Below are 45,383 nucleotides of genomic sequence, written 5' to 3' on the forward strand. Positions count from 1 at the left end.
TTTTTGCCCGAAATCACGTGTTTTCTGCACCTCGGCTTGAGCGAAATGCCGCTTATCGCCAATGATGGCGCTAAAGGGGCATCCGCCAAATATCGAGATTGGCGGGCATCAAGTTGGAACCAAGTCGGCAAAGAATCGACTGGTCCGGTTTGGAAAGGGTTCGGATAGTGATTGCTCGCACAACAGGGGCTGCGATACGGGGATTGTTGGTGGCACTTCTGGTGCTGACACCCGCATTGTATCTGCCCGCATCAACGTCCAACGGGACCGAGATCGTTGTCTTTCTGGCAATCCTGGCATTCATCCTGACCTTCGCCGAATACAACTCGGCCTTTCCCAGCTTTATCGAATTCCGCGATGCGCCGCCCGTGAACAGACTGCGCTTTGTCGGCCTGATGTCGATGATCTCGTTCCTGACCTTGATCTGCAAGAACGCCTATGCGCCGACGGAACTGACCAGTACCGTGTATTCGGTCGGCCTGGCCGTCGCGAATGTCGTCGACTTCCCCTATTCGCCTGTCCGCCTGGTGGTGTTGATGCTGCCTGCTGACGCGAGCCAACCCTTGGTCGAGTTGGTACGCATAACGGCAAGTGTCGCCTATGTGGCCGCTTTGGTCACGATCGCCAGCTTCGCCTATGCGGTCAAACTGCGTGGATGGCCCACCGGCAACGGGGCGTTCAATGTCTGGACCAACCTGCCCCTGTTCGACCCCACCAAGGGCGGAGACGTGGTGACTCGCCTGCAGCGCGACGGTCGGTTGAACATCTCGGTCGGCGTTCTGCTGCCTTTCCTGATTCCGGCCCTGATCAAGCTGCTCACGGATTTCATTGATCCGCTGTCGTTGTCCAATCCGCAGACGTTGATCTGGACCATGAGCGCGTGGGCCTTCTTGCCGGCCAGCATGATCATGCGCGGGATGGCAACCCTGCGCATTGCCGGGCTGATCGTGGAAAAACGCCGCGCCTACTCGACCGCCGAGACGACCCAAACCGCATGATCCGTATTCTTGTTCTGCTGTTGCTGCCGTTTGCGGCGCAGGCAGAGCCAGTGCGCGTTGCCAGCTTCAATGCTGAGCTAGGGCGGAAAGGTCCAGGCCTGCTGCTGCGTGATATTCGGCGTGATGATCCCCAGGTGCAGGCGGTGATCGACGTTCTGACCGCCGCTGCCCCCGATGTCCTGGCCCTGCAAGGCATCGACTGGGACCATGACAACCTGGCCCTGTCCGCTCTGGCTGATCGGTTGCGCGCGGCAGGGCTGGATTACCCGCATCTCTTCGCTGGCCAGCCCAACTCGGGGCTGATGACGTCGCTTGATCTGGACGGGGACGGGGAACGGGGCGGATCCGGGGACGCCCAGGGATGGGGCCGTTTCACCGGAAATGGCGGGCTGGCCGTGCTGTCCCGTTATCCGATCGCAAAGGATGAGGTTCGTGACCTTTCAGCGCTGCTTTGGAAGGACCTGCCCGGCGCGACGCTACCCACCCTTGGCGGGTTGCCTTTCCCGTCCGAACAGGCCCACGCTGTTCAGCGCCTGTCGTCGACCGCCCATTGGATCGTGCCGGTGGAGACACCTCAAGGCCGCCTGAACCTGATGACCTTTCACGCCACGCCTCCTGTATTCGACGGGCCTGAGGATCGCAACGGATTGCGCAATCGCGATGAGATCCGGCTATGGTCGGTGTTGCTGGACGGCGGGCTGGGTCCAGCCCCGAAAAGTCGTTTGATCATTGCCGGTGACGCCAATCTTGACCCGAACCTGGGCGAGGGGCGCAATGAAGCAATCCGCGATCTGTTACAGCACCCCAGCCTGCAGGATCCGCGACCCGTGGATGGCGCAGGCTCGGCTGTAACGGTGGTTTGGAAGGCGGTGGGTGAACGGCGTGTTGACTATCTGCTGCCATCGGTCGACTGGGTGGTTGAAAACGCCGGCATCCACTGGACCGATGCCAAAGGCGTGCCCCTTGCCGCGGCCCGCAAGGCCAGCCGACATCGCCTGATTTGGGTTGACCTGTCACACCCGGACATGCCGCCGGGCCTATGACAGGCCCTGAACTCGATCCACGTCTGTGGTTCGCGGGCTATCATGCGACAGGTCAGACACAGCGGTTTTCAATGCCTCTTGCAGCGGCGTGGATGCGAAATCGCTGATCAACGAGTCGCAGAACGAGCCATCCAAGCGGTGCGGCGTGTCCCACAGATAGCGCATCTCAAGCAAATGCGGGGCCAGTTTCCAGAACGGCTGGGCCAGAACAATTGGCCACCAGTTCATCTGCTTCAGGCGCACCGGAGCCCCGGTCACTTCCGACAAGGCCTTTGCCAATTGGCGGCCGGTCAACGTGTATCCGGCAAAAGGAATGTCGCAATAGCGCGGCAAGGCATCCCGCATCTCGGCCAACTGAACCGCAGCGCGGGCCAGATCCGGCAGGTAGGCCCAGGCATGGGCAATGTCAGGGTCGCCGGGATAGACGAAACGCCCTTTGGCCAGCGGCTTGATCATGATCTGGTCGAACCAATTGCCAGAGGCTTGCGTGTCAAGGAAATCCCCGGCGCGCAGGATTACGGTGCGCACGCCCGACGACCGATAGGCCTCCTCCATACGGATCCGAATCTGGCCCAGAGGGTTGGTTGCAAGATGCGGCGTATCTGCCGCCCAAGGCCCGGGCGTGTCGGCCCCAAAAACATAAACGTTCCCGGGCACGATCACGGTCGCCCCGGTTGCCTTCGCCGCACCGATGACCTGAGCGTGCAAATCCGGCACCTGCCGTGCCCACTCGGTGTATGGCGGGTTCCAACCATTCACGATGACATCCGTGCCCCTGGCGGCGGTGGACAGATCATCCCTCGCGCGGTCAAATCCCCGCACCGTCCATCCGGCCGCTTGAAACGCGTCTGCGGCATTGCGGCCAAAACGCCCCGAAGATCCCAGGATCAGCACCTTTCCCGTCATCACAACTCCTGTCAGCCCTGGCGGTTGAACAAAAGATATCCATTCACTCACCTTTGGGAATTGCCGAAAAACGCAGAGCATGTATTCATCTGCGCATGGATAAAACCTTGGCACTTTCTGATTGGTCTTTGGTGCAGAGCTTTCTGGCAGTTGCGGAAACGGGATCGTTGTCGGCGGCTGCGCGGGAACTGGGGCGCAGTCAGCCGACGCTTGGTCGCCAGGTGCAGGCGCTCGAGACGGATTTGGGCGTGTCGCTGTTCGATCGCCATGCGCGAGGCCTCAAGCTCAGCGCAGCCGGCCAGCAATTGCTGCCGATGGCGCAACAGATGCACGCGGCCATGCGTCAGCTGAGCCTGGCCGCCGCCGGGCAGTCGCAACAGCTGAGCGGTACGGTCCGCATCACCGCGTCGGTCTTCGCATCGCACCATATCCTGCCGTCCATTCTGGCGGACATCCGCAGGCAAGAACCTTCAATCCAGCTGGAACTGGTCGCCACCGACACCAGCGAAAACCTGCTGTTCCGCGAAGCTGATATCGCAGTTCGCATGTATCGCCCCGAGCAGGTCGATATCGTGACCCGGCATCTGGGCGACGTACCGTTGTGTTTCTGCGCAGCCCGGTCGTATCTGGACCGCGCCGGTCGGCCAACCACCCCCGAAGAGTTGTTTCAGCATGACCTGGTGGGTTTCGACTCCAACGACCTGATCATCTCGAAAATGCAGGCCAAGGGTTGGCCTGCCAGCAAGGAAGACTTTGCCACCCGTTGCGATCTTCAAAGCGCCTATTGGGAGTTGATCCGCGCGGGTTGCGGCATCGGTTTCAGCCAGGTTCAAGTGGCCGAGGCTGATCCTGCGGTCGAAATTCTGCCGTTGGATGTGGACATACCAGTCCTGCCGGTCTGGCTGGCTGCGCCGCAGGCCATGCGGCAGACACCGCGCATTCGCCGGGTCTGGGACCTGCTTGCAGAAGGGCTGAAAGCCAGCTTGTAACCCAAATCGGGTGCCCGGCGCATGTTCAGCGGCGTTTTTCGCGCCGTACGGCCCTGAATCCGCGCATTTTGACCAGAACGCCTCATTGACCAGATGCACCGCAAACGCTAGGCCCGATGCTGAAAAACGCAAGGAGACCGTTCATGTCCAACCCCTCGCTCCTCATCCTGCCCGGAGACGGAATTGGCCCCGAAGTCATGGCCGAAGTGCGCAAGATCATCGGCTGGTTCGGCGCCAAGCGCGGCCTTGAATTCGACGTGAGCGAGGATCTGGTCGGCGGTGCCGCCTATGACGTGCACGGCAAGCCCCTGTCGGACGAGACGATGGCCAAGGCGCAAGAGGTCGACGCGGTTCTGCTGGGCGCCGTGGGCGGCCCGAAATACGACGATCTGGATTTCAGCGTGAAGCCCGAGCGCGGCCTGCTGCGCCTGCGCAAGGAGATGGACCTGTACTCGAACCTGCGCCCGGCCCAGTGCTTTGACGCGCTGGCCGATTTCTCGTCGCTGAAAAAGGACGTGGTTGCCGGTCTCGACATCATGATCGTGCGCGAACTGACCTCGGGCGTCTATTTCGGCGAGCCGCGCGGCATTTTCGAGGAAGGCAACGAGCGCGTGGGCATCAACACCCAGCGCTACACCGAGTCCGAGATCGAACGCGCCGCGCGTTCGGCCTTTGAACTGGCGATGCGCCGAAACAAGAAGCTGTGCTCGATGGAAAAGGCCAACGTGATGGAATCGGGGATCCTGTGGCGCGAAGTCGTGACCCGCGTTGGCAAGGACTATCCCGAGGTCGAGCTGAGCCACATGTATGCTGACAACGGCGCCATGCAGCTGGTGCGCGCGCCCAAACAGTTCGACGTGATCCTGACCGACAACCTGTTCGGCGATATCCTGTCGGACTGCGCGGCGATGCTGACCGGCTCGCTGGGCATGCTGCCGTCGGCCTCGCTGGGCGCGCCGATGGCCAACGGCCGGCCCAAGGCACTGTACGAGCCCGTCCACGGCTCGGCCCCCGACATCGCCGGCCAGGGCAAGGCCAACCCGATCGCCTGTATCCTCAGCTTTGCGATGGCGCTGCGCTACAGCTTTGACCAAGGCGCCGAGGCCGATCGCCTGGAAGCTGCGGTCGAAAAGGTTTTGGCCGATGGTGTTCGCACGGCTGATCTGCTGGCCGAAGAAGGCGTTCAGCCGGTCTCCACCAGCGAAATGGGCGACGCGATCGTCGCCGCGCTGGACGAAAGCCTGTAACGACCGATCCGGGCGGCGCCCAGCGCCGCCCGTCTGATCATCTGCGGTCTAGTTGCCGCCAAAGAGATCCTTCAACAGACTGTCGACGGCCTTGGCAAAGCCACCCTGCTGCCTGCGGCGTGGCTGGGATTGCTGAGTCGTCTGGACCGGAGCGGCCGGAGCCAGCATCGGCAGAGGGGTCGGAGTCATGCCTTCGGTGACCCGCACCATGGTTTCCTTCCAAATCTCGGCTGGCAGCCCACCGCCGGTCACGCCCGACAACGGCGTGTTGTCGTCATAGCCCATCCAGACACCGGCTACATAGTCCGCGGTAAAGCCGATGAACCAAGCATCCCGGGCGGCCTGAGTCGTGCCTGTTTTGCCTGCAACCTGCCATCCCGACAACTTGGCGCGTTGTCCGGTTCCCTCGGATACCACGCGCTCCATCATCCAGGTCAGTTGCTTGGCAGCTTCGTCTCGGATCACCCGCTCGCCGATTCCGGTTGTCGTCACCATCATCGGGGCATCATCGCCCAGCAGTTTCAACTCGGTCAGGCCGTAAGGTTCCACGGACGAGCCACCATTCAGGATACCGGCATAGGCGCCGGTCATTTCGATCAGTGTGCTTTCCGAGGCGCCCAGCGCCAGCGCAGGGCCCGCCGCCAGATCGCTTTCGATGCCGAACCCGCTGGCCACCGTGCGCACATTGTCCAGCCCAGCAACCTCGGCCACCTTGACGGCCGGGATGTTCAACGAGTTCTTCAGCGCATCCGCGAGGGTCACGCGACCGTAGAACTTGTTGGTGTAATTCTTTGGGCACCACTGGCCGGACCCCGGGATGTCGATGCAATATGGCTCGTCCACTACCGTGGCCAGCGGCGAATAGCCCAGTTCCAGCGCGGTGGCATAAACAAAGGGTTTGAACGAGGACCCGGTCTGGCGCAGCGCCTGCGTCGCGCGGTTGAACGCACCCGACACCTTGGTCTTGCGTCCACCCACCATGGCCCGGACCGCACCATCGGCCGACATCACCACGATCGCGGCCTGCGCTTTTGAGCCTTCGCTGACCTTTTCGTCGAACACCTGTTTCAGCGCCGCCTCGGCCGCCTGCTGGATCCGCTGGTCCAGCGTGGTCTTGATCACCACGTCCTCGGTGGTGTTGCGGGTGAAGAACTCGGGGCCGCTGGCCATGACCCAATCGGCAAAATACCCGCCAGCGCGCGCGGCGGCGGCCTCGGACAGCTCGGCCGGGTTATTGCGCGCCGCGTTTGCCTGTGACGTGGTCAGGTAACCCTGATCCTCCATCAGGCTGATGACCACCTTGGCCCGGTCCTGCGAGCGTTGCAGGTTGTTGGTGGGCGCATAGCGCGTGGGCGCCACCAGCAGCCCCGCCAGCATCGCCGCCTCGGCTGGGTCCACCTCGGCTGCGGACTTGCCAAAATAGCGCTGGCTGGCCGCCTCGAACCCGCGGGCCCCGGCCCCCAGAAACGCCCGGTTCAGATAGATGGTCAGGATCTCATCCTTGGAGTATTTGACCTCCATCGCCATCGCGTAGATCGCTTCCTTGGCCTTGCGCCACAGCGACCCCTGGCGGCAGTCGGCCTCGTACGCCGCTTCCGATTCCCACTCGGTCGGGTCGTACGGGACGCCCAGACACAGCAGCTTGGCCGTCTGCTGGGTGATGGTCGAACCGCCGTGCCCCGACAGTGGGCCACGCCCCTCGGACAGGTTGATCTTCACCGCACTGGCAATGCCGCGCGGGCTTACGCCGAAGTGACGGTAAAACCGCTTGTCCTCGGTCGCGACAACCGCATTCTTCAGATGCGGCGACACGGTGTCGGTGGTGATAACGCCGCCGAACTGATCGCCCCGCCAGGCAAAGACCTTGCCGTCCCGGTCCAGCAGCGTGACCGACCCGCGCGCGCGCCCGTCCAGCAGGGCATCGACCTCGGGCAGGGTTGAGTACACAACCCCAACGGCAAGCGCCAGCAGCAGTGCGGCTATCGCACCCACCCGCCAGGTCAGCCCCCAGATCAGGCGCCCTATCCAGCGGAACAGCCTGCGAAAGAAGCCGCCCTGCCCGCCTCCCGAACGTTTGCGCCGGGGCTTGCGACTGGTCTTTCGGGTCGTGGTCTTGCGCGCCGTCGCCTTCTTGCCCGCCGGTTTCGCCGTCCGCTTGGCGGACGAGGTCTTGCGGCCTCCGGACGGATACCGTTTGTCCGCCACCAGCGGTTTTCGACGCTTGGACTCAGTCATGCTCAAACTCTGCCCGTTTTTGCTTTTGTGGCACCATACCGCGCTGTCGCGCCCATGTAGAGGTGTGAAATAGCGCGAATTCCCCTCTCACACTTGCGTATTTTTTAATCACTTTGCCGTTTTTGTGCAAAAAATGTGCAACTTTTCCCCTCTTCCCCAGCGTCTTTTCGCCGAAATCGTTCCTTGAGCGGCCATGTCGGGCTCTTTTTCTGCAGGTGCAAAGCCGGACCCACCGGAACAGAAGAGGGGAAAGACGTGAAACTGATCATTGCGACAATCAAGCCGTTCAAGCTCGAGGAGGTGCGCGAGGCACTGACCGAGGCGGGCGTGCGCGGCATGATGGTGACCGAGATCAAGGGCTTCGGCTCGCAATCCGGTCACACCGAAATCTATCGGGGCGCCGAATACGCGGTGAACTTCGTGCCCAAGATCAAGTTGGAAATCGTGGTGCCCGCCGCGATGACCGACCAGATCGTCGAGACCATCACTAAAACCGCCAAGACCGGCAAGATCGGCGACGGCAAGATTTTCGTCCTCGATGTCGAGCAGGCCCTGCGCGTGCGGACCGGGGAACTCAACGAAGAGGCGCTGTAAGGCGCCGCGACCGACAATCATTCGAGGACTGAACATGAACCTGATGAAATCACTCATCCCTGCCGCCGCGATCGTCGCGCTGCCGCAGATGGGCCTGGCGCAGGAGGCCGCCGCAACCGGCGAAACCGCGCAGCATACGCAATATATCCTGACCTCGCTGCTGTTCCTGATGGGCGGCTTCCTGGTGTTCTGGATGGCCGCAGGCTTTGCCATGCTCGAGGCCGGTCTGGTGCGCTCCAAGAACGTGGCCATGCAGCTGGTCAAGAACATCGGCCTGTTTTCCTTTGCCGCGATCATGTACTGGCTGGTCGGCTTCAACCTGATGTATCCGGGCGACGGTTGGACCATCACCGGCATTCTGGGTGCCTTCTCGCCCACCTCGCTGGAACCGGTCGGCCTTGATGGCGTCGAAACCGATCTGTCCTATGCGTCGGTCGGTTCGGACTTCTTCTTCCAGCTGATGTTCTGCGCCACCACCGCCTCGATCGTGTCGGGCACCATGGCCGAGCGGGTCAAGCTGTGGCCCTTCTTCATCTTCGTGATCGTCCTGACCGGTGTCATCTACCCCATCGAAGCCTCGTGGCAGTGGGGTGGCGGCTGGCTGTCCGAAATGGGCTTCAGCGACTTCGCGGGCTCGACCCTGGTACATGCCGCAGGTGGCTTTGCCGCACTGGCCGGTGCCATCGTGCTGGGCCCCCGGATCGGCAAATACAGCAAGGACGGCAAGGTCGTTCCGATCCCCGGCTCGAACCTGGCGCTTGCCACCCTGGGTACGTTCATCCTGTGGCTGGGTTGGTTCGGCTTCAATGGCGGCTCGCAGCTGGCCATGGGCACGATCGGCGACATGGCTGACATCAGCCGCATCTTCGCCAACACCAACATGGCCGCAGCCGCCGGCGCCGTCGCTGCCCTGATCCTGACCCAGGTGATGTACGGCAAGGTCGACCTGACCATGGTGCTGAACGGTGCGCTGGCCGGGCTGGTCTCGATCACCGCCGAACCGCTGGCACCGTCGCTGTTCCAGGCGCTGATCATCGGCGGCATCGGTGGCGTGATCGTGGTCTACACCGTGCCGCTGCTGGACAAGATGAAGATCGACGACGTAGTCGGCGCCATCCCGGTTCACCTGATCGCGGGCTTCTGGGGCACCTTCATCGTGGCCTGGACCAACGGCGACGCGTCCTTCGTGACCCAGATCATCGGCTTCGCGGCCATCGGGATCTTCGTCTTCGTGGTCAGCTACATCCTGTTCTCGATCCTCAAGGCCACCGTCGGCCTGCGGGTTGGCGAGGAAGAAGAGATCAACGGCCTCGACATGGGCGAACTGGGCATGGAAGCCTATCCCGAGTTCTCGAAGGGCTGATCTCTCTTCAATCCAAACGAAAAAACCCGGGCATTCGTGCCCGGGTTTCTTTTTTTTTGAAATGCCTGAGCTCAGACGCCGACGTCGATGATGGCCTTGGCCAGGATCGGCACGGTGGCCTCGTTCAACCCGGCAATGTTCATGCGGCTGTCGCCGACCATGTAGATGCCGTGCTCGACCCGCAGCTTCTCGACCAGCTCGGGCGCGGCGCCCAGGCGCGAGAACATGCCGCGATGCTGGGCCAGGAAGCCGAACCGGTCCGATCCGCTCAGCCGCTGCAGTTCGTCCGCCAGTTGGCGGCGCAAGCCGAGCATCGACAGGCGCACCTCTTCCAATTCGGCCATCCAGTCGGCGCGCAGACCCTCATCCATCAGGATCGCGGTCACCACGCGCGCGCCGTGATCCGGCGGGAACGAGTAGTTCTGGCGGTTCAGAAACGCCAGCGTGCCCTGGTTCAACGCGGTCTGGCCCGCATCGGCACTGACGGCCATCAGCAGGCCGGCCCGCTCGCGGTAGACACCGAAATTCTTCGAACAGGACGCCGCGATCAGGCATTCCTTGACCGACGCAGCGACAAGCCGGGTCGCCTGGGCATCCTCGCTCAGACCGTCGCCGAAGCCCTGATAGGCGATGTCAATCATCGCCACTAGACCACGGTCGTTGATCAGGTTCACCACCTCTTGCCACTGGACCATGTTCAGGTTGGCGCCGGTCGGGTTGTGGCAGCAGCCGTGCAGCAACACGACGTCGCCCGCCTTGGCAGTCTTGAGGTCCTCGATCATGCCGTCGAAATCGACGCCACGGGTTTCCTCGTCGAAATAGCGGTAGGCGACGGTTTCGATGCCCAGATAGTTCAGGATCGAGATGTGGTTCGGCCAGGTCGGGTTCGACACGAACACCCGGGCCGAGGGGTTGGCCATGCGGATCAGCTCGAACGCTTGCCGGCAGGCACCGGTGCCGCCCGGGGTGGCCACGGCGGCGATGTTGGCGCGCGGCACGCTGGTGCCGAGGATCAGGCTGATCATCGCATCGGCATAGACCGGATCACCGGCCAGCCCGGTATAGGCCTTTGAGTCCTGCTCTTCCCAGATTCGCTGCTCGGCGGCCTTGACCGCCCGCATCACCGGGGTCACCCCATTGGCGTTTTTGTAGACGCCGACACCCAGATCAATCTTCTGTTCGCGCGGGTCCTCGCGATACATCTGCATCAGGGCCAGGATCTTGTCGGCTGGCTGCGGCTTGAGGTTTTCAAACATCAGGAGTCTCCGGTTGCGACGGGCAGGGTCGGGAAGGCGCCCCATTCGGCCCAGCTGCCGTCATAAAGCGAATGGTCTTTCTTGCCCATGCGCTCGAGCGCAAGGCTGAGGATCGCGGCGGTCACGCCTGACCCGCAGGTGGTGATGGCGGGTTTCGACAGATCGACGCCTGCGGCTTCGAACACCGCGCGGCAGTCCTCGGGCGATTTCATGGTGCCATCGGCACTCAGCAACTGTCCGAAGGGCACGTTGCGCGAACCGGGGATGTGCCCCGCCCGCAGCCCCTCGCGCGGTTCGGGCTGGGATCCGGCAAAACGGTCGGCGGCGCGGGCATCGATGATTTCGTGATCGGCCAGCTTGGCGGCGGCTGAGACCTGGGTCACGTCGCGGACCAGGTGGTTCTGCACGCGCACGGTCATGTGGCGATCGCGGATGACGGGGGGCAGATCCTCGATCTCGCGCCCCTCGGCAACCCATTTGGGCAGCCCGCCGTCCAGAACGGCGATGTTCTCCTGCCCCATCAGGCGGAACAGCCACCAGACCCGTGCGGCCGAAAACAGGCCCGCGCCGTCATAGACCACGACCTGATGGCCGTCGCCCACGCCCATAGCCCGCAGGCGCGACATGAATTTCTCGACCGGAGGCGCCATGTGCGGCAGGTCCGAACGGTGGTCCGAGATCTCGTCGATATCGAAGAACCGCGCGCCGGGAATATGTCCGGCCTCGTATTCGGCGCGGGCGTCGCGCCCCTGCTGGGGCAGGTACCACGAGGCGTCGAGGATCCGCAGATCCGGGTCCTTGAGGTGGGCGGCAAGCCACTCGGTGGAAACCAGGGTTTTTGGATCGTCCAGCATCAATGCCTCCCCTTTACGCGCAGGGATTTCCCTATACGCGCAAGGGTGCGGGTTCAAGGCTGGATCGGGTCCCTGCGGCCCTATCGCGCCCGTCGCAGGCGGAAATGCTGGATGATGCCGATTACGCTGATCGCGATCCAGAAACTTTCGATCAGCATCGAGGCCAGGTTGAAGTTCTGCAGCAGCGAATAGGCGATCAGCACCGAGCCGACGAGGTTGACCACCGGAAAGGCCAGATCGTCGGAATTCATCATCCGCATCTGTGTTGCGAAATAGGCCGCAACCACGATCAGCGCCCCGAAGGACCCGATGCCATCGGCCAGCGTCAGGCCGTTCAGGAATTCCGCCATCAGGTTGTCCCTTTCCGCCGTATCACCCGACCGCAGCGGTCGCAGGCCGGTGTCCGTAGTGATGCATGTTCAAGAAGGCCGCGCCCTCGGGACCGGCGCGATAGCCATGCGGCAAGTCGGCCGGAAAGCGCAACCCCTGGCCCGCGCTCAGCGGCACCCATTCGCCGTTCCGCAGCACCTCGAGCGCGCCGCTCAGGACGAAGACTTCCTCGGTCACGCCGGCGGCATGGGCGGGGGATTCGTGGCACTGATTGGGGTCCAGTTCGACGTGAAAGGTCTCGGCCCCCAGAACCGGGTCGAAGGGAAAGACGATCTTGACCTTCAGACTGCCGGGAAAGGTCACGGTGCGGAACCGGGCCGCATCTGCCGGATCACGCAGGGCGCCGGTTCCGATCAATGCGCTCAGCGGCATCTGGAACCCCTTGGCGATCTTCCACAGCGTCGCGATGGTGGGGCTTGATTCGCCGCGCTCGATCTGGCCCAGCATGGCCTTGCTGACTCCGGTCAAATCGGCCGCTTTGGCCAGGCTCAGCCCCGATGCCGCCCGGACGTCTCTGAGTTTCAGGGTGATGTCGTCCGATTCCATGGCCAAGTCCCGCGATTTACCTTGTGCGTTATAACGCACATGTGCTACGTGCGCTATAACGCACGCAACACTGGTTTTGCAACCGGGCAAAAGGGAAACAGCATCATGCCAATGTACCGATCCAGAACTTCGACCCATGGCCGCAACATGGCCGGTGCCCGCGGCCTGTGGCGCGCCACCGGGATGGGCGACGACGATTTCGGCAAGCCGATCATCGCCATCGTCAACTCGTTCACGCAATTCGTGCCGGGCCATGTCCACCTCAAGGATCTGGGTCAGATGGTCGCCCGCGAGGTTGAGGCCGCCGGCGGTGTAGCCAAAGAGTTCAACACCATCGCCGTCGATGACGGAATCGCCATGGGCCATGACGGGATGCTGTATTCGCTGCCCTCGCGCGAGATCATCGCCGACAGCGTCGAATACATGGTCAACGCACACTGCGCCGATGCGATGGTCTGCATCTCGAACTGCGACAAGATCACCCCGGGCATGCTGATGGCAGCGATGCGCCTGAACATCCCGGCCATCTTCGTCTCGGGCGGGCCGATGGAAGCCGGCAAGATCGACATCGCCGATCTGGATGTGAAGAAGATCGACCTGGTCGACGCCATGGTCGCCGCCGCCGATGACAAGTACACCGACGAGCAGGTCAAGCATATCGAAGAAAACGCCTGCCCCACCTGCGGATCGTGCTCGGGCATGTTCACCGCGAACTCGATGAACTGCCTGGCCGAGGCGCTGGGTCTGGCGCTGCCGGGCAATGGCTCGACCCTGGCCACCCATGCCGACCGCAAGGAGCTGTTCCTGGAGGCCGGCCGCCGCATCGTCGAAATCACCAAGCGTCACTATGAGCTGAACGAAAAAGGCTTCCTCCCGCGCGAAATCGCGACCTTCGAGGCCTTCGAGAACGCCATGAGCCTGGACATCGCCATGGGCGGCTCGACCAACACGGTGCTGCACCTGCTGGCCATCGCGCATGAGGGCGGGGTGGATTTCACCATGTCCGACATGGACCGGCTCAGCCGCAAGGTGCCCTGCCTGTGCAAGGTCGCGCCCAACACCGAAAACGTCCACATGGAGGACGTGCATCGCGCGGGTGGCATCTTCTCGATCCTGGGTGAGTTGAGCCGCGCCGGCCTGCTGCATGACGACTGCTGCACGGTGCATTCGGCCAGCATGGCCGAGGCCATCGCCAACTGGGACATCACGGTGACCAACAACCCCAAGGCGCAAGAGCTGTTCAAGGCCGCCCCCGGCGGCGTGCGGACGACCCAGGCGTTCAGCCAGTCGAACCGCTACAAGGAACTGGACACCGACCGGGCAAACGGCGTGATCCGGTCTCAGGACCATGCGTTCAGCCAGGATGGCGGTCTGGCCGTGCTGTTCGGCAACATCGCGCGCGACGGCTGCATCGTGAAGACCGCGGGTGTGGACGAGAACATCCTGAAATTCACCGGCACCGCCTATGTCTGCGAAAGCCAGGACCAGGCGGTGAACGACATCCTGACCGGCAAGGTCAAGGAAGGCGACGTGGTCGTGATCCGCTATGAAGGGCCCCGCGGCGGGCCTGGTATGCAGGAGATGCTGTACCCGACCTCGTACTTGAAGTCCAAAGGTCTGGGCAAAGCCTGTGCGCTGCTGACCGACGGTCGCTTCTCAGGCGGCACTTCGGGTCTGTCGATCGGGCACGTCTCGCCCGAGGCGGCCGAAGGCGGTGAGATCGGTCTGGTGCAGAACGGGGACACGATCGAAATCGACATCCCCAACCGCTCGATCCACCTGGCCGTGTCCGACGAAGAGCTGGCAGCCCGCAGAGAAGTCCAGGACGAAAAGGGCTGGGTTCCCGCTGCACCGCGCAAGCGCAAGGTGTCCACGGCACTGAAGGCCTATGCCAAGCTGGCCACCAGCGCTGCAAAAGGCGCGGTGCGTCAGGTCTGAACGCTGACGGCCCGCGTCATGCGGGCCGGTCCGTTGCCTGAAACCGAAGTGCTCCCGCGCCTGACAGGACCCATCGGCTGCGCCGCTGCCTCCTTCAGTCTTGGGCCGGGCGCCGCGCTGTGCGCGGCGCCCGGCCCAACCAGAGGAGATGTCTCGCCAGAGACATCGACGATGGACGGGAGCGCCCCTGCCTGTAGGATCAATCACCCAACTTGGCGTGAATCTCATCCAGGTCGATTTCACCTGTCGGCATCTTGTTGGCCGGGTTCTCGAAATCGTATTTGAACAATTCGAAATCCTGTTTGTAGATCTCGTAGACCAGATGCATCGACAGGTCGTCGAAATAGTCCTCGACCGGGTGCGCACGTTTGGGGCCGTGGCCCTCGGATTCGTTGAAGCGCGGAATTTCGGACAGGGTCACGGGATGCGGGGTTTCCAGCGCGTCCAGCACGCCTTGCATCCCGTCGTTGAATTTCTCGGTCCAGAAAACCCGGTCATAGCGTCCGCCATTCACGATGAAGGTCGACACATGCCCCGACATGGCCGACCAGTGAATGTCCGGGTCCATTGGCCGCCGCCAACGGATCGTGTCGCGGGCAAACAGAAGAAACCGGCGGAAACTGGCAATCTGGTCGAATTCGCCCTTGCCGTCCTCGCCCCCGACCTCGATCCCGTAATTGTAGATCAGCGTCGGCACCAGATTGCCCCGGTACCGTTTCCCGTTGCGCTGAATGCCGCAGATCTTGTCGAAGAACGAACTGAGGATCCGCGTGTAGGGGTTGCGCACGCAGGTGAAGGCGAACGACTTGTGCCCGCGCACATTGGCCGAGATTACATCCTGGCTGTAGTCAAACGCCCATTTATGCATCCCGTCCTTGGCGTCGTGGATATCGCCATCAAAGAACCGACCGTGATCCGAGTAGTACATGATCTGCCCGATGGTCGAGCAGGCGCATTTGGGCACGACGCGATAGACCATGCTTTCGCTTTCGGTCATCCATGTACCGGGAAATCCCATCTGCCATGCCTCCTTAGCCGGCCGAGTCTCAAGGTGATGCGCCAGCTTTTGACGCCAGAGAAGCAAAAATATTCTGTTTATTCAATCGCTCATCCTCAGTATCACGGTTGGAACCGGGCAGTAACGGACTTCATGCAACGCCAATGGCCAAGATCGCCTACATTCTGCTGTGTCACAAAGACCCTGACGCGATTATCGCACAGGCCGAACGGCTGACGGCCGCAGGGGACTGCATGGCCATCCATTTCGACGCCAGCGCATCCGCAGGAGACTTTGACCGAATCCAGACGGCCCTGAAAAGCAATCCCAATGTGACCTTCGCGGCCAGGCGGATCAAATGTGGCTGGGGGGAATGGTCGCTGGTGCAGGCAACACTGAACGCGGTGCAAGCTGCGGTCGAGGCCTTCCCGCGAGCGACCCATTTCTACATGCTGTCGGGCGACTGCATGGCGATAAAGACCGCGGAATATGCGCATCGGTTTCTGGATGAAACCGACAAGGATTTCATCGAAAGCCACGACTTTTTCGAAAGCGACTGGATCAAGACCGGCATGAAGGAAGACCGGCTGATCTATCGCCACTATTTCAACGAACGCACGCAGAGCAAACTGTTCTATGCCGCCTACGAGGCCCAGAAACGTCTCGGCCTGACCCGCGAGATCCCGGAGGATCTCCAGATCATGATCGGCAGCCAGTGGTGGTGCCTTCGCCGCCGGACAATCGAGATGATCCTGGATTTCCTGCGCCAGCGCCGGGACGTGGTCCGTTTTTTCTCGACCACCTGGATTCCGGACGAGACGTTCTTTCAGACCCTCGTGCGCCACCTGATCCCGAAAATCGAAATCGAAAACCGTACGCTGACTTTCCTGATGTTCTCGGACTACGGGATGCCGGTGACGTTTTACAACGATCACTACGACCTGCTGCTGACCCAAGATTACCTGTTCGCCCGCAAGATCAGCCCCGAGGCGCAGTTGCTGAAGCAGAAATTGGGTGCGCTCTATGCCAGCGAAGGGGTCGCGTTCCAGATCTCGAACGAGGGTCGGAATCTGCACGGATTTCTGACCGGCCGTGGCCGCGTGGGACGCCGGTATACACCCCGCTTCTGGGAAACCGCCAACACGCTGGGCGCCGATCGCGATCTGTACATGGTCGTCTGCAAGAAGTGGCATGTGGCCAAGCGGCTGATCGACCAGATCGCCTCTGAGACCAACCTGCCCTGCATCGAGTACCTGTTCAACGAGGAAACCGCCCCGCTGCCCGATCTTGGGGGCTTGGAGACCACGCTGGTCAAACGATCCCGGCATCGCAGGGCGGTCACCCGGATGCTGTACGATCACTTCGGCGCCGACCGGCTGCTGATCTGCCTCGATCCCGCCAGTCTGGATATCGTACAGGATTTTTGTTCGGACAAGGCGCGCACGCATGTTCTTGAAATCGAGTGCACCTATTCGGACGCGTATCTTGTCGGCCACGCCCACAGAGTCGGGCTGGCCGGAGAAAACAGCCCAGCCGCAACCGTCGAACGCCTGTTACCGACGATCCGCAGCGATCTGGCCTATGAATCCGAACAGCTGCGCGGTGCCGGGATCGAGAGGTTCTTCCGATTGCGCGAAACCGCTGACCCGGCTGAGAACGTGGCCGCGATCGCCGAATTCCTTGGGGTTTCGGAGGAGACCGCCCAGTCGATCATGCGGCTTGATTACCTGTTCACGGACTGAACGCATGTGTTGGCCCGGCCGCACTATGCCGCCGGGCCGGGTTTTCAGATGTCGAACTTCACGCCCTGCGCCAATGGCAATTCGGCCGAGTAGTTCACGGTGTTCGTCTGGCGCCGCATATAGCCCTTCCAGGCATCCGAGCCGCTTTCGCGTCCGCCACCGGTTTCCTTTTCACCGCCGAACGCGCCGCCAATCTCGGCGCCCGAGGGGCCGATATTCACGTTGGCGATGCCGCAATCGGACCCGGCGGGCGACAGGAACTGCTCTGCCTCGCGCATGTTCAGCGTGAATACGCAAGACGACAGGCCCTGCGGCACGTCGTTCTGCATCTCGAGCGCCTCGTCGAAACCGTCATAGCCCATGACATAGAGGATCGGCGCAAAGGTTTCGGTCTTTACGATCTCGGTCTGGCCCGGCATTTCGACGATCGCTGGCTGCATGTAGACACCGCCCTCAGGCACGCCGTCGGTCACGCGCTTGCCGCCGAAGACGGTGCCGCCTTCGGCCTCGGCCGCCTTCAGCGCGGCCTCCATCGCCAGCCCCGAGGCCTCATCCACCAGCGGCCCGACCAGGGTGCCTTCGGCCAGCGGGTCACCGATGGGCAGACCGGCATAAGCCTTTTTCAGCCGCGCAACCAGATCGGCACGGATCGAGTTGTGCACGATCAGCCGCCGCAGCGTGGTGCAGCGCTGACCCGCGGTGCCCACGGCCGAGAACACGATGGCCCGCACCGCCATTTCCAGATCGGCCGAGGGGCCCACGATCATGGCGTTGTTGCCGCCCAGCTCCAGGATGCATTTGCCGAACCGCTGCGCCACGATCGGCGCGACCGCGCGGCCCATCCGGGTCGAACCGGTGGCCGAAATGATCGGCACCGCCTCGCTGGCCACAAGCGTCTTGCCCAGATCGGCACCGCCGATCAGCAGTTGCAGCAGCCCGTCGGGCGCGTCGCCGAACCGGGCCACGGCCTTTTCAAAGATCTTCTGACAGGCCATCGCGGTCAGGGGCGTTTTCTCGGACGGTTTCCAGATCACCGGATCGCCGCAGACCAGCGCCAGCGCCGCGTTCCACGACCAGACCGCGACCGGGAAGTTGAAGGCCGAGATCACTCCGACCGGACCGGCCGGATGCCAGGTCTCCATCATCCGGTGGCCCGGGCGTTCCGAGGCGATGGTCAGGCCATACAGCTGGCGCGACAGGCCCACGGCAAAATCGCAGATGTCGATCATCTCCTGCACTTCGCCCAGACCTTCCGAGGTGATCTTGCCGGCCTCCCAGCTGACCAGCGCGCCCAGGTCCTCCTTGGCCGCGCGCAGCTCCTCGCCCAGCAAGCGGATTAGCTCGCCCCGATGCGGGGCGGGCACGGTGCGCCAGGCCTTGAAGGCCGCCGTGGCGCGGGCCAAGACCGCATCCATGTCGGCAACGGGTGTTTCATGCACCCGCGCCAGCACGCGCCCGTCGATGGGCGAGCGGACCTCCAGCGTCCCGCCGGTCAGCTCGGCCGCCGTCAGGCCCAGTTTTTCGAGTGTGTGTTCTGCAGTCATGACTACGTCTTTCATGTTCAGGCCGCCTTGTTCTGGGGGGTCACTTCGCCAGCGCGGTACAGCTGGCCGAATTCGGTGTTCAGGAAATCATCCAGCCCGACCTGCTCTTGCCGGACAAAGCCTTGGGTGGGCAGCGCGCCGGTGCGCATCAGGTCGACCACGCCCAGAACGCCGGCGGCGGTGGTGATCTGGATCGCGCTCCAGACCTGGCCGTCGATGGTGCGGGCAAAGGATTTGTTGATCAGGGACTTCTCGCGCAGGGCCCCGTCGATCATGCCCTTGGCCGTGCAATAGACCAGAACCACATCCTGATCGGTGCGCGGCAGCGCGGTTTCAAAGATGTCCTTCAACAGGTCGCGGCGCTGGCCCAGGCCCAGATCGGTCAACAGCAGCTTCAGGATGTCGCGATGGCCGGGATAGCGGATCGAGCGATAGGACGCCGCCCGCGCCTTGCCGGCCAGCGTCTCGGGCAAGGTGCCCAGGCCGCCCGAGGTGTTGAAGCATTCGTACTCCACACCGTCATGGCCAATGATCTCGTAATCCTCGAGCGGCGCGGTCTTGACCCGTTCGCCATTCACGATGGCGTCGCAGGGGTTGCAGTATTCGTTGATCAGCCCTTCGGTGGACCAGGTCAGATTGTATTTCAGCGCATTGGTCGGATAGAGCGGCAGCGCGCCCACCCGCATGTGCAGGCTGTCCAGCGTGTCGAATTCGGCTGCTAGAGCGGCCCCTGCGATACCGACGAAACCCGGGGCCAACCCGCATTGCGGCATGAAGGCGGTGCCGCTGTCGCGGGCCAGTTCGCGCACGGCGTTGGTCGCGGCGACATCCTCGGTCAGGTCGAAATAATGCGCACCCGCCGCCTTGGCTGCCTTGGCGATGGCAGGCGTCAGGAAAAACGGTGCGGCCGAGATCACCGCATCGAACCCCGCAAGCCCCCGTGCCAGCCCGGCTTCGTCGCCCGCGTCGATCTGTCGGGTGGTGATGCCCTGCCTGTTCAACGCCGACAGCGCCGTCAGGTCATGGTCGGCCACGGTTACGGTATAGTTGTGCGATTTCTTCAACAGGGCGGCGATCATCTGTCCGATCTTTCCGGCCCCGACGACGCAGATGTTCCAACTCATTGCGCGCCTCCTCCTCTGCTCTGGTTCCAGTATGACCGCGCCACCGTCCGGGCACAGCAATCGAGTTGACGAAACGGGCAGCTTTTCCGTCATATTGACGAAAATTGAATCACAATGTCGGATCATGGCCGCAGCGTTCTGGGACCTGACGTCAGGGGTGGAAATGCCTTGCAACCGATTGCACCATTTTTGCAATGATGCGACATTCAACAGACCCGATCGACCGCACGAAGGAGACCAGGCAGGTGGGCGTTACGCTGAAGGAAGTTGCGGCCTTGGCCGGGGTGTCGCGGTCGGCGGTGTCGCGCACCTTCACGCCGGGCGCCTCGGTCTCGGCCAAGACCCGCGCCAAGGTCGAAAAGGCCGCCAAGGAACTGGGCTACAGCCCCAACGCGCTGGCCTCGTCGTTGACGACGGGGCGGACCAAGCTGATCGGACTGATCTCGAACAACTTCCACAACCCCATTTTTCTTGAGGTTTTCGACCAGTTCACCCGCGCCCTGCAGGAACGCGGGCTGCGTCCCCTGATCGTGAACCTGACCGACGAGACCGAGCCCGCCAATTCCGTTCGCATGCTGCGGCAATATTCGGTGGATGCGGTGATCGTCGCCTCGTCGACCTTGCCGCCCAGCTTTGCCAAGGCGTTTCACGATGCCGGCGTGCCGGTGGTGCACACCTTCGGGCGCTCGGCGACTTCGCCCGAAGTGCATGTGGTGGGCATCGACAATGTGGAATGCGGACGCATGGCCGCGCGCGAGCTGGTCGCGCGGGGCTATGCCAGCGTCGGCTATCTGGGCGGGCCGATCGATGCGACCTCGGCGCGGGATCGGCAACGGGGCTTTACCGAGGAAATGTCAAACCATCCGCAGGTTCCGGTCAGCCACTCTTTCGCCGGGGCTTATTCCTTCGAGGCCGGCCGGGCCGAGATGCTGCGCCTGCTGGCGGGTGAGCCGGCGCAGGCCTATTTCTGCGGCGACGACATCCTGTCGATCGGGGCGCTGTCGGCGCTGGCCGACCACGGGCTGAAACCGGGTTCCGACATCGGGATCATCGGACTGAACGACATGGAGATGTCGCGCTGGGAATACATCAACCTGACGACCATCCATCAGCCGATCAAGCAGATCATCACCTCGTCGGTCGATCTGGTCGAAGAGATGCTGAAGACGCCCGATCGCTACCCCGAGGCGCGGATCTTCCCCTGCCGGGTGATCGAGCGGGGCACGTTGCGGCCCCGCCCCTGATCAGCGGAACATCGGCGGGCGCGCGTCCTGCCAGGCGCCCTCGGCCCGGGCCGAGGCCACCGCTGCATGCACCGCGGCAATCGAGCGGACGCCATCGGCGGCATCGGGCAGCCCATCGCGCGGTTCGCCCCGGATCGCGTCGGCCAGATCGCAATAGATATTGGCCACGGCCAGCGGAAAGCCCTCGGGATGGGCAATCGCCACGCGCGACAGGCGCATGGCGTCGTCATGCAGGCCGCCTTCGCCCTTTTCGATGATCTGGGTGCGTCCACCGACCGGGGTGTAGATCAGCTGGTTGGGTTGTTCCGATGCCCAGCGCAACCCGCCGGTTTCGCCGAAGACCTGGATGTCGAACCCGTGCTGCCGCCCGATCGCCACGGACGAGGTCCACAAACGGCCCACGGTGCCGCCTTCCATGCGGAAATTGACCATCGCGTCGTCCTCCAGCTGACGGCTGGGAATGGTCGAGGCCATGTCGGCCGACAGCGTCGCGACCTCGTCATCGCAGATGAAGCTGGCCATGTGCAGCGCATGGATGCCGCAATCGGCGAATTGCCCCGACACGCCCGCCATGGCCGGATCATAGCGCCAGCGCACGCGCGGATTGTCCGCGTCGGTGGCGTCCCCATGGTGGCCGTGGCTGAAATTGGTGACGACCAGGCGCACCTTGCCGATCTCGCCGGCGCGGACCATGGCGCGGGCCTGCCGCACCATCGGATAGGCCGAATAGCAGTAGTTGACCGCGCAGATCTTACCCGAGGCCCGGGCCATGCGCACGATCTCTTCGCCCTCTTCCACGGTCATGGTCATCGGCTTTTCGCACAGCACGTTGAATCCGGCCTCGAGATACGCCTTGGCGATCTCGAAATGGGTCGCGTTCGGGGTGGCGATGGTTACAAGGTCGATCCGGTCGGGCCGGTCCTTTTCGCCGGCCAGCATTTCCTGCCAGTCGCCGTAGGCGCGGTCGGCGGGCACACCCAGCCGCTGCGCATAGGCGCGCCCGGCCTCGGGCCGGTGGTCCAGCGCGCCGGCCGCGAACTCGAACAGGCCGTCGGCCTGTGCACCCAGTCGGTGGGCGGGCCCGATCTGGCTGCCTTCTCCGCCCCCGATCATGCCCCATTTCAGCTTTGCCATGGTCTTGGTCTCTCTGCGAACGATGTTGGAAAACGTGCCGGGCCTAGAATGCGCCGACGTCCTGCCAGCCGCGACTGTCGGCCGAAGCCAGCGCCGCCGCCAGCACCCGGTTGACCTCGTGCCCGTCCCGGAAGGTGGGCCAGATGTTCCGGCCGGAATGAATGGAGGTCAGAAAATCCTTGGCCTCGATGATGATCTGATCCTGATATCCGGTGCCGTGGCCGGGACCCTGGCAAAAGGGTTCATAATCGGGATGCGCCGGACCGGTCAGGATCTTGGTGAAACCGCGCTGGGCCTCGGAGCCTTCGCGGCGATAGAGCCACAGGGCGTTCTGATCCTCCTGGTCAAAACGGATCGCGCCCTTGGTGCCCGATATCTCGTAGGCATAACCCATCTTGCGGCCGGTCGCGATGCGGCTGAAATAGAGGTTCCCCATGACACCGTTTTCAAACCGGCACATCATCTGGGCGTGGTCGTCATTGGTCACTGCACCGCCCGGGCGGGAGCGATGCACGGTTTCCACATCGGCCATGACCTGCGCGATCGGTCCCACCAAAGCCAGCGCGCCATTGACCATGTGTGGCGCCAGATCGCCGATGGTGCCGTTGGCCATGCCTGTCGTGCGCCAGGTCGCCGGGGCCTCGGGGTCGGCATAGAAATCTTCGGTATGTTCACCGCGGAACCACGTGATGTCGCCAATCGCGCCGTCCGCGATCAGCTGGCGGGCAAACTGGCTGGCCGGGGTGCGGATATAGTTGAACCCGACCATGTTGACGGTACCCGAGGCCTCGGCCGCCGCCACCATGGCGCGGCTGTCCTCGAGCGACGCGCCCAGCGGTTTTTCGCACAGCACCGGCTTGCCCAGCGCCAGCGCCGCCTCGGCGATCTGCCGGTGCGTGGACTGGGGCGAGGCGATCACGACGGCCTCGACCGCCGCGTCATCGACCAGCGCCTGCCAGTCGGCCGTGGCACGGCGGAACCCATAGGCGGCACGATAGCGTTCGGCGCTTTCGGGGCTTGAGGCGCAGATCATCTCGAGCCGCGGTCTGAGCGCGGTGTCGAACACGGCGCCCACGGCGGACATGGCCACCGAATGGGCCTTGCCCATATAGCCGCCTCCGACGATTCCAATTCCGATTTCTGGCATTTTGGGCGGCTCCGAACATACTGATTGCAACCGGTTGCAAAATCAGTATCGTGAGAATCGATCCAATGCAAGGTCCATCGGATCGGCGGGATCAAAATGCCTGGGAGGAACAGTTTGAGTCACTTGATCGACGGTATCAAAGGAAACCGGTTTGCCGTTTTCGGCCGCGCCGGCATGGACCTGTTCGCCGATCCGGTCGGTGTCAAAAGCGAACATGCCGAAATGTTCCGCGCGGACTTGGGCGGTTCGTCCGCGAATATCTGCGCGGGTCTGGTCAAGCTGGGCAGCCAGGCATCGCTGATCACGTCGGTCTCGGATGACGCGGTTGGGCGGTTCTGCCTCAACAAGTTGCATCACTATGGTGTCGACACCTCTTTCATTCGCGTCGTCGGCGGTGAATACCGCATGTCCTTGGCGGTCTATGAAAGCTGCATCGAGGACTTTCAGAACGTCATCTACCGAAACGGCGCCGTCGATTTTCAGGTCACCGAAGATGACATGGACCGGGTCGACTATGGCCGTTTCAGCGCGGCGATCTCGGCCGGAACCGTGTTTGCCGCCGAACCGTCGCGCAGCGCCACCTTCCGCGCCTTCGAACACGCGCGCAAGGCCGGTCTGCCGGTGATCTTCGACATCGACTACCGGCCCTACAGCTGGCCCTCGGCGCAGGTCGCCGCCGACGTGCTGTCGCGCGCGGGCGAGGCCAGCGACATGATCGTCGGCAATGACGAAGAATTTGGCTTCATGGCCGGCGGGATCGAGAAAGGCTTCCGGAAAGCCTGCGATCTGGCCGAGAAACCCGGCCGCATCGTCATCTACAAGATGGGCGAAAAGGGCGCCGTCACCTTAACCGACGGGCAAGAGATCCACACGGGCATCTACCCGGTCACCGCCGTCAAACCCAACGGCGCGGGCGACAGCTTCATGGCCGGGCTGCTGGCCTCGATCGCGGCGGGCCATCCGCTGGAACAGGCGGTGTTGCGCGGATCGGCCTGCGCCTCGATCGTCGTGTCCAAACCGGGCTGCGCGCCCGCCATGCCAACCACCGAAGACCTGGACGCCTTCCTTGCGTCCCACCCCGGCCCCACCCCGGCCGGATAGGAGAGCCCGATGCACATCCCCCCGTTCGACAACCAGAACAAACCCATCGTCGATGTCGATAACCCGACCGTGCCGCTGAACTATTTCAACATCGTGAAGTTGAACCGAGGCGAAGCGTTCGAATACCAGGTCCCGGGGTACGAGACCTGCATCGTGCCCGCCACCGGCAGCGTCGATGTGGATGTCGAGGGCATGCTCTTTGCCCATCTGGGCAACCGGGGCGAGGATGTCTGGGATGGCGAGCCCGAGGGGGCTTATGTCCCGTCAGGGGCAAGGGCGCAGATGGTCTGCGTGTCGGAAACGGCCGAGGTGTTCGTGGCCGGCGCAAAGTATGACAAGGTGCTGGACCCGTTCGACGTGCGCGAGCATGACTTGGTGCAATATGGCAGCGACGACACCAAGACCCATCGCAAGATCAAGCATATCCTGGGCCAGAAACAGCATGACAAGGTCGGCCGCCTGCTGGTGAGCGAGCTGTTCACCGTGGGTCAGGGCGGCTGGTCGGGCTTTCCCAGCCACAAGCACGACACCAACCGCCTGCCGGACGAGACCCGGCATGACGAGACCTACAATTTCCGTTTCAAACCGAACTGGGGCTCGGGCCTGCAGATGCTGCAGCGTGAGGACAACGAACCGGGTGACGCCTATCACATCGTCGATGGCTCCACGATCTGCATCGACAAGGGCTATCACCCCTGCTGCGTTCTGCCGGGATACGAGATGTATTACTTCACCATCCTCGGCGGACTGACCCAGCGGTCGCTGGTGCAGTATTTCCAACCCACCCACGCCTATCAGATCGAGACGATCCCGGGCATCAAAGACATGATCGCCAAATTCAAATGACCCTCGCTACGCTCAAAGACGTCCTGCAACCCGCTTATGAACAGGGCTATGCCGTCGGCGGCCTCGTGACGTTGGGCTGGGAGGACATGCGCGCCTATGTCGCCGCGGCCGAGGCCGAGAACGCCCCGGTGATCCTGCAGGCCGGCCCCAGCTGCCGCGAGCACACGCCGCTGCCGATCCTGGGCAAGATGTTCCGGTATCTGGCCGAAAACGCCTCGGTTCCGGTCGTGGCGCATCTGGACCACGGCTATACGTTCGAGGAGTGCAGGATCGCGCTGGACAGCGGGTTCACCTCACTGATGTTCGACGGATCGCGCAAGCCCCTGCAGCAAAATATCGACGAGACCGCCGGGATTGCCGAAATGGCCCACGCCGCCGGGGTCTCGTGCGAGGGCGAAATCGGCTTCGTCGGCTATTCCGGGGGCGAAGGCTCGGCCGGGACCGACCCGGACGAGGCCGCCACCTTCGCCGCACAGACCGGCGTGGATGCGATGGCGATCTCGGTCGGAAACGTCCACCTGCAGCAGAACAAGGAAGGCGGGCTGGACGAGGAGCGCATCCGCCGGATTCAGGCCGTGACCAGCGTGCCGTTGGTGATCCATGGCGGATCGGGCGTGCCCGTCGAACAGCGCGCACGGCTGGCGCGTGAAACCGCGATCTGCAAGTTCAACATCGGGACCGAGTTGCGCATGGCCTTCGGCGCCGCCCTGCGCGAGGCCGTCAACCGTGACCCCGACCGGTTCGACCGGGTGACGATCCTGAAGGAAACCCATGATCCGGTCGAGGCTGCCGCCCGCGCCGTGATCCGCGCCTTTGGTGCGCCGCCGCAGCGCTAACCGTCCCGACCTGTGCCGTTCTTCAAAATGCGCTGGCGGGTCCTAATCGTCGCGCCCCGGTTCGTTTGGATTGCTGGAAAACAGGGCGATCTTGTTGCCCTGTGGGTCCCGCAGATAGCCGACATAAAAACGCGGCCCGTACATGGCGCGAAAGCCCGGCTGACCTTCGTCCGATCCGCCGGCCCGCAGCGCGGCGGCGTGCAGGTCTCGTACCTGCCGCTGACTGCGCGCCTCGAAGGCGACCATCGCACCATTCCCGGCCGAGGCCGCAGCCCCATCAAAAGGCGGTTTGACATAAAATTCCGGCAGAACCGCTTGCTGGCCCGGCGGCACCGGCAGGGCGAAACTCAGCCCCTCGGGACCCTCTTCCAGCGCATAGCCGAGATCCGGCAGAAAGGCGCAGTAAAACCGTTTTGCACGCGCGATGTCGTCCGCGCCGACCGTGACATAGGAAATCATCCCGCAACATTCCTTGCCGGGTGTCGATCCGTCAACCGGCAGCAGCGTATCGACGCACGTCCATTCCGGACGGGAACGACCCCATGGCCGTCAGATCGAGCCGCCCTCGACCATGAAATTGCCCGCGCTGCACATGGCCGCGTCGTCCGAGGCCAGAAACAGCACCATCCGCGCCACATAGACCGGGTCGATCGGGTCGGGCAGGCATTGGCGATCGATCTGTTTGGCCAGCGCCTCGGGGGTGACCCACAAGTCTTTCTGGCGCTGGGTCATGATCCAGCCGGGCACGACCGTGTTGACCCGGATCCGGTGATCGCCCAGTTCCCGCGCCATGGTGCGGGTCAGGCCGTGCACTGCGGATTTCGCGGTGGCATAGGCGGGAAAGCCCGCGCCGGCCTCCCACCAGGAATTCGAGCCGATATTGATGATCGACCCCGCGCCCTTGTCGATCATGCCGGGCGCCACGGACTGGATGGCGAAGAACATGTGGCGGAGGTTGGTCGCCATGCGCTCGTCCCAATAGTCCGGCGTCACCTCGCGCCAGTCGTGCCGGTCGTCATGTGCGGCGTTGTTGACCAGAACGTCCGCTGTGCCCAGCGCGCCTGCCAGTTCGTCAAAAGCGGACCGCAGCGCCGCGATGTCGCGCAGGTCGCAGGCGGCAAAGGCGTGGGTTCCGTCCAGTTCGGCCAGCAGCGCGTTGCCGCCCTCGGTGTTGATGTCGACAAAGCCGACCTTGGCCCCCTGCTCGGCAAAGCCGCGCACGATCTCGCGCCCGATGCCCGAGGCCCCGCCGGTCACGAACACCGTGCGCCCCTTCAGGCTGGGATAGATGGCAAAACCCTTGGTCATTTGTCGCGCTCCATGATCCATTCGACTTCGGGCGCCGGAACGAAACGCCATTTGCGCAGCGGCCCGGCCATGACGTTAAGGTAATACATCTCGAACCCATGGGGCGCCCCGCAAGGGTGGTGCCCGCGCGGCACCAGTACCACATCGCCATCGGACACGGCCATGGTTTCGTCCAACTGACCGTCATCGGTATAGACGCGCTGGATGCCGAACCCGCTGGCCGGGTTCAGGCGGTGGTAATAGGTCTCTTCCAGATAGGTGATGCGGGGATAGTCATCCTCGTCATGCCGGTGGCTGGGATAGGATGACCAATGGCCGCTGGGGGTGAAGACTTCGGTCACCAGCAGGCTGTCGGCATAGTCCTCGGCCTCCATCGCGATGTTGTTGATGTGGCGCGTGTTCGTTCCCTTGCCGCGCTCGGTCAGGGTGATGCCTTCGGGCCCGATCCGGCGCGGGGCATGGCCACCCTTGCCCGGGGCCGAGCACACGGCGATCACGCAATCGGTTTCGGCCGTGGCCTCCCACTCGGTGCCGTTGGGCAGGTACAGGCAATGGGGCGGGGACTTTTCGAACACGTTCATCCGGTCGCCCAGCACGCCCCAATCCTGCCCGGCGCCGGTGATCCGGGCCTTGCCCTCGACCATCACCAGAATGACTTCGCGGTCGCCGGTGACCTCGGCGGCGCGCTCGCCGGCCCGCAGATGATAAAGGCCAAAGCCCACATAGCGCCAGCCGGCGCTGGCCGGCGTGATGTCATGCACCTTGCCATGGGTTCCGAACGGTTTTCTCAGAAGTTCTGCCATCGGTTTAACCTGTGTTGGGGCAGCACCGGCCGCCCGGGTTCCGTCATGCCGCCTGCCGCGACTGCCGCGCGTCCAGCGCCTGTTCCAACTGTGCCTGCGTCCAGCTTTCCGACACCGCACGGCGCAGGATGTCGGCCTGGCTGGGCGGAGCGTTTCCGCCCACCGGCGGATCGGTATCCAGATTGGTCGGAAAAGGATAGCCTTCGGCCGTGGCCGCGATCGCGGCGCCGATGCGGGCATCATCCAGATCGCCGCGCTGTTTCAATGCCACCAGCGCGGGGAATACGGCCAGACACATCGCCTTGCGGTCCACAGCCTCCATCGCCCGCCCGAAGGCTGACGAGACCTGCAGCAGGTTGGCCATCCGGTGGGTGTCGGCGCTGCTGTTCTCGCCGGCGGCATGGAACAGCGCCGGGTTGAAGAACACCGCATCGCCCTTGGCCAGCGGCAGCTGGATGCAGGCCCGTTCAAAATGCGCCCGATGCGCGTCGTCGTGAAAGGCGACATAGCCGGGCCCATACAGCTGCGAGAAGGGCAACAGCTTGGTCGGGCCGCTTTCAATGGGCATGTCGCAATGGGCAACCGCGCCCTGCAGGGTCAGCGCGGCGGTGACCATATGGGCATGCACCGGGAACTGGGCCGCCTTGTCGGCGGTCTGGAACCCCAGGTGATAGTCGCGATGCGCCTGCTGCGCCTTGCCGCCCGGCCGCACCTGGTTGATCTGCGCGGTCATCTGGTAATCGGGGCCCAGCCAGGCCTCGCAGGCGGCGGCAATCGCCGTGTTGCCGAAATAGAGCGCAAAGCCCTCGGGGTCGCGCAGGCATTGCTTCTGCAGCGCGTTCCACACCCTGTCATTCGCGCCCGAGGCCGCAAAGTGATCGCCCTCGCCGCCCCCGGCCTGACGCTCATCTTCGATGATCCGGCGAAACACCTCGGTCGCCCGGTCGATGACCGCGGTATCCGCATAGGCGCCTTTCAACGCGATCACCCCGGCAGATCGGCCCAGAACCCAGCCCCATTCAGCCAGCAGGGCGCGCCGGGTGTTGGGGGTTTCCAAGGCGGGCCGCAGCGCGTGCATGTCATAGACCGGCACGTTCTTCTCCACAGCGGCCGCGTGGGGCACCTGCTCGGGCCGCAGGCTCTGCGAGGTCAGCACCTTCAATTCGTCCAGATCACAGGACTCGGGGCCGAAATAGCCGACGAAACCAGGTTGCTGACGGACCATGAAACGCTCCTTTCCCAAGGCGGCGCGCCCGGAGGCGCGAAAGATCAGGCCGTGATCTTCAATCCGGCCTGACCGCAGACCTCGACGATGTGGTCATAACCCATCTTCGAGTATTCATAGGGCGGGGCCTTGGCCGGGTCCTGTTCGGCCTCGACCACGATCCAGCCTTCGTAATCCATGGCTTTCAACGCATGGGCGACCTCCTGAAAGTCGATGCAGCCATCTCCAGGCACCGTGAAGGCCCCCGCGATCACCGCATCCAGGAAACTGCGCCGGTTGCCGCGCGTGTCGCGCACGATGCCGGGGCGAATGTCCTTGAAATGCACATTTTGCAACCGATCGCCCCAGCGGTTCAGGGTTGCCAGTACATCACCGCCGCCAAACAGTAGATGGCCGGTGTCAAAGCACAGCTTCACCTCGGGCCCGGATCCGTCCATCAGCCAGTTCACGTCATCTTCGCTTTCGATGATCGTGCCCATGTGGTGGTGATAGGCCATCGGCATCCCCTGATCGGCCATCCACTTGGCCAGTTCGGTGATCCTGGCGCCATAGGCCCTGATCTCGTCCTTTGACAGTTGCGGGCGGTCATTGACCGGGGTGCCGATCTGGCCCTGAACCGTGTTCGAGCATTCAGCATAGACAATGCAGGGGCTGTTCAGCGCCACGAACTGCTCGACCTGCGCGCGCACGGCGTCGCGTTCGGCGGCGAAATCGTTGACCAGCGAATTGCCCGAACACCAGCCGCCGCACAGGGCAAGGTCATTTTCTTCCAGATAGGCGCGCAGCCCCTCTGTGTCGGCGGGCATACGCTGCCCGCGCTCGACCCCGGTATAGCCGATCTGACGCGCCTCTTTCAGGGCCTGTTCCATCGTGAACGCCGCCGTCAGGTCCGGCAGGTCGTCATTTTGCCACGCAATCGGAGAGATGCCGATCTTCACGCTCATTTGGTGTTTCTTTCCTTGATGGCAGCCTCGTAGGCCGCGCGTTTTTCATTCACTTCGGGGCGGGTGCTGACCTCGGGCACCGCCACTTCCCACCACGTGCCGCCATATTCGGTCGAGGGGTACGGATCGGTGTCGATGACGATCACATAGGGGCCTTTGACTTCGCCGCGTTTGGCCAGCTCCTCTTCCAGCTCGGCGATCGAGCCGACCTTGACCGAGGTCGCCCCCATCGCCGCCGCATGGGCCGCAAAGTCGATGGCCGAGGGCGTCTCGTGCACCGCATGGTCCAGCAGGTTGTTGAACTCGGCCCCGCCGGTGCCCATCTGCAGCCGGTTGATGCAGCCAAAGCCCCGGTTGTCGGTGATCACCAAGGTGAAGGACACCCCCATCATCGCCGCCGTCGCCATTTCCGAGTTGGCCATCATGTAGGTGCCGTCCCCGGTGAAACAGATCACGTCGCGGTCGGGCTGGGCCATCTTGATACCCATGGCGCCCGCGATCTCGTAGCCCATGCAGCTGAAGCCGTATTCCATGTGATAGGCCCCCGGACGCGGCGCCTTCCACAGCTTGTGCAGCTCGCCCGGCATGGTGCCGGCGGCGCACATCACCACCGTGTCGCCATGCGCCGCGCGCTGCACCGCGCCCACCACCTGCATGTCGGTGGGCAGCGCGTTGGCGTCGCCCGGTGCATCGGTCAGCGCATCGACCTTGGCAAACCACTCGGCCTTGAGCGTGTCGGCCACCGGGTCGGCGCGATAGCCCTGCAGGGCTGTGCCCAGTTCCTCGATCCCGACCCGCGCGTCGGCCAGCAGCGGCGTCGCGCCGTGTTTCGCGGCGTCATAGGCGGCGGTGTTCAGGCAGACCATCTTGCGCTCGGGGTTGGAAAACAGCCCCCAGGACCCGGTTGTGAAATCCTGAAACCGCGTGCCGATGCCCAGGATCAAGTCCGCCTCGGCGCATACGGCGTTGGCGGGTTCGCCCCCGGTCACGCCGACCGGACCCAGGTTCAGCGGGTGATCCCAGGCCAGGGCCGATTTGCCGGCCTGCGTCTCGGCCACGGGGATGTTGTGGCTTTCGGCAAAGGCCTGCAGCGCGCCGGTCGCGCCGGAATAGTGGACACCACCGCCGGCCACGATGATCGGGCGTTTGGCCGACCGGATGGCCTCGGCCGCGCGGGCCAGCTCGGCTGCGTCGGGGCGGATGCGGCGCTGGTGCCAGATGCGCGGCTCGAAGAAGCTGAGCGGATAGTCATAGGCCTCGGCCTGCACGTCCTGGCAAAAGCCCAGGGTCACCGGCCCGCAATCGGCCGGGTCGGTCATGGTGCGGAAGGCGCGCGGCAGGGCGGTCAGCAGGTGTTCGGGCCGGGTGATCCGGTCGAAATAGCGGCTGACGGGGCGGAAACAGTCATTGGCGCTGACGGTGCCGTCGGTGAAATCCTCGGTCTGTTGCAGAACGGGGTCAGGGCCGCGGCTGGCGAACACATCGCCGGGCAACAGCAGAACCGGCAGGCGGTTCACATGGGCCAGCGCGGCGGCCGTTACCATGTTGGTCGCCCCCGGCCCGATCGACGAGGTGACCGCCATGGCCCGGCTGCGCCGCATCTGCTTTGCATAGGCGATCGCGCAATGGGCCATGGTCTGTTCATTGTGACCGCGATAGGTGGGCAGGCTGTCGCGTACTCCATGCAGCGCCTCGCCCAGACCGGCCACGTTGCCATGGCCGAATATCGCCCAGACACCGGCGATGAAGGGCTGGCCGTCTTCGTTCATCTGCGCGCCAAGGTAACGCACCAGGGCCTGCGCCGCGGTCAGTCGGATTGTCTTGCTCATCATGATCCCTTTCAGAACGAGGCCGCTATGGGCAATCCGTTGCAATCATTCTGTCGTGAAAGGATCCGACACGCCCACCACCCAGACCGGGTGGCACGGCCTGCCGGACCCTGGTGATATTGGTGCCCCGCATGATGCGGGACACCGGGGAGAAACCTTCAGACGGTGCCGCCCAGCGACCCTTCCAGCTCGGCCATCTCCTGCCCGCCGGCCATCATGTCCTGCAGCTCTTCGGGCGAGATTTCACCGCGCCGGGCGGTGCCCAGCGTCTTGCCGCGGTTCAGAACCGTGAACCGGTCGCCCACGGCCAACGCGTGGCGGACGTTGTGGCTGATGAAGACCACGCCGATGCCCTGGTGGCGCACCTTGTCGATGGTGGCCAGCACGTTCGAGGTCTGCCGCACGCCCAGTGCCGAGGTCGGTTCGTCCAAAATCAGGATCTTGGCGCCAAAATAGACCGCACGGGCAATCGCCACGGTCTGACGCTCGCCCCCCGACAGGGTGCCCACCGCCTGATCGGGGCCGCGCAGGTTGATGCCCATCTTGCGCATCTCTTCCATGCAGACCTCGTTGGCGTGCTCGATGTCGAACCGTTTCAACAGGCCTTTCCCCTTGGTCGGCTCGCGCCCCATGAAGAAATTGCGGGTGACGCTCATCAGCGGGATCATCGCCAGGTCCTGGAACACGGTGGCGATGCCCGCCTCCATCGCGTCGCGGGGCGTGTCGAAGGACATCGGCTGGCCTTCGAAATAGATCTCGCCCTTGGTGGGTTTGTGCACGCCCGACATCGTCTTGATGAAGGTCGATTTGCCCGCCCCGTTGTCACCCAGTAGGCAGTGGCATTCACCCGGCTTGACGTCGAAACTGACGCCCGCCAATGCGATGATGTTGCCGAAATGCTTTTCAATCTCTTTCATTTCGACGACCGGGGCCACGTCCTTGACCGCATCGCCGTGATGGAACTTGGTATCTTCGGTCATGTCAGCGCTCCCCGGTTACGCGTTTGCGGATCGCGTTGTTGAACAGAACGGCGATCAGCAGCATCGCCCCTAGGAACACCTGGAACCAGTCCTGATCGAAATCGGTATAGGTCAGGCCGATGACTACCATGCCGAAGATGATCGCCCCGAAAAACGCCCCGATGGCCGATCCATACCCGCCGGTCAGCAAACAGCCACCGATCACCGCGGCGATGATCGCCTCGAATTCCTTCTGGAAGCCGCGCCGCGCATCGGTCGAGCCCGCGTCGATCACGGTGATGATCGCCACCAGCGCGGCACAACAGGCAGTCAGCATGAACAGTGAAATCTTGACCCGGTTCACCGGTACGCCCGAGTTCGACGCCGCAACCCGGTCGCCGCCCGAGGCGAAGATCCAGTTGCCGGCCGGGGTGCGCAGCAGAACATAGGTGGCGGCAATGGCGAAAGCCACGAACCACAGGATTTCAACCGGGACACCCGGCACTTTGGGCGCGCCGCTTTTGAACGTGTCGATCAAGCCTTTTTCGGCCAGCCAGGTGAACAGGCTGGCAAAGGCTTCGCCGGAAAAGAATGGCGCGAGCCAGTCATTTTCGACCTGATCGCGCACGCCGCGCAGCTGGGTCGATCCGCCGGTGGCGGCCTTGAGCCCCACCAGAGACAGGCCGCGCAGAATGAACAGAAACGCCAGCGTCACGATGAAGGATGGCAGGCCCGAGCGGATGACGATGGTGCCGTTGATTGCCCCGACAAAGGCCGCAAAGACAAAGGTCATCGGGATCGCGGCCACCAAGGGCAGTTGCCAGGTCACCACGCAGACCCCGAAGAACAGGCCGGCAAAGGCCACCATGGACCCGATCGACAGGTCAAACTCGCCCCCGATCATCAGCAGCGCCGCGCCGATGGCCAGAATGCCCAGTTGGGCGGCCGGGGTCATGAAGTTCATGATGCCGGCAAGCGTGAACATCGATTCATCGGCCGTGATGGCGAAGAAGATGAAGACAAGGATCGCCCCTGCGATGGCCCCCAGTTCGGGCCGCTTCATCAGCTTGGTCAGGAACGGTTCCTTCTTGATCCGTTCGTCCATCGCCGCTTGTGCAGACTCGGTCATGGTTTCCTCCCGTTTGGCAGGGGCGGCGCCCTGACGCCGCCCCGATTTTCAGCCCGCCGGTATCAGCGGATGCCCTGAGCGGACAGCTCGACCACCTGACCGGCCTTGTCGGCGGTGATCAGGTTCGGACCCGAGGGCACGTTGCCGCCCGGCATCAGGCCGTACTTGGCGTTCAGCGCCATGAACACGACCGGCAGGTAACCCTGCAGATACTGCTGCTGGTCCACGGCAAAGGCCGCGTCACCATCGACGATCGACTGCAGGAAGTTGGCCGACAGGTCGAACGAGGCCACGTTCACGTCGCGCCCCGACCCTTTGACGGCGGCCACTGTGGGCTCACCGGCCGAGCTTGCGCCCAGCGCCATCACAGTATCGACGCTTTCATCCGAAGCCAGAGCCGCCGACACTTTCGACTCGATCTCGGACGGGTCGTTCGACGTGGGCAGAACAGTCACGTTGCCGCCAAAGCCTTCGGCAAAGCCCGCGCAGCGCAGGTCCAGCGCGACGTTTCCGACCTCGTGGTTCACACAGATCGCGTTCTTGCCGCCCATTTCGGCCAGCTTCTCACCGGCGGCCTTGCCGGCGTCGAACTCATCCTGGCCGACATGCAGCGCCGCGCCCAGTTTCTTGGACACGTCCGAGCCCGAGTTCATCGAGATCACCGGGATGCCTGCGGCGACCGCGCGTTCGATCGAGGGGCCAAGCGCGTCGGCGTCCGGGATCGAGACGATCAACCCGTCGGGTTCCTGGTTCACGGCGGCATCGATCAGCTGCGACATGGCGACCATGTCGAAGGTTTCGGGCGCGCGGTATTCGACGTTCACGCCCATATCCGTGCCGGCCTGCTCGACCCCGTTCTTGACCACGTTCCAGAACGCGTCATTGGCCTGGCCGTGCGATACCACGACGATGTCCTGCGCAAAGGCCGGAGTGGCCAGCGCCAGCGCGCCGGCGGCCAAAGCACCTTTGAAAAATTTGTTCATTACGTTTCCTCCCACTAGGACAGATTTTTGTCTTGTCCGGGTCCTGGACCCATTCATCCGGCAAGGCCGAATCTCTGTCGCACCGATACGCATCGGGGCCGTTTCAGTTTCAATACTTCACGTCATTTTGCAACCGGTTTCAAAATTTCCTCCAGCTTTGCCGGAATACCCGTCCTAGCTGATTGGGTCGCAGCTTCGGCCAGTGCCAGCGCTGCGACGCCGTCTTCCAGCGTCACCGGCACGGCGGATCCGGTCTTGACCGCAGTCACGAACGCATCCCATTCCGCCCGATATGCAGGCATGTAGCGTTCGAGGAAGAAGTAGGTCGGTTTGGCACTGATCACGCCGTCGGACGTGGATTTCACCAGGTTGTTCTCGAGCACGTTGCGCGCCTGCAGCAGCCCGCCGGACCCCAACACCTCGACCCGTTGATCATAGCCGTATACGGCCCGGCGAGAATTCTTGATGACGGCGATCCGACCGTCCTTGTAGGTCATGGTGACGACGGCGGTGTCCACATCCCCCGCCTCGGCGATGGCCGGGTCCACGGTCGATGTGCCAACGGCCGAAACAGTGACTGGTAAGTCACCCATGATGAAATTGGCGAGGTCGAAATCATGTATCGTCATGTCCCGAAATAATCCGCCCGAGACTTTGACATAGGAAATCGGGGGCGGCGCCGGGTCAAAAGAAGTGATCGACAGCAATTCGGGGCTTCCGATCTCGCCAGACTGAACGGCGGATTTCAATGCGCCGAAGCCCGGATCGAAACGCCGGTTGAACCCGATCATGACCGGCTGACCGGTACCTGACACGGCTCGCTGGCAGGCCAAGGCGCGGTTCAGGTCCAGATCGACCGGCTTTTCGCACAGAACGGCCTTGCTCGCGGCGGTCGCCGCTTCGATGAGGTCCGAATGCGTATCCGTCGGCGTGGCGATCAGCACCGCGTCGATATCCGGGTCGGCGATGATGTCCTCCGACGTCCGCGCCACGGCTCCATGAGCTTGCGCCAGACGTGCAGCGGCGTCTTCCATTGCGTCCGAAACCGCAACAAGCGTGCTGTCCGGGTGGTCCGAAATGGCTTGCGCGTGGACGGTTCCGATGCGCCCCGCTCCAAGCAATCCGATTCTGAGCATTGTGACCTCTGGCTATATTTCTGGCGGGAGCATGTTCTTTTTTGCAACCGGTTGCAAGGATTATTTGCTGCCTGTGCGCGCCCGTGTTCTGGCCCAACATTGCAACGCGGTCAGGACGGCACTCAGCCGGTCGTGGGCGGAGCCAATCCCTTGAATTTGCTGCCTGGGCGTCCTTGGATGGTTTGGTATTGGCCCGTTCGGTTCGGCTTTTGTGATTTCTCCGTCGTCTGTTAAACCTTTGAGTCGGGGCAGAAATTGACACCGATACCAAACCGCCCCGACCAAGGAGACGATGATTTGATGAATTTGTCCCTGCCGATTCCGCTGCTGGTCATGGCCATTTTCCCTGCTGCGTTGCTGGACCGATGTTCGGGCCAGAACACCGGCACCGCGCTGGGAGTTCTGGCGCGGGACCGGGTGGCGCTGACGGCGACGGCCAATGAGATCATCGTGGAACTGCCTGTTGCAGAAGGGTCTCCGGTCAAGGTCGGCGACGTGTTGGTCAGGTTCGACACGGATCTGCAGACCGCGAAGCTGAACCTCGAGCAGGCGGAACTGGAAAAATCGCAGGCCACGCTGCTGAAACTGGAAGTCGGCCCGCGCGAGGAAGAGATTGCGATCGCGCGCGCCAACGTCGCCGGCGCGGAGGCGCGTCTGCTGGACGCAGAGGCCGTGTATCAGAGGAATTCTCAGTTGGTCGTCAACTCGGTCGTCAGCCAGGCGCGCCTGGATCAGGATATTGCCGCACGTGATTCCGCTCGGGCGGCACTGGAAAGCGCTCGGGAGTCCCTGAAAGAACTGGAAAACGGAACCCGCCCCGAAGATCTGTCGGTGGCCCGGGCCAATGTGCGCGCGGCTGAAGCGGCGGTTGCCGCCGAGCAGACCGTTCTTGATGACCTAACGGTTGTTGCGACACGGGACGGCATCCTAGATTCCCTACCCTGGAACCTGGGGGAACGGGTCGCCCAGGGCAGCCCGGTCGCGGTGCTGGTGTCCGGCGCGGCCCCTTACGCCCGCGTCTATGTCCCCGAACCCAGCCGGGTGGACATCGCGCCCGGAGACTCTCTCGAGGTTCGGATCGATGGGCTGGACCAACCTCTGACGGGCACCGTGCGATGGGTCAGCGACGACCCGTCCTTCACCCCCTACTACGGGTTGAACAAGGATGATCGGACGCGGTTGGTCTATCTGGCAGAAATCGACCTGCCGGAAACTGCCCGAGATCTGCCCGCGGGCGTTCCCGTTCAGGTGAAGATGCCATGAGCGATCTGGTGGTCTCGACCCAGGGTCTGACGCGCCGGTTCAAAGAGAAGACAGCCGTCAGCAACCTGGACCTGGAGATACGCCAGGGTCAGATCTATGGGTTTCTGGGCCCGAACGGCTGCGGCAAGACAACGACGATGCGAATGCTGACCGGACTGCTGACACCCAGCAGCGGATCCGTCTCGGTGCTGGGCCGACCGATGCCGCAATACGCCGAGCCGCTGAAGAATGAAATCGGATACATGACGCAGATCTTTTCGTATTACCGCGACATGACGGTGCTTGAGAACCTGCGCTTTGCCGCCGAGATCTATGGGATGCCGCGCCGCAAATCTGCCGACCGGATCGACGAACTGCTGACAACCTACGACCTGACCGAAAACGCTAATCAACTGAGCGGCAGCATGAGCGGCGGGCAGCGGCAGAAACTGGCGCTGGCCGCCACGGTGCTGCACGGCCCCAAGCTGTTGTTTTTGGACGAGCCGACATCGGCCGTCGACCCCGAAACCCGCCGGTCTTTCTGGGAACAGCTGTTCGACCTGGTCGATCAGGGCGCGACGATGATCGTGTCCACGCATTTCATGGACGAGGCGGAACGGTGTCACAAGCTGGCCATCCTCGAGCATGGGGTAAAAAAGGCGGATGGATCGCCCCGGCAACTGATGGAAGACCTGAACGCCACCGTGATCGAGCTCGAAGACGAGGGTCTGCGGCAGGTCAAACACCTACTGGATGACACGCCCAAGGTGCTGTCGACGGCGCAGGTGGGTGCCCGATTGCGCGTTCTGGTGGACAAGTCGGAAACCGATCCGATGGCGATGATCACGTCGCGCCTGTCGGACTTTCCCAACGTGGCGATGTCCGTGCAGCGCCCCAATCTGGAAGACGTGTTCGTCAGCGCGACGAAGGGGCCCGCCCAATGAAATCGCTCCGCCGTATCACCGCCGTTCTCAAGAAAGAGCTGCTGCAACTGCGGCGTGACCGGATGACCTTTGCCATGGTCATCATGATCCCGCTGATCCAGCTGCTGTTGTTCGGATACGCAATCAACACCAACATCCGCCATATACCGGTCGGGATCGTGGATCAGGCCGATTCGTCGCTGTCCCGGACGTTGGCTCAGATCGTTCAAGCCACGCAGGTCGTGACCATCACCGAGGTCTTCTCGACCCCGGAAGAAGCCGAGCAGGCGATCACCGAATCCACCGTGCGCGCCGCGTTCATCATTCCGCCCGACGTCGATGACCGGCTTGCCCGAAGCCCGTCCATTGGATTGGGCCTACCCAACGCCACCAACCAGACATCCAGCCGCCCCGTGGCTCATTGGATCGTGGACGGGTCGGACACCATGGTGGCCAGCGCCATCAAATCTCTGCGCAGCATGCCACTGACCGAATTGCTGCGACAGCCGCCAAACCGTCAGGTCCCGACCTTCGAGGTCACGCTGTATTTCAATCCCGAGCAACGATCGGCAGTGAACATCGTGCCCGGCCTTGTGGGCGTCATCCTGACCATGACCATGATCCTGTTCACCTCGGCCGCCATTGTCCGAGAGCGCGAGCGGGGGAACATGGAGATGCTCATCAACACCCCGGTCAAATCCATCGAGCTGATGATCGGCAAGATCATTCCCTACATCTTCCTGGGCTTGCTGCAGGTCGCGATCATCCTCGGGCTGGGACATTTCCTGTTCGATGTCCCCATAAACGGAGGGATGATCCCGCTGCTGGTGGTAACGCTTCTGTTCATCATCGCCAGCCTGTCGCTTGGCCTAGTGATCTCGACGCTGGCTCAGAACCAGCTGCAGTCCATGCAGATGACGATTTTCGTTCTGCTGCCCTCGATCCTGATGTCGGGGTTCATGTTCCCGTTCGACGGGATGCCCAAGCCGGTTCAGGTGATCGCCCAAGTGCTGCCGGCCACCCATTTCATGGACATGATCCGCGGCGTGGTTCTGCGGGACGCAACGCTTTACGCTCTGCGCGGCGACATTCTGTGGATGATCGGGTTTGCCGTCCTTGGGATGCTGGCCGCGACGCTCAGGTTCAAGAAACGCCTGGGATAAAAGAAGGGCGGCCAAGGTCGCCCCAAGTGTCTGGATTGCCAGTCTCTTATCCGTGTCGGACCGTTCAGATGATCTCGTCCTCGTCGAACATGGGATCATCTTCCAGCTGCGCGTTGATATCTTCCATCGAGTCTTCGGCCTTTTCCACGGACCCGACCCGCCCCAGGTGAAACACGGCATCGCCCTCATTCACCACAGGCATGACCGCGCGCCCGACGATCAGGCCGTCGAACGGAGCGATGATGTCCTCGCTGGCTTCGCCGAACGGGTCCGATACGGCACCCAGCAGATCACCTTTGCGAACCAGTTCACCGTCCGCTTTGTAGATCCGGAGGATCCCGCCCATCGGGGCGCGCAACCACTTGCTGGACGAACAGAACTGCGGTGCCGCTTTGGGCTTGGAGATCCGCTTGGCGGGAACCATCCCCATGTGCCTCAGCACCCGCAGAATGCCCGCAAGGCCCGCGCGGATCGACAGTTCATCCAGGCGAAGACCCTCGCCCGCTTCGTACAACAGGATATCTTTCCCCTGCGCCTTGGCCGCGCCGCGCAATGACCCGTCGCGCAGGGGCGATTGGATGACGATCGGTGCTCCGAAAACGCTGGCCAGTTCCTTGGTCCGAGGGTTGTCGGGCGAGATCCGGATCTGCGGATAGTTCGTACGATGAATCGCCGCCGAATGCAGATCGATCCCCAGATCCGAGCGGGCGACGATTTCTGTCATGAACAGATGCGCCAGCCGCGACGCCAGCGACCCGTTCTCGCTGCCGGGAAACACCCGGTTCAGGTCGCGGCGGTCGGGCAGATAGCGCGAATGGTTGATGAAGCCGAACGCATTCACGATCGGCACCGCGATCAGCGTACCTTTCAATGTCGCCAGGTTGGGCGCACGCAACAGACGGCGAATGATCTCGACGCCGATCACCTCATCACCATGCACCCCACCACTGACAAAGACGGTGGGTCCGTTCTGTCGGCCATGCACCACATGCGCGGACATGGTCACCGGGGTATGGTCCGACAGAACGCTGACCGGTAGATCCACGGTAAGCCGCGACCCCGGTGCCACCGTGGCGTGGCCGATCGTGAATGGCTGCCGCTTTGCCATGCCGTTACCCTTTGCCCTTGGTCTTGGTGGCTCCGGCTTTTGCGTTCTTTTCCAGGAACTCGATCATCTTTCCGGCAATATCCAGACCCGTGGCCTTTTCCACGCCCTCCAGACCCGGCGAGGAATTGACCTCCATCACCACAGCGCCGTGATTGGCGCGCAGCATGTCGACGCCGCAGGCATTCAGGCCCATCGACTTGGCCGCGCGAACGGCCGTTGCACGCTCTTCCGGTGTCAGTTTGACCACCTTGGCCGAACCGCCGCGATGCAGGTTCGAGCGGAAATCGCCCTCGGCACCGGTGCGTTTCATCGCAGCGACAACCTTGCCGCCCACCACGATGGCTCGGATGTCGGTTCCGCCGGCTTCCTTGATGAACTCCTGCAGCAGGATGTTCACACCCGCGCCGCGGAACGCCTCGACAACCGATTTGGCGGACCGGTCCGTATCGGCCAGAACCACACCGATGCCTTGCGTCCCTTCCAGCAGCTTGATGACGATGGGCGCGCCACCGGCCAGTCTCAGCACCTCGTCGGTCTGTTTGGGGTCATGGGCAAAGGTTGTCACGGGCAGGCCGACACCGTCGCGGGCCAGCAACTGCATCGACCGCAGCTTGTCGCGCGACCGGCCGATGGCGACGCTTTCGTTCAACGGGTAGACACCCATCATTTCGAACTGACGCAGCACTGCGGTTCCGTAGAAGGTGACCGAGGCACCGATCCGCGGAATCACCGCGTCATACCCCGTCAGCTTTTCGCCGTTGTAATAGATCTCAGGGCGACGGGTTGCGATGTTCATGTAGCACCGCAGGGTGTCGATGATGTCGAGCTGATGCCCACGCTCCTCGGCCGCTTCCTTGAGGCGGCGGTGCGTGTACAGGTTGGCATTGCGCGCCAGCATGGCAATCTTCATGACAAATCCCCTTTGTCCTGGTGTTTTGGTTTGCCGCGCAACAGATGCGCGCGCTTGGTGTGAACGGCGATCGCGTGGTTCTTCAGCGCCGCCCGGCCCACGATCATCTGAAAGGTCATGTTCGTGCGATCGGTCAGAGACAGATCCAGCGGCCAGGTTTCGTCGCCCAACCGGATGGTGGTTCGGATGACGATCCTGTTTTCAGGAATTCCGCTGGTGTTCTTGATGTTGCGCCGTTCCTTGATCGGAGCCTCGATACGGATCATGCCTTCTCCGCCCGGCACCTCCGTCAGGAAGGACACCCAATGATGTCCGTCCCGTTGAAACCGCCGAATGTCGGTTGCATGCAGCGCTGACGTGCGGGCGCCGGTGTCGATCTTGGCCTTGACGTCGTTCAATGGCAGGTCGGGAAGGTCGATGTATTCCATCCAACCAATGACCTTCGGCATCTGCGGCTGACCCTTGTCGGAAACGTTAGCCATGATCACACCAGCCAGGGCATCAGAAGGGTTGCAAGGCTGAGCACGAAGAAGAAGCCGGCCATGTCCGTAATCGTGGTCAACAGCGGGCCACTTGCGGCGGCCGGGTCCTGTCCGATCCGCTTCAGCAGCAAAGGAACAACACCGCCGATGGATACCGCCAGCATCGTGTTGAGTGCCAGCGCAGTACCAATCACCAGACCCAGGGCCGGATTGCCTTTCCAGAACCACGCGACCAGCCCGATCAGAATACCCAGCGCGATCCCATTGATGACCCCGACGGAAATCTCCTTGATCCAGACCCGCACGGCATCTTGCGGCCGCACCAACCCCAGGCTCAATTCACGCATGGTGACGCCAACGGCCTGGTTGCCGGAACAGCCGCTCATGTCCGATACCATCGGCAGGAAGATGGCCAGCGCAATCACCGCGGCCAGTGTTTCTTCGTAGGCCGAGATCACGCTGGCCGCGATGATGTTGAGCACGATGTTGGCCGCAAGCCAGGCCAGCCGGCGACGGGACCGCACCGACAAAGGCATCGAGCGCAACTCGTCGCCAACCACACCCTGACGTTTGAGGCTTTCACTTTCCGAGCGTTCCAGAGTGGCTTCTGCCACCGCCGTGCGGGACACGACACCCGCCAGGACTCCGTCGGCATAAACCACCGGCACCCCCAGGAAAGGATGATCGTTGAACACGTCTTCCAGCTGTTCCAACGGGGTATCCACGGTCACGGTCAGTGGTGGAACCATGATGCTTGTCAGCTTTTCGCTGCGCTTGGCGGTCAGCAGGCTGCGCAGCGATACCACGCCCACGGCGCGCCCCTCGGAATCGACAATATAGGGGTGCTGCCCGCGATACCTTTCAAAATCCTCGTCGTCCGAAGCAAGTTCGCGCAGGACATTGCCAACGGTCTGCGTGTCGCGGAACTTGAACACCTCGGTCATCATCAGACCGCCGGCGGTGTCATCCTCGAACGTGCTGAGCAGGCGGACATCCGCAGCCTCCTCGGCGTCCATTTCGGACAGGATGGCCTCGGCATCCGGTGTATCCAACTCGCCGATAACGTCGGCCTGAATGTCCGAATCCAGCTGTTCGATGATCTCGGCAGCACGCTCGGGCTTGAGGCGTTCCACAAGCTCGACCGCCATCTCGTTTGGCGCTTCTTCGACCAGTTCCGCCGCAAGTCCAACGGGCACGATCTCCAGAACGGTATCGCGCTCAGCCGGTGTCAGCTGAAGAACTTCGCGCAGGGCTTCGCTGCTGGTCAGCGGATCCAGAAGCGCCTCAAGCTCGGACGCATTGGACTGCTCGACCGCCTCCTTGATCCGAAGCGAAAGCTCTTCGTCGGTTGAGGGAATGTCTACGTTTCCGTCCATGCCTTGGCCATTCAATTGGGTTGTCGTTCCTTTATATAGGTGATAAATTTTTGTCTATAGACAAAATTGGATGAGATATAGAATGTCTGACATCACGAATGCCGCCGAAACCCTAGCCGGACTCTATACCAGGGAATTCGGAGGAAAGGCCTCGGGCCGGTATCGCATCCCGCAGAAGCTGCTGCGGGAACTGTGTGGCCGGAGAAGGCTGTACCAAGAGGACATCACGGCTCTAACCCGTGAACTTCTGGAAATGGGCTATGTCATGATTGATATGGACAGCTTCTTTGTCGTCATGAGCGCCAATTCCTTCGTGAACTATCGGCGGGTCGGCAAGGAAATGCTGGCCCACACGGAAGGCACCAGCTGAGTCCCATTTCAGGCAATCGGCGCAATGGCGCCCGATCTTGTCAGATCCTCAGTGCGCGAGCCGCTGCAGTCTTTGTTGCAGAAACTTTCTGGACGCCAGGTTCGGTGCCGCTTCTATGGCCTGCCGAAAGGCCGTGGCCGCCGCAGCGGTGCGGCCCGTCTTCTGAAGAATATGCGCGCGGGCCGCGTGCCATGGCTGAAAATCGTCAAGATCGGGCCGCAGGCTGTCCAGCTTGTCCAAGGCCAGTTGGGCATGACCTGCCTCGGCCATCACGACGGCCCAGTTCAGGGCAACCACCGGGGTTGGCTCGCAGGCCCAAAGGGACTGATACAGCAGCGACATCTGCCACCAATCCGGGGCCGGCGCCATCATGTGGCAATCCGCAATGGCGGCCTTGAGTTGAAACGGTCCCGGTTTTCTCTGGTCGACCGCAGCTTGCAGGAGCCGCTGCGCCTGACGTATCTGACCCTGCCGCCAAAGTGTTCGGTCCTGATCCTATACGGGCACCATAGCGCCATCAGCGTCGATACGCGCAGGGCGGCGGGCATCGGTCAATAGCATCAGGGCCAGCGAACCTTCGATCTCGGGCTCTCCCGGTTGGAGATCTCGCAGAACCCGCGCAAGGTAGATACCTTCGTGGCAGAGATCCCGCGGCCCTGTATCCTCGTTCACGTATCCAGTGGTGAAGATCAGGTAGAGGGTCGTCAGCACCGTATCCAAACGTTCCGGCCAGATTTCCGGATCGGGAACGGAGTAGCCAATCCCCTTGGCGCGAATCTTGGCCTTGGCTCGGGACAGGCGCTGGCCCATCGTCTGGTCGTTGTCCAAAAATGCTGCGGTGATCTCCCGTGTGGTCAGGTTGCAGACCGTGCGCAAGGTCAGCGCGATGCGTGACTTCTGGTCCAGCGCGGGGTGGCAGCAGGTGAAGATCAGACGCAACCGGTCATCCGGTATCGGCTCAGGCAGGTCGTCCGTCACGGAGTCGGGCAGGGTTATGGCCAGGGCAGCTGTTTTCCGACCTTCCCTATGTTGCGCTCGGATGCGATCAATGCCCTTGTTCAGACCAACCCGCATCAACCATGCTGTCGGGTTGTCCGGAACTCCGTTGCGGCTCCAGTGTTTCACAGCCGAGATTGCGGCCTCCTGCAGTGCGTCCTCGGCCAGTTGGAAGTCACCCAACCGGTTTATCAGGCCGGCCAAAATTCTCGCGCTTTTTGCGCGTTTCTTCTCTTTTTTTGTCGGCGATTGTTGGGTTGGTGCTGAACGAGCGGTGGAAAACGAGCAAAGCCGCCCTTGGGCGGCTCGTTCGGTGTTTTGTTCGACTGTTTTGGTTGCGGGAGCAGGATTTGAACCTGCGACCTTCAGGTTATGAGCCTGACGAGCTACCGGGCTGCTCCATCCCGCGACACTTTGGGTTGG

General features: G+C 62.8%; 43 protein-coding genes and 1 tRNA gene. 16 read left to right on the forward strand and 28 right to left on the reverse strand.

Going from position 1 to position 45,383, the window contains the following annotated elements; translation table 11 throughout:
* Positions 1-167 precede the first annotated feature (167 nt).
* The gene (locus tag ACR0MM_RS16200) at positions 168-998 is read left to right on the forward strand and encodes a hypothetical protein (RefSeq protein WP_093963685.1); all 831 of its coding nucleotides are present in this window, start codon (positions 168-170) and stop codon (positions 996-998) included.
* Complete coding sequence (locus ACR0MM_RS16205; protein ID WP_480697329.1) at positions 995-2,041, forward strand: endonuclease/exonuclease/phosphatase family protein; 1,047 nt, start codon at positions 995-997, stop codon at positions 2,039-2,041. The genes ACR0MM_RS16200 and ACR0MM_RS16205 overlap by 4 nt, the downstream gene beginning before the upstream one ends.
* Here the strand turns inward: ACR0MM_RS16205 and ACR0MM_RS16210 are convergent.
* Complete coding sequence (locus tag ACR0MM_RS16210; protein ID WP_480697331.1) at positions 2,036-2,947, reverse strand: Rossmann-fold NAD(P)-binding domain-containing protein; 912 nt, start codon at positions 2,945-2,947, stop codon at positions 2,036-2,038. The genes ACR0MM_RS16205 and ACR0MM_RS16210 overlap by 6 nt on opposite strands.
* 95 nt (positions 2,948-3,042) lie before the next feature.
* Here ACR0MM_RS16210 and ACR0MM_RS16215 point away from each other — a divergent pair, with 95 nt between their 5' ends.
* Together ACR0MM_RS16215 and leuB are read left to right on the forward strand one after the other, a co-directional pair.
* Entirely contained in the window at positions 3,043-3,936 is an 894-nt protein-coding gene (locus tag ACR0MM_RS16215) for a LysR family transcriptional regulator (RefSeq protein ID WP_170452051.1), read from the forward strand.
* Between the two features lie 143 nt (positions 3,937-4,079).
* On the forward strand, positions 4,080-5,183 hold the full coding sequence (gene leuB, locus ACR0MM_RS16220) for a 3-isopropylmalate dehydrogenase (RefSeq protein WP_170342523.1): 1,104 nt from the start codon (positions 4,080-4,082) through the stop codon (positions 5,181-5,183).
* Between the two features lie 48 nt (positions 5,184-5,231).
* Here leuB and ACR0MM_RS16225 read toward each other — a convergent pair whose 3' ends face one another.
* On the reverse strand, positions 5,232-7,418 hold the full coding sequence (locus ACR0MM_RS16225; RefSeq protein WP_480697333.1) for a transglycosylase domain-containing protein: 2,187 nt from the start codon (positions 7,416-7,418) through the stop codon (positions 5,232-5,234).
* 255 nt (positions 7,419-7,673) lie between these two features.
* Here ACR0MM_RS16225 and ACR0MM_RS16230 point away from each other — a divergent pair, with 255 nt between their 5' ends.
* A complete protein-coding gene (locus ACR0MM_RS16230) occupies positions 7,674-8,012 on the forward strand; it encodes a P-II family nitrogen regulator (protein ID WP_093963790.1) in 339 nt (112 codons plus the stop codon).
* 34 nt (positions 8,013-8,046) lie between these two features.
* Positions 8,047-9,375, forward strand: a complete 1,329-nt coding sequence (locus ACR0MM_RS16235; protein WP_093963690.1) for an ammonium transporter — start codon at positions 8,047-8,049, stop codon at positions 9,373-9,375.
* Between the two features lie 71 nt (positions 9,376-9,446).
* Here ACR0MM_RS16235 and ACR0MM_RS16240 read toward each other — a convergent pair whose 3' ends face one another.
* From ACR0MM_RS16240 to ACR0MM_RS16255, 4 genes are all read right to left on the reverse strand, one after another.
* A complete protein-coding gene (locus ACR0MM_RS16240) occupies positions 9,447-10,631 on the reverse strand; it encodes an amino acid aminotransferase (protein ID WP_480697335.1) in 1,185 nt (394 codons plus the stop codon).
* Positions 10,631-11,485: a 3-mercaptopyruvate sulfurtransferase gene (sseA, locus tag ACR0MM_RS16245; RefSeq protein WP_170372517.1), complete on the reverse strand. Its 855-nt coding sequence runs from the start codon at positions 11,483-11,485 to the stop codon at positions 10,631-10,633. The genes ACR0MM_RS16240 and sseA overlap by 1 nt, the downstream gene beginning before the upstream one ends.
* Before the next feature lie 80 nt (positions 11,486-11,565).
* On the reverse strand, positions 11,566-11,835 hold the full coding sequence (locus ACR0MM_RS16250) for a CBU_0592 family membrane protein (protein WP_170343184.1): 270 nt from the start codon (positions 11,833-11,835) through the stop codon (positions 11,566-11,568).
* 22 nt (positions 11,836-11,857) lie between these two features.
* Positions 11,858-12,421, reverse strand: coding sequence for a helix-turn-helix domain-containing protein (locus tag ACR0MM_RS16255; RefSeq protein ID WP_170343185.1), 564 nt, complete (start codon positions 12,419-12,421; stop codon positions 11,858-11,860).
* A 105-nt stretch (positions 12,422-12,526) separates the two neighbouring features.
* Here ACR0MM_RS16255 and ilvD point away from each other — a divergent pair, with 105 nt between their 5' ends.
* Positions 12,527-14,359: a dihydroxy-acid dehydratase gene (gene ilvD / locus ACR0MM_RS16260; RefSeq protein WP_170343186.1), complete on the forward strand. Its 1,833-nt coding sequence runs from the start codon at positions 12,527-12,529 to the stop codon at positions 14,357-14,359.
* Positions 14,360-14,558: 199 nt separating this feature from the next.
* On the opposite strand, the gene ACR0MM_RS16265 is transcribed toward ilvD, so the two are convergent.
* On the reverse strand, positions 14,559-15,377 hold the full coding sequence (locus ACR0MM_RS16265) for a sulfotransferase family protein (RefSeq protein ID WP_480697337.1): 819 nt from the start codon (positions 15,375-15,377) through the stop codon (positions 14,559-14,561).
* A 143-nt stretch (positions 15,378-15,520) separates the two neighbouring features.
* Here ACR0MM_RS16265 and ACR0MM_RS16270 point away from each other — a divergent pair, with 143 nt between their 5' ends.
* Positions 15,521-17,098: a DUF5928 domain-containing protein gene (locus ACR0MM_RS16270; protein WP_480697339.1), complete on the forward strand. Its 1,578-nt coding sequence runs from the start codon at positions 15,521-15,523 to the stop codon at positions 17,096-17,098.
* A 44-nt stretch (positions 17,099-17,142) separates the two neighbouring features.
* On the opposite strand, the gene amaB is transcribed toward ACR0MM_RS16270, so the two are convergent.
* Positions 17,143-18,642, reverse strand: a complete 1,500-nt coding sequence (amaB, locus tag ACR0MM_RS16275; protein WP_480697387.1) for an L-piperidine-6-carboxylate dehydrogenase — start codon at positions 18,640-18,642, stop codon at positions 17,143-17,145.
* A 17-nt stretch (positions 18,643-18,659) separates the two neighbouring features.
* Positions 18,660-19,766, reverse strand: coding sequence for a saccharopine dehydrogenase family protein (locus tag ACR0MM_RS16280; protein ID WP_480697341.1), 1,107 nt, complete (start codon positions 19,764-19,766; stop codon positions 18,660-18,662).
* Positions 19,767-20,011: 245 nt separating this feature from the next.
* On the opposite strand from ACR0MM_RS16280, the gene ACR0MM_RS16285 reads away from it, so the two are divergent.
* Positions 20,012-21,010: a LacI family DNA-binding transcriptional regulator gene (locus ACR0MM_RS16285; RefSeq protein WP_480697343.1), complete on the forward strand. Its 999-nt coding sequence runs from the start codon at positions 20,012-20,014 to the stop codon at positions 21,008-21,010.
* Here ACR0MM_RS16285 and ACR0MM_RS16290 read toward each other — a convergent pair whose 3' ends face one another.
* Both ACR0MM_RS16290 and ACR0MM_RS16295 read right to left on the reverse strand, forming a co-directional pair.
* Positions 21,011-22,144, reverse strand: a complete 1,134-nt coding sequence (locus ACR0MM_RS16290) for a Gfo/Idh/MocA family protein (protein ID WP_480697345.1) — start codon at positions 22,142-22,144, stop codon at positions 21,011-21,013.
* Positions 22,145-22,187: 43 nt separating this feature from the next.
* The gene (locus ACR0MM_RS16295; protein WP_480697347.1) at positions 22,188-23,291 is read right to left on the reverse strand and encodes a Gfo/Idh/MocA family protein; all 1,104 of its coding nucleotides are present in this window, start codon (positions 23,289-23,291) and stop codon (positions 22,188-22,190) included.
* 96 nt (positions 23,292-23,387) lie between these two features.
* On the opposite strand from ACR0MM_RS16295, the gene ACR0MM_RS16300 reads away from it, so the two are divergent.
* From ACR0MM_RS16300 to ACR0MM_RS16310, 3 genes are read left to right on the forward strand one after another with little or no spacing between them, the layout of a single operon-like run.
* Entirely contained in the window at positions 23,388-24,392 is a 1,005-nt protein-coding gene (locus tag ACR0MM_RS16300) for a PfkB family carbohydrate kinase (protein WP_480697349.1), read from the forward strand.
* 9 nt (positions 24,393-24,401) lie between these two features.
* Entirely contained in the window at positions 24,402-25,238 is an 837-nt protein-coding gene (locus tag ACR0MM_RS16305) for a 5-deoxy-glucuronate isomerase (protein ID WP_480697351.1), read from the forward strand.
* Positions 25,235-26,074: a class II fructose-bisphosphate aldolase gene (locus ACR0MM_RS16310; RefSeq protein WP_480697353.1), complete on the forward strand. Its 840-nt coding sequence runs from the start codon at positions 25,235-25,237 to the stop codon at positions 26,072-26,074. Before ACR0MM_RS16305 ends, ACR0MM_RS16310 begins: the two co-directional genes overlap by 4 nt.
* 42 nt (positions 26,075-26,116) lie before the next feature.
* On the opposite strand, the gene ACR0MM_RS16315 is transcribed toward ACR0MM_RS16310, so the two are convergent.
* The 10 genes from ACR0MM_RS16315 to iolG all read right to left on the reverse strand — a co-directional run bounded on the left by ACR0MM_RS16315 (position 26,117) and on the right by iolG (position 36,390).
* Positions 26,117-26,533: a VOC family protein gene (locus tag ACR0MM_RS16315; protein WP_170421097.1), complete on the reverse strand. Its 417-nt coding sequence runs from the start codon at positions 26,531-26,533 to the stop codon at positions 26,117-26,119.
* A gap of 90 nt (positions 26,534-26,623) precedes the next feature.
* A complete protein-coding gene (locus tag ACR0MM_RS16320) occupies positions 26,624-27,382 on the reverse strand; it encodes an SDR family NAD(P)-dependent oxidoreductase (RefSeq protein WP_480697355.1) in 759 nt (252 codons plus the stop codon).
* Positions 27,379-28,185, reverse strand: a complete 807-nt coding sequence (gene iolB, locus ACR0MM_RS16325) for a 5-deoxy-glucuronate isomerase (RefSeq protein ID WP_480697357.1) — start codon at positions 28,183-28,185, stop codon at positions 27,379-27,381. The genes ACR0MM_RS16320 and iolB overlap by 4 nt, the downstream gene beginning before the upstream one ends.
* Before the next feature lie 43 nt (positions 28,186-28,228).
* Positions 28,229-29,410: a phytanoyl-CoA dioxygenase family protein gene (locus tag ACR0MM_RS16330; protein WP_480697359.1), complete on the reverse strand. Its 1,182-nt coding sequence runs from the start codon at positions 29,408-29,410 to the stop codon at positions 28,229-28,231.
* Positions 29,411-29,454: 44 nt separating this feature from the next.
* Positions 29,455-30,354, reverse strand: coding sequence for a myo-inosose-2 dehydratase (gene iolE, locus ACR0MM_RS16335; protein WP_480697361.1), 900 nt, complete (start codon positions 30,352-30,354; stop codon positions 29,455-29,457).
* Positions 30,351-32,183: a 3D-(3,5/4)-trihydroxycyclohexane-1,2-dione acylhydrolase (decyclizing) gene (gene iolD / locus ACR0MM_RS16340; RefSeq protein WP_480697363.1), complete on the reverse strand. Its 1,833-nt coding sequence runs from the start codon at positions 32,181-32,183 to the stop codon at positions 30,351-30,353. The genes iolE and iolD overlap by 4 nt, the downstream gene beginning before the upstream one ends.
* Positions 32,184-32,341: 158 nt before the next feature.
* On the reverse strand, positions 32,342-33,163 hold the full coding sequence (locus ACR0MM_RS16345) for an ATP-binding cassette domain-containing protein (protein ID WP_093963708.1): 822 nt from the start codon (positions 33,161-33,163) through the stop codon (positions 32,342-32,344).
* A gap of 1 nt (position 33,164) precedes the next feature.
* Positions 33,165-34,271, reverse strand: a complete 1,107-nt coding sequence (locus tag ACR0MM_RS16350; protein ID WP_170343202.1) for an ABC transporter permease — start codon at positions 34,269-34,271, stop codon at positions 33,165-33,167.
* A 62-nt stretch (positions 34,272-34,333) separates the two neighbouring features.
* Positions 34,334-35,254: a sugar ABC transporter substrate-binding protein gene (locus ACR0MM_RS16355; RefSeq protein WP_170343203.1), complete on the reverse strand. Its 921-nt coding sequence runs from the start codon at positions 35,252-35,254 to the stop codon at positions 34,334-34,336.
* A gap of 122 nt (positions 35,255-35,376) precedes the next feature.
* Positions 35,377-36,390 (reverse strand): inositol 2-dehydrogenase, encoded by a 1,014-nt coding sequence (gene iolG, locus ACR0MM_RS16360; protein ID WP_480697365.1) that lies wholly within the window; start codon positions 36,388-36,390, stop codon positions 35,377-35,379.
* A 300-nt stretch (positions 36,391-36,690) separates the two neighbouring features.
* On the opposite strand from iolG, the gene ACR0MM_RS16365 reads away from it, so the two are divergent.
* Genes ACR0MM_RS16365 through ACR0MM_RS16375 form a run of 3 tightly spaced genes read left to right on the forward strand, consistent with a single transcriptional unit; the run spans position 36,691 to position 39,718 of the window.
* On the forward strand, positions 36,691-37,653 hold the full coding sequence (locus tag ACR0MM_RS16365) for an HlyD family secretion protein (protein WP_480697367.1): 963 nt from the start codon (positions 36,691-36,693) through the stop codon (positions 37,651-37,653).
* The gene (locus ACR0MM_RS16370) at positions 37,650-38,576 is read left to right on the forward strand and encodes an ABC transporter ATP-binding protein (RefSeq protein WP_480697369.1); all 927 of its coding nucleotides are present in this window, start codon (positions 37,650-37,652) and stop codon (positions 38,574-38,576) included. The genes ACR0MM_RS16365 and ACR0MM_RS16370 overlap by 4 nt, the downstream gene beginning before the upstream one ends.
* The gene (locus ACR0MM_RS16375) at positions 38,573-39,718 is read left to right on the forward strand and encodes an ABC transporter permease (RefSeq protein ID WP_480697371.1); all 1,146 of its coding nucleotides are present in this window, start codon (positions 38,573-38,575) and stop codon (positions 39,716-39,718) included. Before ACR0MM_RS16370 ends, ACR0MM_RS16375 begins: the two co-directional genes overlap by 4 nt.
* Before the next feature lie 64 nt (positions 39,719-39,782).
* Here the strand turns inward: ACR0MM_RS16375 and ACR0MM_RS16380 are convergent, their stop codons facing one another.
* Genes ACR0MM_RS16380 through mgtE form a run of 4 tightly spaced genes read right to left on the reverse strand, consistent with a single transcriptional unit; the run spans position 39,783 to position 43,594 of the window.
* Complete coding sequence (locus tag ACR0MM_RS16380) at positions 39,783-40,826, reverse strand: succinylglutamate desuccinylase/aspartoacylase family protein (RefSeq protein ID WP_170367480.1); 1,044 nt, start codon at positions 40,824-40,826, stop codon at positions 39,783-39,785.
* Positions 40,827-40,830: 4 nt separating this feature from the next.
* Positions 40,831-41,736 (reverse strand): 30S ribosomal protein S6--L-glutamate ligase, encoded by a 906-nt coding sequence (gene rimK, locus ACR0MM_RS16385; protein WP_093963715.1) that lies wholly within the window; start codon positions 41,734-41,736, stop codon positions 40,831-40,833.
* A complete protein-coding gene (locus tag ACR0MM_RS16390) occupies positions 41,733-42,218 on the reverse strand; it encodes an ATP-dependent zinc protease family protein (RefSeq protein WP_480697373.1) in 486 nt (161 codons plus the stop codon). Before ACR0MM_RS16390 ends, rimK begins: the two co-directional genes overlap by 4 nt.
* Before the next feature lie 2 nt (positions 42,219-42,220).
* The gene (gene mgtE / locus ACR0MM_RS16395) at positions 42,221-43,594 is read right to left on the reverse strand and encodes a magnesium transporter (RefSeq protein ID WP_170373268.1); all 1,374 of its coding nucleotides are present in this window, start codon (positions 43,592-43,594) and stop codon (positions 42,221-42,223) included.
* A gap of 82 nt (positions 43,595-43,676) precedes the next feature.
* On the opposite strand from mgtE, the gene ACR0MM_RS16400 reads away from it, so the two are divergent.
* Entirely contained in the window at positions 43,677-43,964 is a 288-nt protein-coding gene (locus ACR0MM_RS16400; protein WP_217897897.1) for a hypothetical protein, read from the forward strand.
* Positions 43,965-44,012: 48 nt separating this feature from the next.
* On the opposite strand, the gene ACR0MM_RS16405 is transcribed toward ACR0MM_RS16400, so the two are convergent.
* The 3 genes from ACR0MM_RS16405 to ACR0MM_RS16415 all read right to left on the reverse strand — a co-directional run bounded on the left by ACR0MM_RS16405 (position 44,013) and on the right by ACR0MM_RS16415 (position 45,369).
* Entirely contained in the window at positions 44,013-44,336 is a 324-nt protein-coding gene (locus ACR0MM_RS16405) for a hypothetical protein (RefSeq protein WP_480697376.1), read from the reverse strand.
* 123 nt (positions 44,337-44,459) lie between these two features.
* Positions 44,460-45,164: an RNA polymerase sigma factor gene (locus ACR0MM_RS16410; RefSeq protein WP_480697389.1), complete on the reverse strand. Its 705-nt coding sequence runs from the start codon at positions 45,162-45,164 to the stop codon at positions 44,460-44,462.
* A 128-nt stretch (positions 45,165-45,292) separates the two neighbouring features.
* Positions 45,293-45,369, reverse strand: a tRNA-Met gene (locus tag ACR0MM_RS16415).
* Positions 45,370-45,383: the final 14 nt, after the last annotated feature.

It is taken from the genome of Ruegeria sp. BC6 (genome assembly GCF_056539185.1).

What these genes read in the sequence shown, in the direction of transcription:
- ACR0MM_RS16210 (WP_480697331.1), bottom strand. Translation starts at nt 2,947, where the DNA reads ATGACGGGAAAGGTGCTGATCCTGGGATCTTCGGGGCGTTTTGGCCGC.
- rimK (WP_093963715.1), bottom strand. Translation starts at nt 41,736, where the DNA reads ATGAAGATTGCCATGCTGGCGCGCAATGCCAACCTGTACACGCACCGC.
- iolE (WP_480697361.1), bottom strand. Translation starts at nt 30,354, where the DNA reads ATGAGCGTGAAGATCGGCATCTCTCCGATTGCGTGGCAAAATGACGAC.
- mgtE (WP_170373268.1), bottom strand. Translation starts at nt 43,594, where the DNA reads ATGGACGGAAACGTAGACATTCCCTCAACCGACGAAGAGCTTTCGCTT.
- ACR0MM_RS16205 (WP_480697329.1), top strand. Translation starts at nt 995, where the DNA reads ATGATCCGTATTCTTGTTCTGCTGTTGCTGCCGTTTGCGGCGCAGGCA.
- ACR0MM_RS16390 (WP_480697373.1), bottom strand. Translation starts at nt 42,218, where the DNA reads ATGGCTAACGTTTCCGACAAGGGTCAGCCGCAGATGCCGAAGGTCATT.
- ACR0MM_RS16295 (WP_480697347.1), bottom strand. Translation starts at nt 23,291, where the DNA reads ATGCCAGAAATCGGAATTGGAATCGTCGGAGGCGGCTATATGGGCAAG.
- ACR0MM_RS16380 (WP_170367480.1), bottom strand. Translation starts at nt 40,826, where the DNA reads ATGGCAAAGCGGCAGCCATTCACGATCGGCCACGCCACGGTGGCACCG.
- ACR0MM_RS16270 (WP_480697339.1), top strand. Translation starts at nt 15,521, where the DNA reads ATGGCCAAGATCGCCTACATTCTGCTGTGTCACAAAGACCCTGACGCG.
- ACR0MM_RS16345 (WP_093963708.1), bottom strand. Translation starts at nt 33,163, where the DNA reads ATGACCGAAGATACCAAGTTCCATCACGGCGATGCGGTCAAGGACGTG.
- ACR0MM_RS16320 (WP_480697355.1), bottom strand. Translation starts at nt 27,382, where the DNA reads ATGACCAAGGGTTTTGCCATCTATCCCAGCCTGAAGGGGCGCACGGTG.
- ACR0MM_RS16405 (WP_480697376.1), bottom strand. Translation starts at nt 44,336, where the DNA reads ATGATGGCGCCGGCCCCGGATTGGTGGCAGATGTCGCTGCTGTATCAG.
- sseA (WP_170372517.1), bottom strand. Translation starts at nt 11,485, where the DNA reads ATGCTGGACGATCCAAAAACCCTGGTTTCCACCGAGTGGCTTGCCGCC.
- ACR0MM_RS16280 (WP_480697341.1), bottom strand. Translation starts at nt 19,766, where the DNA reads ATGAGTTGGAACATCTGCGTCGTCGGGGCCGGAAAGATCGGACAGATG.
- ACR0MM_RS16215 (WP_170452051.1), top strand. Translation starts at nt 3,043, where the DNA reads ATGGATAAAACCTTGGCACTTTCTGATTGGTCTTTGGTGCAGAGCTTT.
- ACR0MM_RS16255 (WP_170343185.1), bottom strand. Translation starts at nt 12,421, where the DNA reads ATGGAATCGGACGACATCACCCTGAAACTCAGAGACGTCCGGGCGGCA.
- leuB (WP_170342523.1), top strand. Translation starts at nt 4,080, where the DNA reads ATGTCCAACCCCTCGCTCCTCATCCTGCCCGGAGACGGAATTGGCCCC.
- ACR0MM_RS16370 (WP_480697369.1), top strand. Translation starts at nt 37,650, where the DNA reads ATGAGCGATCTGGTGGTCTCGACCCAGGGTCTGACGCGCCGGTTCAAA.
- ACR0MM_RS16290 (WP_480697345.1), bottom strand. Translation starts at nt 22,144, where the DNA reads ATGGCAAAGCTGAAATGGGGCATGATCGGGGGCGGAGAAGGCAGCCAG.
- ACR0MM_RS16365 (WP_480697367.1), top strand. Translation starts at nt 36,691, where the DNA reads ATGAATTTGTCCCTGCCGATTCCGCTGCTGGTCATGGCCATTTTCCCT.
- ACR0MM_RS16355 (WP_170343203.1), bottom strand. Translation starts at nt 35,254, where the DNA reads ATGAACAAATTTTTCAAAGGTGCTTTGGCCGCCGGCGCGCTGGCGCTG.
- iolB (WP_480697357.1), bottom strand. Translation starts at nt 28,185, where the DNA reads ATGGCAGAACTTCTGAGAAAACCGTTCGGAACCCATGGCAAGGTGCAT.
- iolG (WP_480697365.1), bottom strand. Translation starts at nt 36,390, where the DNA reads ATGCTCAGAATCGGATTGCTTGGAGCGGGGCGCATCGGAACCGTCCAC.
- ACR0MM_RS16250 (WP_170343184.1), bottom strand. Translation starts at nt 11,835, where the DNA reads ATGGCGGAATTCCTGAACGGCCTGACGCTGGCCGATGGCATCGGGTCC.
- iolD (WP_480697363.1), bottom strand. Translation starts at nt 32,183, where the DNA reads ATGAGCAAGACAATCCGACTGACCGCGGCGCAGGCCCTGGTGCGTTAC.
- ACR0MM_RS16330 (WP_480697359.1), bottom strand. Translation starts at nt 29,410, where the DNA reads ATGGTCCGTCAGCAACCTGGTTTCGTCGGCTATTTCGGCCCCGAGTCC.
- ACR0MM_RS16235 (WP_093963690.1), top strand. Translation starts at nt 8,047, where the DNA reads ATGAACCTGATGAAATCACTCATCCCTGCCGCCGCGATCGTCGCGCTG.
- ACR0MM_RS16315 (WP_170421097.1), bottom strand. Translation starts at nt 26,533, where the DNA reads ATGATTTCCTATGTCACGGTCGGCGCGGACGACATCGCGCGTGCAAAA.
- ACR0MM_RS16305 (WP_480697351.1), top strand. Translation starts at nt 24,402, where the DNA reads ATGCACATCCCCCCGTTCGACAACCAGAACAAACCCATCGTCGATGTC.
- ilvD (WP_170343186.1), top strand. Translation starts at nt 12,527, where the DNA reads ATGCCAATGTACCGATCCAGAACTTCGACCCATGGCCGCAACATGGCC.
- ACR0MM_RS16240 (WP_480697335.1), bottom strand. Translation starts at nt 10,631, where the DNA reads ATGTTTGAAAACCTCAAGCCGCAGCCAGCCGACAAGATCCTGGCCCTG.
- ACR0MM_RS16225 (WP_480697333.1), bottom strand. Translation starts at nt 7,418, where the DNA reads ATGACTGAGTCCAAGCGTCGAAAACCGCTGGTGGCGGACAAACGGTAT.
- ACR0MM_RS16400 (WP_217897897.1), top strand. Translation starts at nt 43,677, where the DNA reads ATGTCTGACATCACGAATGCCGCCGAAACCCTAGCCGGACTCTATACC.
- ACR0MM_RS16350 (WP_170343202.1), bottom strand. Translation starts at nt 34,271, where the DNA reads ATGACCGAGTCTGCACAAGCGGCGATGGACGAACGGATCAAGAAGGAA.
- ACR0MM_RS16310 (WP_480697353.1), top strand. Translation starts at nt 25,235, where the DNA reads ATGACCCTCGCTACGCTCAAAGACGTCCTGCAACCCGCTTATGAACAG.
- ACR0MM_RS16375 (WP_480697371.1), top strand. Translation starts at nt 38,573, where the DNA reads ATGAAATCGCTCCGCCGTATCACCGCCGTTCTCAAGAAAGAGCTGCTG.
- ACR0MM_RS16265 (WP_480697337.1), bottom strand. Translation starts at nt 15,377, where the DNA reads ATGGGATTTCCCGGTACATGGATGACCGAAAGCGAAAGCATGGTCTAT.
- amaB (WP_480697387.1), bottom strand. Translation starts at nt 18,642, where the DNA reads ATGACTGCAGAACACACACTCGAAAAACTGGGCCTGACGGCGGCCGAG.
- ACR0MM_RS16300 (WP_480697349.1), top strand. Translation starts at nt 23,388, where the DNA reads ATGCCTGGGAGGAACAGTTTGAGTCACTTGATCGACGGTATCAAAGGA.